The sequence below is a fragment of the Vibrio ezurae NBRC 102218 genome (assembly GCF_000467185.1).
Taxonomy (GTDB): domain Bacteria; phylum Pseudomonadota; class Gammaproteobacteria; order Enterobacterales; family Vibrionaceae; genus Vibrio; species Vibrio ezurae.
The window spans coordinates 1-57,671 of the sequence record NZ_BATM01000004.1 but is presented as its reverse complement, the minus strand read 5'-3'; the positions used below and the strand labels follow the sequence as shown (position 1 = coordinate 57,671).

General features: G+C 43.0%; 55 protein-coding genes and 1 other RNA gene (1 of these 56 running past the window's edge). 31 read left to right on the top strand and 25 right to left on the bottom strand.

Annotated elements, in window-relative coordinates; translation table 11 throughout:
* The 6 genes in view from hemW to VEZ01S_RS01905 are tightly spaced (at most 26 nt apart) and all read right to left on the bottom strand, a layout consistent with a single transcriptional unit that may run on beyond the window.
* Window positions 1-315, bottom strand: partial view of a radical SAM family heme chaperone HemW gene (gene hemW / locus VEZ01S_RS01930; RefSeq protein ID WP_021712331.1) — the beginning only. Its footprint begins 867 nt before the window's first position; 315 of the gene's 1,182 nt are visible here — the first part of the coding sequence; its start codon is at window positions 313-315; its stop codon lies off the left edge, out of view.
* On the bottom strand, window positions 312-914 hold the full coding sequence (locus VEZ01S_RS01925; protein ID WP_021712330.1) for an XTP/dITP diphosphatase: 603 nt from the start codon (window positions 912-914) through the stop codon (window positions 312-314). Before VEZ01S_RS01925 ends, hemW begins: the two co-directional genes overlap by 4 nt.
* Window positions 915-919: 5 nt before the next feature.
* Window positions 920-1,363 carry a DUF4426 domain-containing protein gene (locus tag VEZ01S_RS01920; RefSeq protein WP_021712329.1) on the bottom strand — a complete coding sequence of 148 codons (444 nt, stop codon included), beginning with the start codon at window positions 1,361-1,363 and terminating at the stop codon, window positions 920-922.
* A 26-nt stretch (window positions 1,364-1,389) separates the two neighbouring features.
* The gene (locus VEZ01S_RS01915) at window positions 1,390-1,959 is read right to left on the bottom strand and encodes a YggT family protein (RefSeq protein WP_021712328.1); all 570 of its coding nucleotides are present in this window, start codon (window positions 1,957-1,959) and stop codon (window positions 1,390-1,392) included.
* 18 nt (window positions 1,960-1,977) lie between these two features.
* On the bottom strand, window positions 1,978-2,802 hold the full coding sequence (gene proC / locus VEZ01S_RS01910) for a pyrroline-5-carboxylate reductase (protein WP_021712327.1): 825 nt from the start codon (window positions 2,800-2,802) through the stop codon (window positions 1,978-1,980).
* Window positions 2,803-2,813: 11 nt separating this feature from the next.
* Window positions 2,814-3,524, bottom strand: coding sequence for a YggS family pyridoxal phosphate-dependent enzyme (locus VEZ01S_RS01905; protein ID WP_021712326.1), 711 nt, complete (start codon window positions 3,522-3,524; stop codon window positions 2,814-2,816).
* 24 nt (window positions 3,525-3,548) lie between these two features.
* Here VEZ01S_RS01905 and VEZ01S_RS01900 point away from each other — a divergent pair, with 24 nt between their 5' ends.
* Together VEZ01S_RS01900 and VEZ01S_RS01895 are read left to right on the top strand one after the other, a co-directional pair.
* Entirely contained in the window at window positions 3,549-4,595 is a 1,047-nt protein-coding gene (locus VEZ01S_RS01900; RefSeq protein ID WP_021712325.1) for a type IV pilus twitching motility protein PilT, read from the top strand.
* Between the two features lie 27 nt (window positions 4,596-4,622).
* The gene (locus tag VEZ01S_RS01895) at window positions 4,623-5,726 is read left to right on the top strand and encodes a PilT/PilU family type 4a pilus ATPase (protein WP_021712324.1); all 1,104 of its coding nucleotides are present in this window, start codon (window positions 4,623-4,625) and stop codon (window positions 5,724-5,726) included.
* 15 nt (window positions 5,727-5,741) lie between these two features.
* Here the strand turns inward: VEZ01S_RS01895 and ruvX are convergent, their stop codons facing one another.
* From ruvX to VEZ01S_RS01865, 6 genes are all read right to left on the bottom strand, one after another.
* Window positions 5,742-6,167, bottom strand: coding sequence for a Holliday junction resolvase RuvX (gene ruvX, locus VEZ01S_RS01890; protein ID WP_021712323.1), 426 nt, complete (start codon window positions 6,165-6,167; stop codon window positions 5,742-5,744).
* On the bottom strand, window positions 6,164-6,724 hold the full coding sequence (locus VEZ01S_RS01885) for a YqgE/AlgH family protein (RefSeq protein WP_021712322.1): 561 nt from the start codon (window positions 6,722-6,724) through the stop codon (window positions 6,164-6,166). The genes ruvX and VEZ01S_RS01885 overlap by 4 nt, the downstream gene beginning before the upstream one ends.
* Before the next feature lie 61 nt (window positions 6,725-6,785).
* The gene (gene gshB, locus VEZ01S_RS01880; protein ID WP_021712321.1) at window positions 6,786-7,733 is read right to left on the bottom strand and encodes a glutathione synthase; all 948 of its coding nucleotides are present in this window, start codon (window positions 7,731-7,733) and stop codon (window positions 6,786-6,788) included.
* A 9-nt stretch (window positions 7,734-7,742) separates the two neighbouring features.
* Window positions 7,743-8,474, bottom strand: coding sequence for a 16S rRNA (uracil(1498)-N(3))-methyltransferase (gene rsmE, locus VEZ01S_RS01875; protein ID WP_021712320.1), 732 nt, complete (start codon window positions 8,472-8,474; stop codon window positions 7,743-7,745).
* Between the two features lie 95 nt (window positions 8,475-8,569).
* On the bottom strand, window positions 8,570-9,265 hold the full coding sequence (locus tag VEZ01S_RS01870) for an endonuclease (RefSeq protein ID WP_021712319.1): 696 nt from the start codon (window positions 9,263-9,265) through the stop codon (window positions 8,570-8,572).
* A 114-nt stretch (window positions 9,266-9,379) separates the two neighbouring features.
* A complete protein-coding gene (locus tag VEZ01S_RS01865; protein ID WP_021712318.1) occupies window positions 9,380-9,874 on the bottom strand; it encodes a SprT family zinc-dependent metalloprotease in 495 nt (164 codons plus the stop codon).
* 492 nt (window positions 9,875-10,366) lie between these two features.
* Between VEZ01S_RS01865 and VEZ01S_RS01860 the strand changes: the two genes are divergently transcribed.
* Together VEZ01S_RS01860 and VEZ01S_RS01855 are read left to right on the top strand one after the other, a co-directional pair.
* A complete protein-coding gene (locus VEZ01S_RS01860) occupies window positions 10,367-11,110 on the top strand; it encodes a hypothetical protein (protein ID WP_021712317.1) in 744 nt (247 codons plus the stop codon).
* A gap of 133 nt (window positions 11,111-11,243) precedes the next feature.
* Complete coding sequence (locus VEZ01S_RS01855) at window positions 11,244-11,921, top strand: hypothetical protein (protein ID WP_021712316.1); 678 nt, start codon at window positions 11,244-11,246, stop codon at window positions 11,919-11,921.
* 137 nt (window positions 11,922-12,058) lie between these two features.
* Here the strand turns inward: VEZ01S_RS01855 and VEZ01S_RS01850 are convergent, their stop codons facing one another.
* Together VEZ01S_RS01850 and metK are read right to left on the bottom strand one after the other, a co-directional pair.
* Window positions 12,059-12,853 carry a DUF2189 domain-containing protein gene (locus VEZ01S_RS01850; RefSeq protein WP_021712315.1) on the bottom strand — a complete coding sequence of 265 codons (795 nt, stop codon included), beginning with the start codon at window positions 12,851-12,853 and terminating at the stop codon, window positions 12,059-12,061.
* A 287-nt stretch (window positions 12,854-13,140) separates the two neighbouring features.
* Window positions 13,141-14,292 carry a methionine adenosyltransferase gene (gene metK, locus VEZ01S_RS01845; RefSeq protein WP_021712314.1) on the bottom strand — a complete coding sequence of 384 codons (1,152 nt, stop codon included), beginning with the start codon at window positions 14,290-14,292 and terminating at the stop codon, window positions 13,141-13,143.
* Window positions 14,293-14,634: 342 nt separating this feature from the next.
* Between metK and tkt the strand changes: the two genes are divergently transcribed.
* Together tkt and VEZ01S_RS01835 are read left to right on the top strand one after the other, a co-directional pair.
* Window positions 14,635-16,629 carry a transketolase gene (gene tkt, locus VEZ01S_RS01840; RefSeq protein ID WP_021712313.1) on the top strand — a complete coding sequence of 665 codons (1,995 nt, stop codon included), beginning with the start codon at window positions 14,635-14,637 and terminating at the stop codon, window positions 16,627-16,629.
* 344 nt (window positions 16,630-16,973) lie between these two features.
* The gene (locus VEZ01S_RS01835) at window positions 16,974-18,377 is read left to right on the top strand and encodes an LTA synthase family protein (protein ID WP_021712312.1); all 1,404 of its coding nucleotides are present in this window, start codon (window positions 16,974-16,976) and stop codon (window positions 18,375-18,377) included.
* Between the two features lie 58 nt (window positions 18,378-18,435).
* Here VEZ01S_RS01835 and VEZ01S_RS01830 read toward each other — a convergent pair whose 3' ends face one another.
* Window positions 18,436-19,356, bottom strand: coding sequence for a glycosyltransferase family 2 protein (locus tag VEZ01S_RS01830; protein ID WP_021712311.1), 921 nt, complete (start codon window positions 19,354-19,356; stop codon window positions 18,436-18,438).
* Window positions 19,357-19,358: 2 nt separating this feature from the next.
* Entirely contained in the window at window positions 19,359-21,128 is a 1,770-nt protein-coding gene (locus tag VEZ01S_RS01825; protein WP_021712310.1) for a hypothetical protein, read from the bottom strand.
* Window positions 21,129-21,298: 170 nt separating this feature from the next.
* Between VEZ01S_RS01825 and epd the strand changes: the two genes are divergently transcribed.
* The 5 genes from epd to VEZ01S_RS01800 all read left to right on the top strand — a co-directional run bounded on the left by epd (window position 21,299) and on the right by VEZ01S_RS01800 (window position 26,844).
* On the top strand, window positions 21,299-22,342 hold the full coding sequence (gene epd, locus VEZ01S_RS01820; protein WP_021712309.1) for an erythrose-4-phosphate dehydrogenase: 1,044 nt from the start codon (window positions 21,299-21,301) through the stop codon (window positions 22,340-22,342).
* Window positions 22,343-22,485: 143 nt separating this feature from the next.
* On the top strand, window positions 22,486-23,649 hold the full coding sequence (locus tag VEZ01S_RS01815; RefSeq protein WP_021712308.1) for a phosphoglycerate kinase: 1,164 nt from the start codon (window positions 22,486-22,488) through the stop codon (window positions 23,647-23,649).
* A gap of 130 nt (window positions 23,650-23,779) precedes the next feature.
* On the top strand, window positions 23,780-24,856 hold the full coding sequence (fbaA, locus tag VEZ01S_RS01810) for a class II fructose-bisphosphate aldolase (RefSeq protein ID WP_021712307.1): 1,077 nt from the start codon (window positions 23,780-23,782) through the stop codon (window positions 24,854-24,856).
* A 268-nt stretch (window positions 24,857-25,124) separates the two neighbouring features.
* Window positions 25,125-25,946, top strand: coding sequence for a small-conductance mechanosensitive channel MscS (gene mscS, locus VEZ01S_RS01805; protein ID WP_235868480.1), 822 nt, complete (start codon window positions 25,125-25,127; stop codon window positions 25,944-25,946).
* A gap of 199 nt (window positions 25,947-26,145) precedes the next feature.
* Window positions 26,146-26,844: an oxidative stress defense protein gene (locus VEZ01S_RS01800; protein WP_235868476.1), complete on the top strand. Its 699-nt coding sequence runs from the start codon at window positions 26,146-26,148 to the stop codon at window positions 26,842-26,844.
* A 110-nt stretch (window positions 26,845-26,954) separates the two neighbouring features.
* On the opposite strand, the gene serA is transcribed toward VEZ01S_RS01800, so the two are convergent.
* From serA to zapA, 5 genes are all read right to left on the bottom strand, one after another.
* Entirely contained in the window at window positions 26,955-28,184 is a 1,230-nt protein-coding gene (gene serA / locus VEZ01S_RS01795) for a phosphoglycerate dehydrogenase (protein ID WP_021712304.1), read from the bottom strand.
* A gap of 209 nt (window positions 28,185-28,393) precedes the next feature.
* Window positions 28,394-29,050, bottom strand: coding sequence for a ribose-5-phosphate isomerase RpiA (gene rpiA, locus VEZ01S_RS01790; protein ID WP_021712303.1), 657 nt, complete (start codon window positions 29,048-29,050; stop codon window positions 28,394-28,396).
* Between the two features lie 74 nt (window positions 29,051-29,124).
* On the bottom strand, window positions 29,125-29,724 hold the full coding sequence (locus tag VEZ01S_RS01785; RefSeq protein WP_021712302.1) for a 5-formyltetrahydrofolate cyclo-ligase: 600 nt from the start codon (window positions 29,722-29,724) through the stop codon (window positions 29,125-29,127).
* A 1-nt stretch (window position 29,725) separates the two neighbouring features.
* A non-coding RNA gene (gene ssrS / locus VEZ01S_RS16465) (6S RNA) lies at window positions 29,726-29,910 on the bottom strand.
* Between the two features lie 30 nt (window positions 29,911-29,940).
* Window positions 29,941-30,231 carry a cell division protein ZapA gene (gene zapA / locus VEZ01S_RS01780; RefSeq protein ID WP_021712301.1) on the bottom strand — a complete coding sequence of 97 codons (291 nt, stop codon included), beginning with the start codon at window positions 30,229-30,231 and terminating at the stop codon, window positions 29,941-29,943.
* Window positions 30,232-30,512: 281 nt separating this feature from the next.
* Between zapA and VEZ01S_RS01775 the strand changes: the two genes are divergently transcribed.
* The 3 genes from VEZ01S_RS01775 to VEZ01S_RS01765 are packed head-to-tail and all read left to right on the top strand — an operon-like array spanning window position 30,513 to window position 33,470.
* Window positions 30,513-31,079 carry a YecA/YgfB family protein gene (locus tag VEZ01S_RS01775; RefSeq protein ID WP_021712300.1) on the top strand — a complete coding sequence of 189 codons (567 nt, stop codon included), beginning with the start codon at window positions 30,513-30,515 and terminating at the stop codon, window positions 31,077-31,079.
* 22 nt (window positions 31,080-31,101) lie between these two features.
* Window positions 31,102-32,259: a 2-octaprenyl-6-methoxyphenyl hydroxylase gene (gene ubiH / locus VEZ01S_RS01770; protein WP_021712299.1), complete on the top strand. Its 1,158-nt coding sequence runs from the start codon at window positions 31,102-31,104 to the stop codon at window positions 32,257-32,259.
* 8 nt (window positions 32,260-32,267) lie between these two features.
* On the top strand, window positions 32,268-33,470 hold the full coding sequence (locus tag VEZ01S_RS01765) for an FAD-dependent 2-octaprenylphenol hydroxylase (protein WP_021712298.1): 1,203 nt from the start codon (window positions 32,268-32,270) through the stop codon (window positions 33,468-33,470).
* 99 nt (window positions 33,471-33,569) lie between these two features.
* Here the strand turns inward: VEZ01S_RS01765 and VEZ01S_RS01760 are convergent, their stop codons facing one another.
* Window positions 33,570-33,776, bottom strand: coding sequence for a DUF1107 domain-containing protein (locus VEZ01S_RS01760; protein WP_021712297.1), 207 nt, complete (start codon window positions 33,774-33,776; stop codon window positions 33,570-33,572).
* A 386-nt stretch (window positions 33,777-34,162) separates the two neighbouring features.
* Window positions 34,163-35,104, bottom strand: coding sequence for a tRNA-modifying protein YgfZ (gene ygfZ / locus VEZ01S_RS01755; protein ID WP_021712296.1), 942 nt, complete (start codon window positions 35,102-35,104; stop codon window positions 34,163-34,165).
* 188 nt (window positions 35,105-35,292) lie between these two features.
* Between ygfZ and VEZ01S_RS01750 the strand changes: the two genes are divergently transcribed.
* Window positions 35,293-35,556 carry an FAD assembly factor SdhE gene (locus VEZ01S_RS01750; RefSeq protein WP_021712295.1) on the top strand — a complete coding sequence of 88 codons (264 nt, stop codon included), beginning with the start codon at window positions 35,293-35,295 and terminating at the stop codon, window positions 35,554-35,556.
* Between the two features lie 96 nt (window positions 35,557-35,652).
* On the opposite strand, the gene nadB is transcribed toward VEZ01S_RS01750, so the two are convergent.
* Window positions 35,653-37,284 carry an L-aspartate oxidase gene (gene nadB / locus VEZ01S_RS01745; protein ID WP_021712294.1) on the bottom strand — a complete coding sequence of 544 codons (1,632 nt, stop codon included), beginning with the start codon at window positions 37,282-37,284 and terminating at the stop codon, window positions 35,653-35,655.
* A 381-nt stretch (window positions 37,285-37,665) separates the two neighbouring features.
* Between nadB and rpoE the strand changes: the two genes are divergently transcribed.
* From rpoE to acpS, 11 genes are all read left to right on the top strand, one after another.
* Window positions 37,666-38,244, top strand: a complete 579-nt coding sequence (gene rpoE, locus VEZ01S_RS01740) for an RNA polymerase sigma factor RpoE (protein WP_021712293.1) — start codon at window positions 37,666-37,668, stop codon at window positions 38,242-38,244.
* A gap of 24 nt (window positions 38,245-38,268) precedes the next feature.
* On the top strand, window positions 38,269-38,886 hold the full coding sequence (locus VEZ01S_RS01735; RefSeq protein ID WP_040889914.1) for an RseA family anti-sigma factor: 618 nt from the start codon (window positions 38,269-38,271) through the stop codon (window positions 38,884-38,886).
* A complete protein-coding gene (rseB, locus tag VEZ01S_RS01730) occupies window positions 38,883-39,830 on the top strand; it encodes a sigma-E factor regulatory protein RseB (RefSeq protein WP_021712291.1) in 948 nt (315 codons plus the stop codon). Before VEZ01S_RS01735 ends, rseB begins: the two co-directional genes overlap by 4 nt.
* A gap of 15 nt (window positions 39,831-39,845) precedes the next feature.
* Complete coding sequence (locus tag VEZ01S_RS01725) at window positions 39,846-40,340, top strand: SoxR reducing system RseC family protein (RefSeq protein ID WP_040889912.1); 495 nt, start codon at window positions 39,846-39,848, stop codon at window positions 40,338-40,340.
* Window positions 40,341-40,449: 109 nt separating this feature from the next.
* Window positions 40,450-42,243, top strand: a complete 1,794-nt coding sequence (gene lepA / locus VEZ01S_RS01720; protein WP_021712289.1) for a translation elongation factor 4 — start codon at window positions 40,450-40,452, stop codon at window positions 42,241-42,243.
* Between the two features lie 97 nt (window positions 42,244-42,340).
* On the top strand, window positions 42,341-43,237 hold the full coding sequence (gene lepB, locus VEZ01S_RS01715) for a signal peptidase I (protein ID WP_021712288.1): 897 nt from the start codon (window positions 42,341-42,343) through the stop codon (window positions 43,235-43,237).
* 9 nt (window positions 43,238-43,246) lie between these two features.
* Window positions 43,247-43,924, top strand: a complete 678-nt coding sequence (gene rnc / locus VEZ01S_RS01710; protein WP_021712287.1) for a ribonuclease III — start codon at window positions 43,247-43,249, stop codon at window positions 43,922-43,924.
* Window positions 43,917-44,915, top strand: a complete 999-nt coding sequence (gene era / locus VEZ01S_RS01705; protein ID WP_021712286.1) for a GTPase Era — start codon at window positions 43,917-43,919, stop codon at window positions 44,913-44,915. The genes rnc and era overlap by 8 nt, the downstream gene beginning before the upstream one ends.
* 53 nt (window positions 44,916-44,968) lie before the next feature.
* Entirely contained in the window at window positions 44,969-45,688 is a 720-nt protein-coding gene (gene recO / locus VEZ01S_RS01700; RefSeq protein WP_021712285.1) for a DNA repair protein RecO, read from the top strand.
* Complete coding sequence (gene pdxJ, locus VEZ01S_RS01695) at window positions 45,685-46,416, top strand: pyridoxine 5'-phosphate synthase (RefSeq protein WP_021712284.1); 732 nt, start codon at window positions 45,685-45,687, stop codon at window positions 46,414-46,416. The genes recO and pdxJ overlap by 4 nt, the downstream gene beginning before the upstream one ends.
* Window positions 46,416-46,796, top strand: coding sequence for a holo-ACP synthase (gene acpS, locus VEZ01S_RS01690; protein WP_021712283.1), 381 nt, complete (start codon window positions 46,416-46,418; stop codon window positions 46,794-46,796). The genes pdxJ and acpS overlap by 1 nt, the downstream gene beginning before the upstream one ends.
* Window position 46,797: 1 nt before the next feature.
* On the opposite strand, the gene barA is transcribed toward acpS, so the two are convergent.
* Window positions 46,798-49,554, bottom strand: a complete 2,757-nt coding sequence (gene barA / locus VEZ01S_RS01685) for a two-component sensor histidine kinase BarA (RefSeq protein ID WP_021712282.1) — start codon at window positions 49,552-49,554, stop codon at window positions 46,798-46,800.
* A 172-nt stretch (window positions 49,555-49,726) separates the two neighbouring features.
* On the opposite strand from barA, the gene rlmD reads away from it, so the two are divergent.
* The 5 genes from rlmD (at window position 49,727) to eno (ending at window position 57,419) form a co-directional block, all read left to right on the top strand.
* Window positions 49,727-51,040 carry a 23S rRNA (uracil(1939)-C(5))-methyltransferase RlmD gene (gene rlmD, locus VEZ01S_RS01680; RefSeq protein ID WP_021712281.1) on the top strand — a complete coding sequence of 438 codons (1,314 nt, stop codon included), beginning with the start codon at window positions 49,727-49,729 and terminating at the stop codon, window positions 51,038-51,040.
* Between the two features lie 100 nt (window positions 51,041-51,140).
* Window positions 51,141-53,363: a GTP diphosphokinase gene (relA, locus tag VEZ01S_RS01675; RefSeq protein WP_021712280.1), complete on the top strand. Its 2,223-nt coding sequence runs from the start codon at window positions 51,141-51,143 to the stop codon at window positions 53,361-53,363.
* 72 nt (window positions 53,364-53,435) lie between these two features.
* Complete coding sequence (gene mazG, locus VEZ01S_RS01670) at window positions 53,436-54,269, top strand: nucleoside triphosphate pyrophosphohydrolase (RefSeq protein WP_021712279.1); 834 nt, start codon at window positions 53,436-53,438, stop codon at window positions 54,267-54,269.
* A 127-nt stretch (window positions 54,270-54,396) separates the two neighbouring features.
* On the top strand, window positions 54,397-56,037 hold the full coding sequence (pyrG, locus tag VEZ01S_RS01665) for a CTP synthase (RefSeq protein WP_021712278.1): 1,641 nt from the start codon (window positions 54,397-54,399) through the stop codon (window positions 56,035-56,037).
* 83 nt (window positions 56,038-56,120) lie between these two features.
* Window positions 56,121-57,419, top strand: a complete 1,299-nt coding sequence (gene eno, locus VEZ01S_RS01660; protein WP_021712277.1) for a phosphopyruvate hydratase — start codon at window positions 56,121-56,123, stop codon at window positions 57,417-57,419.
* The last annotated feature ends 252 nt before the right edge of the window (window positions 57,420-57,671 follow it).

Here is a 57,671-nt window from a genome sequence, read left to right as displayed (position 1 = left end):
TTCCATCGTCACTTCTATGCCTTCTTGAAAGGCGATACGCTGCTCTACACCTTGTAATAGGCGAGCAATCTCTTGCGGTGAGATTAAGCTTGGCGTCCCACCTCCAATAAAGATTGAAGTCAGAGTTCGGTCTTTGATTGAATCAGAGTATCTGGCTAGGTCGGCATCTAAATCTTCCAGTAAAGCATCGATATAGCGATCTTCTGGAATCTCGCCCTTTAACGCATGCGAGTTAAAGTCACAGTATGGGCATTTTTGTACACACCATGGAATATGGATGTACAAGCCCAATGATGGCGGTATCAGTTGGCTCATAGAGCGCGTTTTAATTTTTGGAATAATTCAGCCAGCGCCTTGCCACGATGAGACAATTGCTTTTTACGCTCAGGAGTCAATTGAGCAGAAGCGCAGTCATCTTCTGGTACGTAAAAGACAGGGTCGTAGCCAAACCCATTTTCGCCGTGTGCTTGGGTTAGGATCTCTCCTTGCCAAACGCCATGGCAGACAATCGGGGTTGGGTCTAAGTGGTGGCGCATATAAACCAGTACACAATGGAAGCGTGCGCTGCGTTGTGCTTGCGGCACCCCATCAAGCTCTGCTAATAGCTTTTCTAGGTTTTGTTGGTCTGTGGCACCTTCACCGGCAAAGCGAGCCGAATAAATGCCGGGGGCGCCTTTTAGAAAATCCACTTCTAAGCCTGAGTCATCAGCAATGGCTGGCAGGCCGGTTTCTTGGGCGGCGTGACGGGCTTTAATGATGGCATTTTCGATAAAAGTAGTACCGGTTTCTGCCACCTCGGAGACCTTGTATTCACTTTGCGCTTGTACTTCAAAACCAAACTCGGCTAACAAGGTGGCCATTTCGCGTACTTTGCCTTGGTTTCCGGTCGCTAGTACTAATTTATTTGCAGACAAAGGGATTACTCCTGAATATGGAAGGTTTGATTAAAACGAAGAATGCCACTGCCTTTCGTTCCTGAATCAGCGTTGATTTCAAAACGGAAAGTTTCATTTTCGGTGATCGGTAACTCGGCTAAATAATAGATAGCGTCACCTTGAGTGAGCTCTCTGAACGTCAGTTTTCGAGTATTACCTACGAGGTTTTTTGCCGTTCCAGTCAAACTCACTTGGGTCGGCTTTTTACCTACGCTATAGAGATCCAAAGCACTGATGTTGATCAGTGCAATGTAAGGGTTTCTTTTGAGCTTGAGCTCACGAGCCACTTTCGGGGCAATAAAGGTCGAATTGAAAGCAGAGTAGTGCAGCTCAATATCTTTCATGCGTACAAACTGACCAGCCCAACTTGGCATGGATAATCCCAGCAATAGCAGAGCGCACAACAGCTTACTCAATATGTGTTTCATTTATCGCCCCTAAGCGTGCTTAAGTCTTACAGACTGTACCAAATTGGACCAAATAGGCTGGTGGTGACATCGCCCATCAAATAGTTGGCAAACTGCAAACCAATAAACAAAATCAATACGCTAAGATCAAGTCCACCCATTGCTGGGATAATGCGGCGAATTGGCGCAAGCATTGGCTCTGTGAGTTGGTGGAATACATATTCCACAGGGCTACGACCTTGGCTTACCCAACTTAGGATGGCACGAAGTAGTAACACCCAAAAGAGTAATTTACCCGCCGCTTTTATCAATGCTAGCAAGCCGATGATCAATAGATCAGGGCTAAAGGCCATAGCACCATTGGATGCGATCAGCATTAGGAGTACAAACTTGAGTACACACAGCACGTAGGCAAAGGTTAACGTGGCAAGATCCACATTCCCAATAGAAGGAATAATGTGGCGTAGTGGCTTTAGTACCGGTTGAGTTGCCTTAACAATAAACTGAGAAAATGGGTTGTAGAAGTCAGCACGTGCTGCCTGCAACCAAATTCGAAGTATGACTATCATGATGTACAAATCAAAAACGGTAGTCACTAAAAACTGCATTGAATTCATTACAAATCCTTGATGGGGTTAAAAAAGAGATTCCATCTCTTCTGCACGAGTCACCGCAGCTTGCATGGCTTTAGAAACAGTGTCAGAGAGTTGATGTTGGTTAAATGTCGCAATCGCTTCAGCAGTTGTGCCTCCTTTAGAGGTCACTTGCTGGCGTAAAACAGACAAATCTAAATTGGGATTGGCTACAACCATTTGCGCCGCCCCTAGTGCGGATTGTTGAACGAGCTGACGAGCTGTTTGTTCATCAAAGCCTTGAGCGATAGCTTCTTGTTGCATCGCTTCCATAAACAGGAAGAAATACGCAGGAGAGCTACCTGCTGCTGCAATAATCGAGTTAATTTGTGCTTCATCATCAACCCAGCAAGTTTCACCGACGGCTTGCATTAGCTCGTTGGCAAAGTCTTGGTCTGCTTGACTGATAGTTTCTGGAGCATATAGGCCACTCATGCCAAGGCCAAGTAAAGACGGTGTGTTTGGCATCACTCGTACGAAATTAGCCTCTTTGCCCAGCATGGTTTGCAGGCGAGGGATAGTAATCCCTGCGGCAATTGAGATTAACAGCTTATTTTCTAGATCAACATGCGAAAGCTCTGCTAACACTTCAGACATAATCTGCGGTTTAACCGACAACACAATCACATCCGCCATGGTCGCCGCTAACGGGTTATCAGCGGTTGTCGAAACAGAAAAACGCTGACTGACCTTATCACGGCTTTGTTCTGATGGAGCGGTGGCTGTTATCGCTTGAGCGGGATAACCACTATCAAGTAAGCCTGCAATGATGGACTTTGCCATATTGCCGGAGCCGATAAAGGCGATATTACGTACTGAATTTGCCAAACTTTTCTTCCTTACTGTTTGTTCGAATAATCTCGCGCGCCAAAAATTGCTGTACCAATGCGAACCATGGTACTGCCAGCTTCGATAGCCGCTTCCATATCTCCACTCATACCCATAGATAAAGTATCTACCTGAGGATATTGGGATTTAATTTGATCAAACAAGTCTTTAAGTTGATTAAAGGCTTGCAGTTGCTCTTCATAGCTAGACACGGCCGCTGGTATGGACATCAGCCCACGCAAAGTGAGGTTGGGTAGCGCGTTTATTGCCGCCGCTAATTCAAGGGCTTGAGAAGCATTGATCCCTGATTTACTTTCCTCACCACTGGTGTTGACTTGCACTAAAACCTGCAAAGGATCGAGATGGTTTGGTCTTTGATCATTGAGGCGCTGTGCAATCTTAAGGCGATCAATAGAGTGAACCCAGTCGAAACTTTCACTAATAGGGCGAGTTTTATTGGATTGTATTGGCCCAATAAAGTGCCATTCTATGGCTAAATCGTTATGATGTTCTTGAAAGTATTGGATTTTTTCGACACCTTCTTGCACGTAGTTTTCACCAAATTGGCGTTGACCAGCCTGACAAGCGTCAAGTACAGCTTGTTTAGGTTTGGTTTTACTTACTGCAAGAAGTTGCACGGAATGAGTTAGACGCCCAAACTTACGTTCAGAATCTTTAATTTGCTGATGAATGTGTTCTAAATTTGATTGGATTGTCTGCATAGTTTTGACTTAACAAGGAATTTTATGGATATCACCGAGTTGCTTCGCTTTAGTGTAAAGCATAATGCTTCAGATCTACATCTTTCATCGGGCTTACCTCCCATGGTGAGGATAGACGGCGATGTACGACGTCTTGAGATGCCCGAGTTTACTGAGACTGAAGTGCATGAACTTATTTTTGATATTATGGATGATGCCCAACGAAGTGAGTTTGAGTCAAATCTAGAATTGGATTTTTCGATCGAGCTGACAGGTGTCGGACGATTTAGGGTGAATGCCTTTAATCAAAGCCGTGGCGCTTCGGCGGTGTTTCGTACCATCCCTACCAATATCCCAACCCTTGAACAGTTAGATTGCCCACCTATCTTTGAAAATATCGTCAATTATGAAAAGGGCTTGGTGTTGGTAACAGGGCCTACGGGGTCGGGTAAATCAACGACGCTTGCGGCGATGGTCGATTACATTAATCGTCATCACAACAAGCATATATTGACCATTGAAGATCCGATTGAATTTGTACACCAAAGCTCTAAATGTTTGATTAACCAGCGTGAAGTGCATCGTGATACCCATAGTTTTAAAGCGGCGCTGCGCTCTGCATTGCGTGAAGATCCCGATGTTATTTTAGTGGGGGAACTGCGCGATCAAGAGACCATTAGCCTAGCGCTTACGGCTGCGGAAACAGGCCATTTGGTGTTTGGTACGTTACACACCAGTTCAGCGGCGAAAACCATAGACAGAATCATTGATGTGTTTCCTGCGGGTGACAAAAATATGGTGCGCTCTATGTTGTCAGAATCTCTGCGAGCGGTCATTGCACAAAAGCTGTTAAAAAGAGTCGGTGGTGGACGTGTGGCTTGCCATGAAATTTTGTTGGCCAATCCTGCAATCCGAAACTTGATTCGGGAAGACAAAGTCGCGCAAATGCATTCCATTATACAAACGGGTGCGGCACAAGGCATGAAAACCATGGAGCAAGCGGCAAACCAACTCATACAACAAAACCAAGTTACCAAAGAGGAAGTCGAGACTAAGATTGAGATTCAAGTTGGTCTTGGTGGTGGTTTTTAATGCTCAAATAAACGCGAGGGCAACACTATGGAATTGAAAGAGTTGTTGGATGCAATGACACAGCACAAAGCGTCTGATCTTTACATTACAGTCGATGCACCTTGTATGTTTCGAGTGGATGGAGAGCTGCAACCGTTTGGTGAAAAGCTGCATCAATCAGGTGTAACGGCGATTCTAGACAGCATTATGGACAACGATAGGCGCAAAGAGTATCGAGCTTGTCGAGAAGCCAATTTTGCCATTGAAAGTGACTCAGGGCGTTTTCGTGTCAGCGCTTTTTTTCAACGTGACTTACCGGGTGCGGTGATTCGCCACATTGAAACACAAATTCCGTCTTTCGAAGAGCTTGGTTTACCTGATACCTTAAAAGATCTGGCTATGGTTAAGCGAGGTTTAGTGCTGGTGGTTGGAGCGACAGGCTCTGGTAAATCGACAACGCTTGCCGCTATGGTAGGACACAGAAATCAGCATCAACATGGGCATATTTTAACCGTCGAAGATCCGATTGAATTTGTCCATCAACATCAGCAAAGCATCGTCACGCAGCGTGAAGTGGGTTTAGATACTGAAAGTTATGAAATTGCGCTTAAAAACTCGCTGCGACAAGCGCCAGATATGATTGTGATTGGTGAGATCCGTACTCCAGAAACCATGCGTTATGCGATGACTTTTGCGGAAACGGGGCATTTGTGTGTGGCAACCCTGCACGCCAATAATGCCAATCAAGCGCTAGAGCGAATTTTGCATCTCGTTTCCAAAGATCAACGAGAGCATTTTTTGCTGGATCTTTCCCTTAATTTAAAAGGGATTGTGGGTCAGCAATTGATTAAATCGAAAGATGGCAAGGGACGTCACGCTGCATTGGAAATATTACTGACAACACCAAGATCGTCCGATCTTATTCGACAAGGTGAAATCGCAGAGATTAAAAACTATATGAGCAAAACCAAACAGGAGGGGATCTGTACTTTTGATCATTCTTTGTTTGAGCTTGTCATGCAAGGCAAGATCACAGAAGAAGACGCGCTACGCAGTGCCGATTCAGCCAATGATCTGCGTTTAATGCTTAAAAATCAGCAAGGGACTCATGGCAGTAGTCCCTTAGATGATATTAAGATTGATATGGGATGAGTTAAGTTGACAGGGTTATTCACCCCATTGATTTTCAAACCAACTTTCTAAAATCACGACGGCGGATTGGCAGTCGACATTGCCTTTGCTTAGCGCTTTGTAGCCACCCATGGCAAATAGATCAGAGCGAGCTTCAGTGGTGGAGAGTCTTTCATCATGAAGCTCGACTTGTACGCCAAATCGACCATGAATTCTTTGGGCGAACTTTTTAGCTCTCGGGGTAATGGTTTTCAGGTCTTTACCATGCAAATCCGTCGGTAAGCCCACCACAACTAAGTCGGGTTTCCACTCTTGTATTTGGTTACCAATGTCATCCCAGTTCGGGATGCCGTCTTTGGCTTTGAAGGCTTTTAGTGGGGTGGCGGTGCCAGTGATGTCTTGTCCGATAGCACTGCCAATACTTTTAGTGCCATAATCAAACGCCATTATGGTTTTACTCATGCATGTCCTGCTTGTGTTGATAATTGTGAGGCTTCAATGCCCAAAGATTGCACGGCGCTAGCCCAACGCTCTTGTACTGGAGTGCTGAAAATGATGTCAGGATCTGCTTCAATGGTTAACCAAGAATTCTCTGCTAGCTCACTTTCCAGTTGCCCAGCATCCCAGCCAGAATACCCCAATGCCACTAGGTATTGAGTCGGCTCTTCTTTAGTGCCTAATACCGATAAAATATCCTTGGAAGTGGTCATAGTGATGCCGTTAGTCATTACTATGCTGGACTGATATTTATCTTTAGCCTGATGCAAAATAAAGCCGCGATCTTCGGAAACAGGGCCACCATTGTGTACAGGTTGTTTTAGGCTATCACCCGCTTGAATATGGGCTGATTTTAGCTCTATCTGCTTTAGCATACCGCCAACGGTAATATCGATGGGAGCATTAATCATAATTCCCATCGCCCCATGTTCATTGTGCTCACAAATATAAATCACTGAGCGCTTGAAATGTGGGTCTTGCATCGATGGCATCGCAACTAAAAAGTGATTAGTTAAATTCATGCTCGGCCTCCTAAAACAAGCCACCGATTAAGGTGGCTATCAATAATGTCAGTATGACGGATTATTTTGCGATGCGACGCTCGATAGCATCCATCAATTTACCGGTAATTGAGATACCAAATTCCGTTTCGATTTCTACAATACAAGTTGGACTAGTGACGTTGATTTCAGTGACTTTATCACCAATGACATCTAAGCCGACAAAGATTAAGCCCTTTTCTTTAAGAGTAGGCCCAATTGCGTTGGCGATGGCAAAGTCAGTGTCACTTAAAGGACGAGCTTCACCACGACCGCCAGCCGCTAGGTTGCCACGAGTCTCACCTTTGGCTGGAATACGAGCTAGGCAGTATGGCATTGGCTCACCGTCAACAATTAAGATGCGCTTGTCACCATTGCTGATATCTGGCACAAATGCTTGCGCCATGGCGTAGTTTTGGCCGTGATTGGTTAAGGTTTCGATAATAACAGATACGTTAGGATCGCCTTCTTTAACGCGGAAGATTGACGCGCCGCCCATACCATCTAGAGGTTTTAGAATTACATCTCTGTGTTGCTCGTGGAAGGCTTTGATTTTGTCTGCTTTGCGAGTCACGATGGTGGTTGGGGTCATGTCTGCAAACCATGCTGTGTAGAGCTTTTCGTTACAATCACGTAGGCTTTGTGGCTTGTTGACAATCAAGGTGCCTTCAACTTCTGCGCGCTCAAGAATGTAAGTTGCGTAGATGAATTCAGTATCAAACGGAGGATCTTTACGCATTAATATAGCGTCAAGATCAGACAAGCGGATGGTTTGCTCTGAAAGGAACTCAAACCAATTGTCAGGGTTTTTCTCTACTTTTAGAGTTTTGGTATCCGCAACGGCCACACCTTGATCTAAATGCAGATCATTCATTTCCATATAGTGGATTTCATAACCACGTTTTTGCGCTTCTAAAAGCATGGCAAAGCTAGAGTCTTTTTTAATATTGATGGACGAAATAGGGTCCATCACTATGCCGATCTTAATCATTTATTTCTCCTAGCCAAGATCGCCAAAGCGAACTTGGAGTGCGGTTATGGCTGTTAGGGCCGCGGTTTCTGTTCTAAGAACGCGCGGGCCTAATAATGTTTGTTCAAAGTTATATTCTGTGGTCATGTCAATTTCTGACTCAGAAAGTCCACCCTCTGGGCCAATTAATAATTTCACTTCAGTGATTGGCTGAGGAAGGGTGTTGATAGAGTAGGGAGCTCTAGGGTGAAGATTGAGTTTCAACCCTTGATATTCTTCTTGGCACCACTGCTCTAGAGGCATGATAGGACGGATGACGGGCACGGTATTTCGACCACTTTGCTCACAGGCGGCAATAGCGATTTTTTGCCACTGTTGCAGCTTTTTCTCGAAACGTTTTTGGTCTAGTTTCACGCCACAACGCTCAGAAATAAGTGGAGTGATCGTATTGACACCAAGCTCCACCGATTTTTGAATGGTGAATTCCATTTTGTCGCCGCGAGAGACCACTTGCCCTAAGTGGATATCCAGTGGCGATTCTACATTGTGTTGTTTGGAATCTTGTATCTCAACCGCGACATTTTTCTTGGAGACCTCGGTAATGACAGCAGAATACTCAACATTGCTACCATCAAAGAGTGAAATCGCTTGGCCTACCTGCATTCGTAACACACGTCCAATGTGCCCTGCTGCATCATCGCATAGCTGAATGTGTGTGGCTGAAGATAAAGATTCAGGATGATATATCCTAGGAATGCGCATTAAAACTACACCTGTAACTAACTTAACAAAATAAATATGGTTGCCATGTTAGCAAATAACAAGAGGTGTCGCTTCGTCTGCGTGACAGGATTTATCTAATGTTTGCACTCTTGGTCAACAAATGGGTTTGAGTTGCCTTGAATTTTATCGATCATTTGGTTGCGCTGACATTCCCAATCAGTCACGGCATAGGTTTTATTCCATGCTTGCATCAGTTTGATTTGCTGCGCTGATATCTTGATAGGGTAATGCTGTGCCATATATAAGTAGGTTCGAGCGATAGCACCGCGAGCACGTTTCGGTGGCATCACTTTGTCGTCTTTGAAGCTGACTTGCATATGGCATTGACCGTAGCTTACTCCACGGTTGCCATTCCACTGAGTAAAAGAGTAGTTAGAACGGTCACCATTAACTTCACCAATGGCAGGCACTAAGTTATGTAAATCCGCTTCCATCTCTTTATAAACAGGATCGCTTTTGGTGCAATTAGAGCGTCCGCCGTGTTGCCAACATTGTCGCTGATTACCCAGTTGCGCAGCAGGCACAATGTGCTCCCACTCAATGCGATTGGCGCGACGTTCTTGTTTACGTACTTGATAACCACAATCGGATAATTGCGGTTTGCCCTTTTTGCCTTGCCAATCTATTTTGCATCCACAATAGAAGGTTTCAGGGTGTTGCTGATAGATACCAACAGCCAGTCGTTTAGATTGATAAAAAGAGTGTGGCTTAGCATGCACTGATAGTGAGATCAGCAGTAGGCTAATGATAGGGAGAATATAACGTTTCAAGAGTAATTACGGCAGTTGGGAAAAAACAGCGCAGAGAATACAGCCACTTTGACGCTTTGACCAGTTCTTGTTCAGCCTAATCCCGCCTTGCAGTTATAGATTACTATTATGTTATTAACTGAGTTGCTTACCAGTAAATTTAAGTTCATTGCCACAGTTGCGACAAGAATAATGAGTCTCCCCTCGCAGCACTTTATTGTGACGACGTATCGATAAAGGATACTGGCGGCAGGGGCACTGATACTCAAACGTCTTGCCCTGCACCGAACTCACATCCATAGAATGCGTACGATCTGGTTTGATACCAAACACTTTAGACATAACGTATTGCCACTCTTTACCGTGCGGCCTCACTCGCCCAAACACTTGATGAGTGATTAAGTGCGCAACTTCGTGAGGCAGAACGTGCTCAATAAATTCTTGTTGGTTTTCCGCCAGCAATACGCGATTCAGCTTTATCGTATTCAACTGCAAAAAGGCTTTTCCAGCCGCCTTACCACGCATATCAGTTTCAATCGTAGGAATTGAAAACTGTCGCTCAAAGTGAGCATTAGCCACTTTGATGAGTGCTGTGGCTTTTCTAAGCAATTGGTATTGAATTGGCGTCATGCAGTGGTTTTGGCTATCGATTTAAAACGGGTACAACTTTAGCTTAATCTCTCTTTGGATACAAAGTTCGTGATGGATGCTTTGGGGTAAATAGCTCAGGTAGAAGTGCGGGTAAAAATATGGATGAGTATTATTGTTGGAAGGTATTAAAGATTGAGTGTTTTTGGCTGTGGGATAGGAGCACTAAAACGTTGTTTAACGGTATGTTATAGCCGACTTTAGATGAACACAGAAATACTTCGAGGTTTCTTAAATTCAATGAACCGATCGTCAGGCAATCACTGTACCAAATTATCCATACTTTGGCTTGTATACGGAATTTTTTTGAAGTTCTCCCCTAAACTCTCAGTCAATTCACACAATAGGTTGATATCAATTGAGTTTTATAGTGAGTGGCAGCAACATGGATGGAATGCAAACACAGAAAATTTCGTCTATAAAGTGTAAACCTTCAAGGTGTTATAGGCATGAGTTATGTTTTAGGGAGATGATATGAGAGTAAAGTCAGACGCTGCTGGGCGTTTGCTAGATATTCTGACAGAGGCAAAATCTAAGTCAGAAAAGCTAAGGACGAGGCAGGTATGGGCTTCGGTTTTTGATATTCCCGAGAGTGATTCAGGCTCTTTGCTGTTAATGCTTGCTGAACTCATCAGGCTAAGTGATCAAACGAAGAAGCAACTGACTGAAATCGATGATATTGACCATCAACTTTTTCTAAAACCATTCGTAAATGTAGAGCGCATGTTGTCAACTCTTAATTTAGAAACATCGTGGCACTCCTCAAAACATTTATTAGATGATGTGACTATATATGGGCTCAATATCTGTTCGGATAAGTTAAGTCGTGTACATCAAGCTACAAGCTTGAACGCTGAAGATTTCGATAAAATAAAGTCGATGCTAGAACAGTTGTCGGATGAAGTCTTAACCAGTGACTTGGATACACCATTAAAAGAAATATTTATACGAAACCTGGAAGGGTTAAGGCAGTCACTATTACTCTACAAAATTAATGGTATTGACGGTATAGAACAACAAATTCAGCTTAATATTGGCACTTTAATCTTCAATAAAGAAAAAATTAAATCATCTAATGCTGTCATCAATGAAGGAATTTTAAATAATTACTTTGGCTTACTTGAGTTCATTAATAAAACTCTAGATACGGCAAGACAAGTAGATAGATTAGCAGGTAACCCAATATCAAAATTACTTGGTATTGATCTAGGTGGTTAATAAATTGCTTAAACGAACGTGTAACGTTCGCCACTTTTGGTTTGAAGTTCAGTATGTTTGGTCATGTTGTTCGTAAGCACAGTTTAGTAAAGTTTGAACAGTCTGTTCTAATTCCATCAATTAAGAGGTAATAATGTTCAAGAATAGTCATTTGTTTTTTGTACCAGAAGAATTGAATTTACTTCGAGCATTTAATCGTAAGCAATTAGAGTTCGTTGATGAGTTTGTCGAAAATATAGAACAGCACATTGAAAAGTGTACTGAGACAGTATTTGTTCAGCGATGGGCTGGAGATGAAGGTGAGGTTGTCGAAGTCGAGAAGCAACATATTGCTGGAATCGCACAAGATGCATATGATGTCAAAGAGACTTTTACTACTGTAATGCCAATGTACCAAAGACAAGCAATGCTTTTAAGCACTTGGTCAATGTTTGATAATGAAATCAACACATACTATAGCAGGCTTGCAAATAAGGTCGGAGCGAAGTCTATAAAACGAGAAAAAGGTTCTAGTGACCTCGCTTATATGATTTTAAGCTTACAAGCAATTGGAGTTGTTTCAGAACCTTCTGAGCGATTTACAAATGCTTTTAATCGGCTTAATGATGAAGTACGTCTCGTTCGTATTGATTGGGCTCATTATGGTGGAAAAGCTGTGAAGTCAAAGTTTATAGAACAAACAGATGGTTTAAGAATGAATGGTTCTCAAATAGATATTTCAGTCGCTTATATCGAGGAAGTTACGGAGCTGATGTGGACGCTTTCAACTGAAATTACTCAGTCAGCACGTACTCATTTTTGTGATAATTAACGAATAAATTTCGGCCCAAAAACCTTTACAGAAAACGCTCAACCTTCATTATCTTCCAACAATTATTACTAAAAAATTGCCCACCAATTTATCGGTGGGCAATTGCCATATTGCGTCTCTTTTATCCCGCAAAAACGCTAACTCTTTTTCTGAATCGTCGCGTGATAAGCATGCCATGTGCCGTAACCTAGAATGGGCATAGTGACTATCATTCCTATCCCGTAGGTGGCAAAGCCTATTAAAACACCCCCACAAATAATGGCCGCCCAAACTAGCATTGGGCCGGGGTTGTTTTTAACCGCATTAAAACTGGAAAATATTGCGGTCATAATATCAACTCGCCTTTCTAGCATTAAAGGCATTGAGAAAACCGCAATGCTAAATACCACGGATGCCAAAATAAACCCTGTTATGGAACCGGTAATAAGAAATGGCGCAAATTCGATGATACTGGCGCCTTCTACGGAAGGGTATAAAGCATGCAGTAGTGAGGCTATTCTCATCCAAAATATCATGGCGACAACCAGCAACACCGCAAAGCTCCATTGTGATGTGGAGTTACGACCGATGGCTTTCATCGAATGCAGTAGGTTGGGTTGTTTGCCTCTTTCTCTTGCCCAACTGACATCGTATAACCCTAGCGCTAAAAATGGCCCAATGAGCATATAGATAATGAGCGCGGGCAGTATTACTAGGTGCGGATGGTTGCCTTGTAAGTATATGAGGCCAACGATGCCAGCGGCAGCAATGGCGAAACAAGTGCCATAAAAGAGGCTAATAATAGGAGATCTGACTAGATCGTTTAAACCTAGTGCTAACCATTGGAAAGGGTCACTAATGCTGATTTTATTGCAGGGCAGTGTTTTTGCGTATTCACTGTTTTTGATTTCAGATGCTTTATGAAAATCACTGTCATCGTATGTACGAGGCATGATAATCCTCCTGATTGAGTCCCGTAATATTGACTCTTAAGCATTGGATAACTGAAATTTTGTATCAGAAATCTAAATAGAGTCTATCTGCTAGTATTTGGTCACCTGACTAAAAAGGTGATCCATTTAACAGTTTTTTAACTTTCATAACTATCGTTGTGGATAGTTAAAATTACAAATTTTGCATGAAAAATAATCAGAAGGGGGTAGGTGACAGGAGCAAATGGAGAGCAAAAAAAACCTCAGCACAAAGGCTGAGGTTGATATAAATAGACGTATCTAGTCGATTATAGACCAGCAAAATCCTTAAGGATTGCTGCTTTGTCTGTCGCTTCCCAAGGGAATTCTTCACGACCAAAGTGACCGTAAGCTGCTGTTTTCTTGTAGATAGGTTGTAGCAAGTTCAGCATTTCTTGTAAGCCGTATGGGCGTAGGTCGAAGTTTTGACGAACAGCTTCAATGATGATTTCTTGGGCTACTTTTTCAGTGCCGAAGGTTTCAATCATGATTGATGTTGGATCAGCAACACCGATAGCGTAAGAAAGTTGGATTTCACAACGGTCAGCCATGCCAGCAGCAACGATGTTTTTCGCTACATAACGAGCTGCGTATGCCGCACTACGGTCAACTTTTGATGGATCTTTACCAGAGAATGCACCGCCACCGTGACGAGCTGCGCCGCCGTAGGTATCAACGATAATTTTACGACCAGTTAGACCACAGTCACCCATTGGGCCACCGATAACGAAACGACCGGTTGGGTTAATAAAGAATTTAGTTTCTTTGTTTAACCATTGCTCAGGAAGTACTGGTTTGATGATAGTTTCCATCACAGCTTCACGAAGCTCTTCTGTTGAAACGCTTTCGCTGTGCTGAGTTGATAGAACAACAGCATCGATGCCGACAATTTTACCTTGGTCATATTGGAAGGTAACTTGAGATTTTGCATCAGGACGCAACCAAGGTAGCGTGCCGTTTTTACGTACTTCAGCTTGTTTTTCAACTAAGCGGTGAGAGTAAGTAATTGGTGCAGGCATCAATACTTCAGTTTCGTTAGTCGCGTAACCAAACATAATACCTTGGTCGCCAGCGCCTTGATCTTTAGGGTCAGCTTTATCAACACCTTGGTTGATATCTGGAGATTGCTTACCGATAGTATTTAATACAGCACAAGAGTCAGCATCGAAGCCCATCTCAGAGTTTACATAACCGATTTCACGAACGGTTTGACGCGTTAGCTCTTCGATATCAACCCAAGCAGAGGTAGTCACTTCACCACCTACCATTACCATGCCAGTTTTTACGTAAGTTTCACATGCAACACGAGCTTTTGGATCTTGCTCAATAATGGCATCTAGAACCGCATCAGAGATTTGGTCTGCGATTTTATCTGGATGGCCTTCTGATACTGATTCAGAAGTAAACAGGTGCTTAGCCATGATGGGCTCCCTTATTCTGGTTTAAGAAAAGACGCATCATCGTAGGCGTCTTTTGAATTGTACTTTAAGTAGGTGTTTCTACTTCTAGACGTCTATTCTAATTTTGAATATGCGAAATACAAGCTTTTTTACCATTTAAGTGAGTAAAAGATTTGCGCTGGGTCACATCACTTTTTAATAAATATAGTGAGATGTTAAGCAAATTTATCTCTCATAGTTTGAATTTTGCTCGGGAAACTGTTTGCAGTAATAGAGGGGCTTTGCGACAATAACAGCGCCCAACATCCTCTGTTGGGAACAGGACTTATTTTTTATAAATTGCTTATGCATTCAGGAGCAGACATGTCTTCTCGTAAAGATCTAGCCAATGCAATTCGTGCTCTTAGCATGGATGGTGTTCAACAAGCTAACTCTGGTCACCCAGGCGCACCAATGGGGATGGCTGACATCGCTGAAGTACTTTGGCGTGATCATCTAAACCATAACCCACAAAACCCAGAGTGGGCTGATCGTGACCGTTTTATCCTTTCAAATGGTCATGGTTCAATGCTGATCTACTCTCTGCTTCATTTGAGTGGTTATGAGTTGTCTATTGATGACCTTAAAAACTTCCGCCAGTTGCACTCTAAGACTCCAGGTCACCCAGAATACGGGTATGCACCGGGTATCGAAACAACAACAGGCCCATTAGGCCAAGGCATTACTAATGCTGTTGGTATGGCGATGGCTGAAAAAGCACTTGCGGCTCAGTTTAACAAGCCTGGCCACGATATCGTTGACCACTTCACTTATGCGTTCATGGGTGATGGCTGTCTGATGGAAGGTATCTCACACGAGGCATGTTCTCTTGCGGGTACTCTAGGTCTTGGTAAGCTGGTTGCTTTCTGGGATGACAACGGCATCTCAATTGATGGTGAAGTTGAAGGTTGGTTCTCTGACGATACACCTAAGCGTTTTGAAGCTTACGGCTGGCACGTAATCCCAGCAGTAGATGGCCATGATAGCGAAGCAATTAATGCGGCTATTATCGCAGCTAAAGCGGACCCTCGCCCAACACTTATCTGTACTAAAACAGTGATTGGCTTTGGTTCTCCAAACAAAGCGGGTACGCACGACTGTCACGGTGCACCACTGGGTCAAGACGAAATCGTTGCGACTAAAGCGGCACTAGGTTGGGAGCACGGACCATTTGAAGTTCCTGCTGACATCTATGCACAGTGGGATGCAAAAGCAACTGGCGCTGAAAAAGAAGCGGCTTGGAATGCTAAGTTTGACGCTTACGCGGCAGCATACCCTGCTGAAGCAGCTGAACTAAAACGTCGTGTAAATGGCGAACTTCCAGCACAGTGGGAAGAGCAAGCAAACCAAATCATTGCTGATCTGCAAGCGAACCCTGCTAACATCGCATCTCGTAAAGCATCACAAAATGCACTAGAAGCGTTTGGTAAAATGCTTCCTGAATTCATGGGCGGTTCTGCTGACCTTGCGCCTTCTAACTTGACTATGTGGTCTGGTTCTAAGTCTCTTGAAGCAACAGACTTCTCTGGCAACTACATTCACTACGGCGTACGTGAATTTGGTATGACAGCTATCATGAACGGTATTGCTCTGCACGGTGGTTTCGTACCATACGGCGCAACTTTCCTAATGTTCATGGAATATGCACGTAACGCAATGCGTATGGCTGCTCTAATGAAAGTTCAGAACATCCAAGTTTATACTCATGACTCTATCGGTCTGGGTGAAGATGGCCCAACTCACCAACCGGTTGAGCAAGTGGCTTCTCTACGTCTAACTCCAAACATGAGCACATGGCGTCCATGTGACCAAGTTGAGTCAGCAGTAGCATGGAAACTGGCTATCGAACGTAAAGATGGCCCATCTGCGCTTATCTTCTCTCGTCAAAACCTTGCACAGCAAGAGCGTGATGCTGCTCAAGTAGCTGATATCGCAAAAGGCGGTTACGTACTAAAAGATTGCGCAGGTACTCCTGAGCTAATCATCATTGCAACAGGTTCTGAAGTTGAACTAGCAGTAGCGGCGCAAGCTGAACTTACTGCGGCAGGCAAAGCAGTACGCGTTGTCTCTATGCCTTCAACAGATGCATTTGATAAGCAAGACGAAGCTTACCGTGAGTCAGTACTTCCTTCATCAGTAACTAAACGTATTGCTGTAGAAGCCGGTATTGCTGACTTCTGGTACAAGTACGTTGGCTTCGGTGGCAAGATCATCGGCATGACAACATTCGGCGAATCTGCACCAGCAGGTGAGTTGTTCAAGATGTTCGGTTTCACTACTGAAAACGTAGTAAACACAGCTAAAGAGTTGTTAGCTTAATTAAACTCTAGCAACCTCTAAAAAATGAAAGCCAGCAGTTTACTGCTGGTTTTTTTTTACTATGATTATAACTTCAATCATATGTTTCTGAGCCCCAATTGCTACCCATATTTCTATTTATAGTCGTCTATATATTTAAAATTATTGTTCTCGGGAAAATATTCTACCTCGACGATTCAGAGTCTTTTATTAAAATAGCCATAAATGATGGGTATTTTATTATCTTATCTATATCTTTGTTATTACTATCTTTCAAAACTAAAAAGCCTGTCTTTTATCTATTGAGGTGTTGTAGTTTTATTCTATTTTTATTGTATATAGTTGACTTTATATTAATATTCTCTTTGCAAACTAGATTATATGCAGATGATGTATTTAAATTTCTATTTGAATTAAATGAAGTTTTAATATCAAAAGTAGAAGTGATTGGATTAATTGTGGTTATAGTTTGTATAGCAATAGTGTTTGCTCGCTTTAATAAGAAAGAGGTAAATTCAAAGGCTTATGTTTTACTATTAGCTATGTTTATTCTTCTCTTTATTTATGATGATTTTAAAATATCAGGTAGAGAAGTATTTTTTGATAATTTTATAGAATCGAACAGAAATGTAACTTATAAAAAAAGCTACTCTAATGAGTTTATCGATAATTTTTCATATTCATCTAAAATTAATCGTAAATCCATAAACTCAAGTAAACCGGATAATATTTATGTTTTTTTCGTTGAGTCATGGTCAAACTATCAGAGCTTAGAGTTTGGAGGAGCTTTTGATTGGACACCGAGATTGGATCAGCTAGCAAGAAGTAATATTAAGTTAAGCAACTTCTACGCAAATGGCTTTAGTACCGAGATGGGCCTTTATGCCACCCTTATTGGCATACAACCTATCCTGTATAAACAAAATGTAGCTTTAGATGGAGGGATGGGATTACTCACATTGAATAATAGAAACTCTCAAGTGAAAAAAATAAAGGAGTTTGGCTATAGAACGAGTTTTATTACATCAGGTAATACCGATTTCCTACAAAAGAAAGACTGGTTAGAACTTATTGGATTTGAGAACATAATTGGCAGTGAAAGCTTTAGCAAAAACACACCAAGATATCTATTTAACTCCGTATCAGATAAAGTTTTATTTGATTACTTTAAATCTTGGGATATTGAAAATTCGGATATATCTAAATTTGTAGTAATTGAAAATGTTTCAACTCATGCACCTTATTATATACCTAGTGATAATGGTGTTGTTAGGTCAGAAGAAAAGGCATTTAGATATACTGATGAAGAGCTTGCTAATTTATTAATAAAGTTAAGTGATTCTTCTGATAACAATCTGATTATTGTTATTAGTGATCATAGAGCTATGTCTCCATTAACAAGAGATGAAATAAATAGGGATGGTATATTTGCTTCTTCTAAAGTCCCTGGGTTTGTTATATGGAATAAGTACAATAAAAATATAGAAAAGAACTTTCAGCAGTCAGATATACTGAACTCAATACTATCTTTATTATCAGGAGAGGTAGTTTATTCGGATATTCAAGGCTCATTATTCCCTCTAGTTACACCATCTCCAGCAAAGTGTATCACCTATCAAAGAGGAGATAATAGAAGCTTAGTTAGTGTTAAGTGCGAGGATGAAAGCTTTTTGGTGAGAAGTAATGGAGATAATACAAGCACTATAAATGAAGTAAAAAGTTTACCAGTTGATGTGGTTAATTATTTAAGACTATATCAATCTAATTAGGCTACTTAATTTACCCGTATTAATTATCATAACTTAATACGGAGTAATAAAAAATTATTTAAATGTTTTTTGTTAAAGCAAGGTAATGCAACCTATTTATCTCTAATCGAGACTGTCTCACATTATCCAGTATTAAACCTGTAAATGACAATAGTACGGAAATAACCCCTAGGCTGCTGGCTAAAATGGCCGTTGGGAAACGTTTCACAAGACCGGTCTCGATAAATTCATAAACTACGGGAATCCCAAGCCCAAGAGATGCCAACATAAATAGGGATGACAAAGCAAAAAAGAAAAGCATAGGTCTTACATTTCTTAGCAAGAAGAAGATAAAGTTGAGGATTTTAAATCCATCACTAAAAGTACTTAGCTTACTTTTAGTACCTTCTGGTCGAGAAATGTATTTAGTGGGCACTTCTTTGATTGGCAATTTATGTTGTAGGGAGTGTACGGTCAGTTCCGTTTCAACTTGAAATCCATCGCTAAATACGGGAACGCTTTTAACAAAGCGACGCGTCATCACTCGATACCCTGAAAATACGTCGGTAAGATTTGAAGAAAACGCGTTATTGATGAGCTTGGAAAAAAAAGTATTTCCTAGAATATGCCCGATAGGGTAGGAGTCTTTTTTCTTAGAGCGTGTCCCTACAATCATATCTAACTGCTCTTGTATTAGTGTTTCTACTAGTTCAGGAGCAATGGTGGCATCGTAAGTATTATCGCCATCAGCCATAATATAAATATCGGCTTCTATATCAGCAAACATTCTACGAACAACTTCTCCCTTGCCTTGTCTTGGTTCAAAGCGAACGATAGCGCCAGCGGTTTTTGCTTCTTCTACTGTCGTGTCTGTGGAGTTGTTGTCATACACATAAATAGTGGCCGTTGGTAGGGCATTTTTGAAAGCTTCAATCGTATCTCCTATGGCTCCCGCTTCATTATGGCAGGGTAGAAGTACTGCTATATCAAGGTTATTCATTGCTATCCTTTGAACTTAAATAGTTGATAGTCATCAGGGTTCTTTGCATTGATTAGCTCAAGGTACTCTGGAATATCGTATGACTTTAAACGTTTTATTAATGCTCCCTCTTTGGCTAAGCGAGCAAGAAGCTTTAAATGGTTGTCGTTGTTAATCAGTATGTAATCAATATGGTTGTTTTTTAGTGTTTCTTGGATGACATCTTCATCGGATTCTAAAAATGTAGTAATGACTAAACTGTTGCCATTAATGTTTCTATGGTAGGGGGCAGCCAATATAGAGTTATTGGTTTGAGAGAGTATCTTTGCCCCAGATTCGATACCGGATAAGACTTTTTTATTGGTGATATTACCTTCATTGAAAATCGATTTTATGCTACTGATTTGTGCGCTATTTTTAGTGTCTTTGCCTTCAGTTGTATTACCAATAAGTGGCGTTAACATTGTAATGTAAATGAGGACAAAAATAGGTATCCCTGACAAGATAATAAAGATAGACGCAATCTTACTCTGCATCTTTTCTGACAAGGTCATCAGGACATAAACCTGAATAGGAGCACTTAATATAAAGCATAATGTGACCGTTCTGATTTGCCAAAAAAAGGCCAAAGATAAATGCAATATTAATATGACATAAAGGAGGTTAAGGTGTGTTTTTTTGTTTTTTAATAGTGGGTACATTAACGAAGGAATAAAAAACAAAAACATGTTCTCAGATGAAAATAGGCCATTAGAGATGATCAATGAATACATTGATTGTGCTTCACTGACATTGCTTAACCAGTATGTACTCACGATCTCTGGATAATCAGCGTAAGCGCCTTTTGCGAGTTCCGGAAAGGCAAGCAGAATAGGGATAAACACAATCACACTGATACTGGCTGCGACAGTCAGCTTATGTAGATTAGATTGTTGTTGATGAATGATTTTGTTTAAGGCAAACAGAAGCACTCCACCACATAAGAAGCACGCAATAAATGGAATAGACAAGCTGTCATAATGAATCAAGAAGAACTCATTTATAGGGCGATTCATCGGCATAAAGAGTAAACCAAATATCATCGCCACAAAGCATAATTTATAAAAGTGACTGAACCAATTGTTCTTATAAATTAAGCAGTAAGCTGAATACGAAGCTAAGTAAAAAACAAAGAAGAAAAAGTTGTCTAATCCTATCCACAATGAGATAGCAATAAGCATACCCTGGGTAAAGCTACGAACAAACTCTGTGGTTTGTTGAGTATTTATTGGCGTGAGAGCGAGAAAAAGAGCAACGATGATCAATTGCAAATTGTGGTGGTCTATAGCACCGGGATAGAACTTCGTTATTGCGTGAGAGCCTAATACGAAAATCATACCGATGAAGCGGTATTTCTTACCAAGATAATGATCAACAAGGGCAAACACGCTAAGTGCAAAACACAATAAATACACTAAAGGTACGACAGCTATAGAGATCAATGACGCGGTGGTCGTATTGAAAAAAGGAGACAAAATAAGAGTGGTGGTGGCAAGGAATAAATCAGGCACTCGTGACCAATGCATGATCAGCCCATCTTCAGGGTTGAAGTGAGGCATTGGCTCTAGATACCAGTTGCCGTACTTTATCCAATCGGTGAACTGCACATAGCGCATGTAATCATCGTTGTCGTGAAGGTTTAGCTGAGAAATGCTTTCCCAGTTCCTTGCAAATACAAAGATAGAAACGACACACCAACATAAGACAATAAATAGCAGATCCTTTTTGTTGTCATGAATCCAATCTTTGAGCATTGAGTTAGTTAACCTTATTCATCGAGTTGCTAAAGAATGCATCACCACTCATATATGTTCAATACTTTGCGCAATGACTGCTCTATAAACTTCACTTGTGTATAAAAATATGTGATCTGATAAACTCTTGCCTCATTACTATAATAATAAACCTTAGATGGAGTTTCGGTATGCTAAGAGTCGCAATAAATGGTTTTGGTCGTATTGGTCGTAATGTCCTACGCGCTGTTTATGAAGGGGGGCTACAAGATCAGATTAAAGTGGTCGCCGTTAATGAACTCGCACAACCGGATGCGATGGCTCACTTGTTGCAATACGATACTAGCCATGGACGCTTTCTTAGAAAAATCTCTCATACCCAAGAGTATTTGAATATTCATAATGCCGATGGAAGCAAAGACGAGATACGAATTTTACATCTTGCGGAGTTGGATTTATTACCGTGGCGTGACTTAGGTGTGGATATTGTTTTGGACTGTACTGGGGTGTATGGCTCGCAGGCGGATGGGCAACAGCACATTGCCGCTGGTGCGAGTAAGGTATTATTCTCTCACCCTGGCTCTAACGATCTCGACAACACTATTATCTATGGCATTAATCACCAGAGCCTAAAACCTGAGCATAATGTTGTGTCAAACGGCTCTTGTACCACCAACTGTATCGTGCCGATTATTCAAGTATTAGATGAAGCGTACGGCATTCAAAGAGGGACGATAACCACCATTCATTCATCAATGAATGATCAGCAAGTCATTGATGCCTATCACTCTGATTTACGTAGAACTCGCAGTGCGAGCCAATCAATTATCCCTGTTGATACTAAGTTACATAAAGGCATTGAACGTATTTTTCCTAAGTTTGAAAATAAGTTTGAGGCAATATCAGTGAGAGTGCCCACTGTCAATGTTACAGCGATGGATCTGAGTGTTACACTAGATGCTAAAGTGAGTGTTGATGATGTAAATCAAACTATTTTGCAAGCATCTCAATGTACATTACAATCAATAGTTGACTATACCGAAGCGCCACTTGTTTCAATTGACTTCAATCACGACCCACACAGTGCGATAGTCGATGGTTCACAAACTCGTGTGAGTGACGGCCAATTAGTGAAGATGCTAGTGTGGTGTGATAATGAATGGGGCTTTGCAAATCGGATGCTCGATACCGCATTAGCGATGCATGCGTCACATTTATTACATCGCGTGAAATAAATACGTAGCTTTTTAGTTCAACCTCTTGAACTATAGAGTAAGCGGCCCCATGTAGCATCACATTAGATAGATTTCGAACGCCTATTCAGACAGTGTGTTGGGATGGGCGGAAAGTTTTTAAATTAAAACCTAGAGGACTAACAATGTCTGTAATCAAGATGACTGACCTGGATCTAGCAGGTAAACGTGTATTTATCCGTGCTGATCTAAACGTGCCAGTAAAAGACGGTAAAGTAACTTCTGATGCTCGTATTCTTGCATCTCTTCCTACTATTAAGCGTTGCCTAGAAGCTGGCGCTAAAGTAATGGTTACTTCTCACCTAGGTCGTCCGACTGAAGGCGAATATGCTGAAGAGTTCTCACTACAACCTGTAGTTAACTACTTAAACGACGCACTAGATTGCGAAGTTAAGCTAGCAAAAGACTACCTAGAAGGTCTTGAACTGAACGCAGGTGAGCTTGTTGTTCTTGAGAACGTTCGCTTTAACAAAGGCGAGAAGAAAAACGAAGAAGAACTGTCTAAGAAATACGCTGCATTGTGTGACATTTTCGTTATGGATGCATTTGGTACAGCTCACCGCGCTCAAGCGTCTACTCACGGTGTAGGTACTTACGCTCCTGTTGCTTGTGCTGGTCCTCTACTTGCTGCTGAGCTTGAAGCGCTAGGTAAAGCAATGGATAACCCTGAGCGTCCACTAGTTGCTATCGTAGGCGGTTCTAAGGTTTCTACTAAACTGACTGTTCTTGAGTCTCTATCTAAAGTTGCTGATCAACTTGTTGTGGGTGGCGGTATTGCAAATACATTTATCGCTGCGGAAGGCCACAACGTAGGTAAGTCTCTATACGAAGCAGACCTAGTTGAAACTGCTAAGAAACTAATGAAAGAGTGTGCAATTCCAGTTGCAACTGACGTTGCGTGTGCAAAAGCATTTGACGAAAACGCTGAAGCTGAAATCAAAAACGTTGCTGACGTTGCTGATGACGACATGATCTTCGACCTTGGTCCAGATTCAACAGCCGTTCTTGCTGACATCATTGCTAACGCAAAAACTATCCTTTGGAATGGCCCTGTTGGCGTATTCGAATTTAAAAACTTCGAAGCGGGCACAGCGGGTATCTCTAAAGCAATCGCTGAATCTGCAGGTTTCTCTGTAGCAGGTGGCGGTGACACATTAGCGGCTATCGACAAGTTCGGTATCAAAGCTGATGTTTCTTACATCTCAACAGGCGGCGGCGCTTTCCTTGAGTTTGTAGAAGGTAAAGTACTTCCAGCAGTAGCTATGCTAGAAGAACGAGCAAAAGCGTAATATTTTTTTGGCGAGAATCTTATTCTCGCCTTTTTATTGTTTTGCTACAATGCCTTGCGTTGTATGCAATCTTTTTAATACTTGCAAAAGTGCAATTTAATACTAAACGACAGAAAATAGGACTTATTCCATGTCTAAGATCTTCGATTTTGTAAAACCTGGTGTTATCTCTGGTGATGACGTTCAAAAAGTATTTGAAGTAGCAAAAGAAAATAACTTTGCTCTTCCTGCTGTGAATGTTGTAAACACTGACTCAGTAAATGGTGTACTAGAAGCGGCTGCAAAAGTTAAAGCTCCTGTAGTTGTTCAATTCTCTAACGGTGGCGCTGGCTTCTTTGCTGGTAAAGGCGTTAAATTAGAAGGTCAAGGTGCACAAATCCTTGGCGGTATCGCTGGCGCTAAATACGTTCATGCAGTAGCAGAAACTTACGGTGTTCCAGTTATTCTTCACACTGACCACGCAGCTAAGAAACTACTTCCTTGGATTGACGGTCTACTAGACGCTGGTGAAGAGTTCTTCGCTCAAACAGGTAAACCTCTATTTTCTTCTCACATGATTGACCTTTCTGAAGAGTCTCTAGAAGAAAACATCGAAATCTGTTCTAAGTACCTAGCACGCATGGCTAAAATGGGCATGACTCTAGAAATCGAACTAGGTTGTACTGGTGGTGAAGAAGATGGCGTAGATAACTCTGATATGGACGCATCTGAGCTGTACACTTCTCCTGAAGATGTGGCTTACGCATACGAAAAACTGAGCGCTATCAGCCCTCGTTTCACTATCGCAGCCTCTTTCGGTAACGTACACGGTGTTTACCAAGCAGGTAACGTAGTGCTTACTCCAACTATCCTACGTGACTCTCAAGCATACTGTGCAGAGAAGTTCGGTATTGCACCTAACGCTCTAAACTTTGTATTCCACGGTGGTTCTGGTTCTTCTGAAGCAGAAATCAAAGAGTCTATCGGCTACGGTGTGATCAAAATGAACATCGATACTGATACTCAGTGGGCAACTTGGGATGGTATCCGTACTTACGAAGCGGAAAATCACGATTACCTACAAGGTCAAATCGGTAACCCAACGGGTGAAGCAGCGCCGAACAAGAAGTACTACGATCCACGCGTATGGCTACGTGCTGGTCAATCTTCAATGGTGACTCGCCTTGAGAAAGCCTTTGCTGATCTTAACGCGATTGACGTATTGTAATACGCCTGCAAGCTACTAATTAAATTAAAAAAACCCGCTATTTAGCGGGTTTTTTTTGTCTTGTGTACTATAGTTTTTAGGTGCAGTTTTTAAGGACAGTCTTTAAAGCCTTCAGAAGGTTATGTTTTGACAGAAGTCTGACTTATAACGGACATATGGAAGTATGATGCTGGTCACAGTTTATTTGTAACACTTTATTACGGAAGAGAAATTTACAATGTCACAAGAAACTCCCCAAATCCCAAACGTAGATGCCCTTCATGAAGGTATGCAAGATGCCCATCATTGGTTCGTAAATAATACAGACCTTCTGATCGGCTATGCGATGAATATCATTACCGCGGTTCTCATTCTATTTATTGGTAATATCATTACTAAGATGATTGCGAACAGTGTCTCTAAAATGCTGAAAAAGCGTGATTTAGACAAAGCCGTTATTGATTTTGTTCATGCAATGGTGCGTTACCTACTGTTTGTTATCGTATTGATTGCTGCCCTAGGTCGTCTAGGTGTTCAAACTGCTTCCGTAGTCGCTATTATTGGTGCTGCCGGTTTAGCGGTTGGTCTTGCTCTGCAAGGTTCACTGTCTAACTTTGCTGCTGGCGTACTTATCGTTGCATTCCGTCCGTTTAAATCTGGCGATTATGTTGAGATTGGTGGTGTTGCCGGTTCTGTTGACTCTATCCAAATTTTCCAAACGGTATTAACGACACCAGATAATAAAATGGTGGTAGTACCGAATGGCAGTGTTATTGGCAGTCCAATCACCAACTACTCTCGTCATGCCACCCGCCGTATTGATTACATTATTGGGGTGTCTTACAGTGCCGACTTGAAGAAAACCGAACAAGTGATCCGTCAAACTCTGGAAGCTGAAGAACGTCTACTGAAAGACAAAGGCATTCAGATCGGTGTGGTTGAGCTTGCAGACTCTTCTGTTAACTTTGTGGTTCGCCCTTGGTGTCGCACAGAGGATTACTGGAATGTGTATTTTGACATGCTTAAAGCGATTAAGATTGCACTTGATGAAAACGGCATTGAAATCCCGTATCCACAAATGGATGTACATCTGAATAAAATTGCTGAGTAAATTAAGCGAATAAATTCAATAAAAACGCGCCTTATGGCGCGTTTTTTTATCTATTCTATATCAATAGGTAATCTCAATCGTACTCAATAACGGATCATTCTAGCTTGTCAAAATACTCGATAATTGAGCTAGAATTTTTGATGAGTATAACCGTGATTGGAATATCTAGATTGCTAACAGGGAAGGGCATTAGATGAAGATGAGCAATAGAATAAAGCATTGGGTTTTCGGCGCTGTATTATCTGTGAGTTCTATAGCGTTACAAGCACAAACATTAGATTTTCCGCACATAAACACTACTGGATATGGCGAAGTGCTCGCTGAGCCGGATATGGCTGAATTTAGTGTGCAAGTGGTGATGGTACAAGAGAGTGCAGAGCAGGCAAAACAACAAGCCGATAAGGCTGTGGATGATTTTTTACAGCAACTACAAGCATTCGGTTTGCCAAGAGAGGATATTAAAAGCGGTAATATTCAATTACTGCCACAAATGCACTATCCGAAAAATGCCAAACCCGAGCAAAAAGGCTACCGAGCCGTACGAAAAGTTAAAGTGACTATCGATAATTTGGAGATGCTACCCAAGTTGATGGATATCGCACTTAAATCGGGTGTGAATCGTATTGATAGAGTTCAGCTAGGCGTTAAAGACCCATCAAAGTATCAGGCTATTGCCCGTAGTGAGGCAATTAAAGATGCGAAATTAAAGGCAAAATCTGTTGCTGAAGGTTTTGATAAAACTTTGGATGAGGTATGGCAAGTAAACTATCAATCAGCGCAAGCACGACCGATGTTGTCTCGCAGTATGGCGATGGACTCATCAGAGCGAGCAAATAGTTATCAAGATACAACGATAGTGATTAAAGACAGAGTTGAAGTGATCTATAAACTCAAGTAACCGTAAAAATTACCGCTATAACAGACACTAAAAAGCCCTTGCTGACCTGTATTTATCAAGGTTTAGCGAGGGCTTTATGATTGACTAATCTTTACTACTTGGTAAAGAGATTAGTGAAGTAGACGTGCGCGGATTGTGCCGTCGATTTCTTTTAGTTTATCCAGTGCTTCTTGAGAGCGAGCCGCTTCTACATCAATGACAACATAACCGATATGGCTATTGGTTTGCAGGTACTGACCTGCAATGTTGATGCCTGCACTAGCAAAGATGGTGTTGATTTGAGTCAGAATACCAGGGCGGTTTTCATGGATGTGTAGCAAGCGAGATGTGCCTCTATGCTGTGGCAGAGATACCGCAGGGAAGTTTACACTTGATAGAGTTGAACCGTTGTCTGAGTATTTAGCCAGTTTGCCTGCTACTTCAACGCCAATGTTCTCTTGAGCTTCTTGAGTCGACCCACCTACGTGCGGAGTTAGGATAACATTGTCAAACTTCATCAGTGGAGACTCAAAGGCTTCCGCATTGGTTTTTGGCTCTACAGGGAATACATCCACAGCGGCACCAGATAGATGCTTAGATTCTAGAGCATCACATAGTGCAGGAATATCCACTACCGTACCGCGAGCGGCGTTGATGAAGATAGCTCCGGGCTTCATTAGAGCAAACTGCTCTGCGCCCATCATGTCTTTAGTCTCTGGTGTTTCAGGAACATGCAAACTAATCACATCACATTTATTGAGTAGCTCAGCCATGGTTGAAACTTGAGTGGCGTTGCCTAAAGACAGTTTATTTTCAATGTCATAGAAGTAAACACGCATACCTAGGTTTTCCGCAATGATGCTCAACTGAGTACCAATGTGGCCATAACCTATGATGCCTAAGCGTTTTCCGCGAGCTTCATTTGAATGGTCGGCACTTTTCTTCCAGATACCGCGGTGAGCTAAAGCATTTTTCTCAGGAATGCCACGCATCAATAGCAGTATTTGACCAAGAACTAACTCAGCCACACTACGGGTATTTGAGAACGGTGCGTTAAATACAGGTACACCTTTCACAGCAGCGGCTTTTAGGTCAACCTGATTAGTACCGATACAGAAACAACCGATAGCAACCAGCTTGTCTGCTGCGGCTAAAACGCGTTCATTAAGGTTTGTACGAGAGCGAATACCGATAAAGTGCACATCCTTGATGGCTTCAATGAGCTCTTCTTCAGAGATAGATCCTTTATGGTATTGAATGTTGGAGTAACCCGCGGCCTCTAGCACTTCAACAGATGAAGGGTGTAGTCCTTCGAGAAGCAGTATTTTTATCTTATCTTTGTGCAAAGAGACTTTAGTCATCGTGGTTATTCCTTAACGTATAGTAAATTAATTTCGAAAAGCAAACGTTTTCCAAAAGTAGGCTGTCTTTAAATTATCAAAAAAAGAACAGTTTGGGTAAGAAAATTACAATAAAAAAAAAGTAGAGGCTATTTTTAGCCTCTACTCTCATTAATTATCAATAAAATCAGTGTATTAACTTTGTTGTTAAAGCTGAAATATATATATTATTACTCTTCGATCTTAGCGCCATCAGGAGTGCCGGTAATCACGACATCAGCACCACGATGTGCAAATAGACCTACAGTCACTACACCAGGTAGCGCATTGACTTGATCTTCAAGTTGCTTAGCGTTGTTGATTTTCAAGCTGTGCACATCAAGAATGATATTGCCGTTATCGGTAATAACACCTTCGCGGTAAACCGGATCACCACCCAGTTTCACTAGCTCACGAGCAACGTAAGAACGTGCCATAGGAATCACTTCAACAGGAAGAGGGAACTCACCAAGCACTTCAACCGCTTTGGTGCCATCAACAATACAGATGAACTTGTCAGAGATCGCCGCAACAATTTTTTCTCTGGTCAGTGCCGCGCCGCCGCCTTTGATCATTTCTTTATTGGCGTTAATTTCGTCCGCGCCATCAACATAAACGTCCAGCGACGCTACGTCGTTACAGTCAAAGACTTTAATGCCCAATTTTTCTAGCTTTTCAGTCGATGCGATAGAGCTAGAGACTGCCCCTTTGATTTTGTCGCTCATTGTTCCCAAGGCATCAATAAAATGGTTTACGGTAGAGCCCGTTCCTACACCGACAATTGCGCCAGCTTCAACGTATTTAAGTGCTGCCCAACCAGCTTCTTTTTTCATTTCATCTTGGGTCATTCTAGTTCTCCAGATCGAGAGTAAAGGGATCTGCAAGAGTATATACTCATCTGTGAAATATTTGAATCAAGTGCTTAAGATGAAAGTGACCAATTCCAAGTCTTACTGGGAGTGACTATTTTATTGAGTGGCACATCCCACTCTTCGATAGGTAGTTTGGCGAGTTGCTGGCAATCATGAGCAATACCAATGGCCTTTGGGCCATGAGTATCAATGAAAGGGGCTAACGTTCTGTCGTAGTACCCGCCACCCATACCTAGGCGATGCCCATGGACATCAAAGGCAACCAGTGGTGTGAATATCACGTCCAGATCCGCGACTGGAATAATATGGTTTACCGATAGCTTAGGTTCAAAAATGCCGTACTTATTTGTAATAAGCTCTGTGGTTGGAGTGAGCTGAAGAAAGAGCAATTGACCTTTTGCAAAAGGATGCAACACAGGGACATAGGTATTGATGTTGTTTTCCCAGCACCACTTAATGGCTAGCTCTGGATTAATTTCGCCATCATTGGCTAAATACAGCGCAACATTTTTAGCCTGAGTCAGCTCGGGAAGCTGTTTAAATTGCTCGATTAATTGCAACGAAGCTAACGTTTGTTCAGGAGTAGTGAGTGCAATACGAAGCGTTCGAATATGCTTACGTATCTCATTACGAGTTGATGGTTGTTGCATGAGGGACCCCAGAGTGCCGTTGCGGATTTTGGCCCTTGAACCAGCTGGTTCAAGGCGGATCAGCAATGATGACCGTAGGCTTCTCGATACGAGTCGAGCTTGCTCAATAGCCATCAAGTACTAACCCTTAAGGGTTGCTTATCGGCTCAGGGACACAAATCCAGCTGACGCACACCCCAGGGTAATTTTAATTTTGCCGTCCAGTTGGCTACTTTTTTACTCTTTCGCTAGCGCTTTGTCTAGCTTGTCATCCAGAAACTCAAGGCGCTGCGTAATATCTTGATGAATTTCGCTACTTGCCTCTTGTTCTAACAATTCATAGCAAATGTTTAGAGCGGCTATGGTTATCAGTTTCTCGGTATTGGCGACTTTTGTTTTATCCGCCATGTCCTTAATACGTTGATCAAGGTTAAGTGCAGCCTGTCGTAATGCGTCTTCTTTGCCGACAGGGCAATTTACTCGAGTGATCTTACCTAAAATTTCAACTTCAACTGCTTGACTGCTCATGCTAGATAACTCATTGCTGCTCCCAAAAGCCTGTGCGTCCCATGCACATACAGGCAAGAAACTATAGAAAAACCCCCACCAAGATTCAAGCTTTTCCGAACATGAGCGCAAGGTTATGTTGCTAACTAGTCAGAAACAAAGCAATTTGCTCATTTGATCTACATTCTTGGTATAAAAGCATAGTCGTGTTTGCTAAAAAATGGCCAGTGATTTGCATCTGTAATGCGCTCTTATCAGGTGATAAGATAACGGGATTAATCCCGAATAGGAATTGTACCCTCATGAGTCAAATCTCTTTACCCAATTATCTCACTGTTGCCGACGAATTAAAGACAGCAGGAATTGCGATTACACCGGCAGAAACCCATGGCCTTCTTATTGGCATGTTAAGTGGTGGATTAAGCAATGATAGCGAAGCGTGGCAGTCGCTATTATTTGACTATACCAATGATGGTATGGGCTGGCCGATGGCGTGTTTGGCTGTGGCTGAGCAAAGCTTGAAACTTGCTCGTAAAGAGTTAGCGGGTGATAACTTTGAGTTGAGTCTGTTACTTCCTGAAAATGAGGGTATTCAGGTATATGCACAAGCGATGGCAGAGTGGGTGAGTCACTTTGTATCTGGCTTAGGTTTGATTGATGCTCAATTGAATAAGGCAAGTGCGCAAAGCAAAGAAGCGCTGCAAGATTTGCTAGAGATCGCAAAACTTGAAGTGGATCCAGAAGACGATCAAGAAGAACAAGCTGCGCTTTTAGAACAAGTGCTTGAGCATGTTAAGGTGTGTGTATTGACTGTGCATAGCGAATTTGGTCATAAACCAGCGAAACCTGAATCTAAAACCATTCATTAATTGAGCAATAGGGGAGCCTTCTTTGCAGTACGATGTAATTATTATTGGCGGCGCAATGAGCGGAGCGACACTGGCTCTTGCATTAAGCCGTGTTGCCAATAAAAAAGTGGCTGTCGTTGAAGCGTTCTCTGAATCACCACAGCATCCAGGGTTTGATGCTAGAGCCATCGCTTTATCGTTGGGAAGCATCGAGTTACTGCGCCGCTATAAGTTGTGGGATGCATTAGCGAATGATGCTACGCCGATTGATACGATTGACGTTTCGGATCGCGGACATTTTGCCCAAACAGGTTTTAGCGCAGAGCAACAAAATCAGTCCCTATTAGGCGCTGTAGTTGAATTGGCTACTGTGGGGGCGGCTTATCGAGAACAGTTGCGTCTTGATTCGAATATCGATGTATTTTGTCCTGATTCCATTGTTGATATCGAACAGCACCAACAGCACATCGATGCAATTTTGCAATCTGGAACTCGTTTATCCGCACAATTGATGGTTGCCGCTGATGGAGCTAACTCTAAAGTGGCTGAGCTGATTAAAAACCCTAAATCTTTAGATGATTTTGAGCAGCATGCACTTATCGCAAATATTGAGCTAGAAAAGCCTCATCATAACAAAGCCTATGAGCGATTTACTTCCCATGGTCCTATCGCACTATTGCCGATGACAGGGAAGCGCATGTCATTGGTCTGGTGTATGAAGCAGCCTATGTTGCAACAAGCATTGGCTTGGAACAACGAGACATTTTTAGCTGAGCTACAACAAGAGTTCGGTTGGCGTTTAGGGCGTTTTGATAAAGTGGGTACGTTAGCCAGTTATCCTTTGCAACTGCATAAACGAGAGCGTTTAATTCATCATCGTATTGCCTTTGTGGGGAATGCGGCGCAAACCTTACATCCCATTGCTGGGCAAGGTTTTAATTTAGGTATTCGAGATGTGGCGTCGTTAGTCGATGTACTCTCTTGCCATCGCGACTGTGGCGACTATCAGTGTCTGGCGCAGTTTAGGGATGCTCGTGAGGCAGACCGAGAGGCAACCTGTGACATGACCTCTGCTTTGGTGAGAATCTTTTCAAATGAGTGGTTGCCTATGGTGGTCGCGAGAAACCTAGGGCTTGCTCTTTTTGATATAGCTCCTCCCCTACAAGGCCCGGTGAAAAATCGCAGCCTAGGATTGGTATAGAAGATACAATGATTAAAAATGTAGATTTAGTGATTGTCGGTGGTGGTATGGTCGGGCTAACGTTAGCTTTGGCTTTAAAAAACACCGATATCCGCATTGCAGTAATTGAAAGTAGTGAACCCAAGTCAGTGAGTGAAGCACCTGTATCTAGGGTGTCAGCTCTAAGCCGAGCCAGTGAAAACATCTTGCATCGCTTAGGTGCTTGGCCTGAAATTACCCGCCTGCGTTGCGCTCCTTATACTGCGATGCAAGTATGGGAAAAAGACTCGTTTTCTAAAATTGAGTTTTCTGCCAGTGAGCTTTTTGAGGATAATCTTGGGCACATTGTTGAGAATCAAATCATTCAGCATGCGCTACTTGAGCAAGTCAAGAGACTCGAAAATGTCAGCCTATTTCATCCTAATAAATGCACTCATTTAGCGGTGGGCGAACGAGAAGCTTGGTTGACCTTAGATAATGGACAAAACCTGACCGCTAAGCTGGTGGTAGCCGCCGATGGCGCAAACTCTTGGGTTCGCCAGCAGCAGGACTTCCCGCTGACAGAGTGGGATTATGACCACACTGCTATCGTATGTAACGTATTGATGGAAGAGCCACACGACAATGTCGCAAGGCAAGTATTTACCCCTTCAGGCCCACTGGCATTTCTGCCGCTGCATGAGCCTAACTTATGTTCTATCGTTTGGTCGCAACATACGGATAGAGCACAGCAGTTAATGCAGGCTTCTGATGCTGAGTTTTGTAAGCAGTTGAGCGTCGATTTTGACATGCGCTTAGGCAAGGTTGAGCAACTGAGTGAGCGAAATGCGATACCACTGAAAATGCGCTACGCACGGGATTTTGCCAAACCACGAGTCGCGTTAATTGGCGATGCTGCTCACACCATTCATCCACTTGCTGGACAAGGTGTTAACTTGGGGCTTCTGGATGCGATTACGCTAGCAGAAGAAGTCGAAAAATACTGGAACAGCGGAAAGGATATTGGTGAATACGCTAACTTGCGTCATTTTGAGCGTTGGAGAAAAGCCGAAGCGGTTAAAATGATCTCAAGCATGCAAGGGTTTAAAGAGTTGTTTACCGGAGATGATCCTTTAAAAAAACTCATTCGTGGAGTCGGCATGAATTTAGCGGGCACACTGCCAGGAATGAAAAATGAAGTGATGCGTCATGCTCTTGGGCTAAAAGGTGACTTACCTAAGTTAGCTAAGTAGACGGTTAGCTAAATAGACGTCGCTTTATTGAGTGGTTCTTACGCTGGGCAAGCCAGTGCAAATAAAAAAGGAGGCAATTGCCTCCTTGATTTTAGCTAACTAAATGTAGCAAGCTCGTAGTCTTTTTACCTCGGTGTTCACTTCGGTTACCGCTTTGAAGTGACGCTCTTCGGCATGATGGGGAAGGATTAGTTTCCCGTTATCAAACTCAAACTTACCAATTCCGTAAATGAAAATTCTTCCCTTGAACAATCTACTTACGTGTTTTGCAATCATGCTCGGAACATAACGCTTAAACAGTCTCATTTCTGATACCTTTCTAATTTTAATTTATTCTTTGCCTCCATGGCGGGGCATATTATAAATAGTTTGGTTTACAAAATTGTGATGCAACTAGATTAATAAACAGAACACCTAGGTTTATCGACGTTTTTCTCTAATTCTGTGGCCTTAGTTGAATTTTAATAGTGGCCATTTACGGTATAGCTAGTCATAAGTGCTGATAAAATAAGCCATTAATAACACTTACTTTCATATAGACATATGTGGGTCGAGAAAGTTCTGTTGATATAGATAAATATAGTCGATAACAGATGTAAGGGGAGGTTACTGAGCGAGATGTTGCTTCTGCGGCCTGTGAAAAGCAAAAAGCCTAGCGCATTGGCTAGGCTCTCATGTCGCTTTGGTGGTGCTTAATCTTCTAAATCGTAGGGTAGGTCCACTAAGTGCCAGTGGGCCTCATTGTCACCGGCTAGCTTAAACTGAGTATCAAATTCAATATCTTTGTTCAAGATAATCAAAGCTAGAGCGTCTGAGTTGTTATCGCTGTATTGAGCAATCGCTTCTCCTGCACCGCGCCAGTTGTCTCCAACAGCGCGTTCGAAAACGAATGGAGCAGTGCTGTTTCCCTTCCCTTGTATCAGGCGCATCACTTTTTTATTTGTTCCGCGATACTTGGCTCTAGCGACAGTTTCTTGTCCGGTATAACAGCCTTTGTCAAAGCTAATGCCATCCAATGCTTGAAGGTTGAGCATTTGAGGTATGTGGGTATTTTGCTGAGTGGCTGTCAGGCGAGGGATTCCTGCACTCACATCTAAGTAATCCCAATAACTTGACGCGACTTTTTCGGCGTCCGTTAATTGTGCGCTGAGCGAATCAACAGCACTGTCGTCAACGAGCAGGAGCCAGCGCATAGCATCCACTTTCACCGCGCTACCAAAATCAAAGTGGCGTACGTTGCCCGTCTGTTCGCCGAGTGAATCGATGAACGAGTTTGCCTTATCGCCAATAATGCCTAGGCTGACTTGCTGTGAGTTGATCTCAAGATCTACTTTAGAAAATACCGCGTATTTTTTGATTTCTTGAAGAGCGGTTTCTATGCCCGATTTGTGTTGCCATAACGCGTAACCTCCATTGTGTTGAAAGAGACGAAATAGACTCCACATTTTGCCTTTCGCATCGCAATGAGCGCCTAAGGTTGCCTCACTTGCATTCAATTGCACAACGTCACAAGTGACCTGACCTTGCAGGTAAGACTTACTCTCTTCCCCTGTTGCCGTAATCGCTTGCCAGTCGGCTAATACTGTCCATGCAAGAGAGGGGATATTTAAAGATACAGAAGGTTGCGCGCTCATAGTAATTCCTTGAACTCAGTCGTTTCATCTATGGTAATCAGAATTTCGGTTGATGTCTAAGAAAGGCGTTTTGCTTTAAGTGCTATTTTGCATAATATTAAGCAATAAGCTGTGATTGAGCTAATAGTTACCTTGCTTGACTACTGTTACACTCGACTTAAAGGAATGAGTTTATTTTGAGGTAAAACATGTATACACCGGAGCAAAAGGCGCGAATTAAATGGGCGTGTCGTCGCGGCATGTTGGAACTGGATGTGGTGATTATGCCGTTCTTTGAAGAGTGCTTTGATACGTTAACTGAGCAAGAAAAGAAAGATTTCGTGGCACTGCTTGAATGTGATGATCCGGATTTATTTACTTGGGTGATGGGGCACGGGCGCAGTGAAAACCTCGCTTTAGCGGCTATGATTGATAAAGTGGTGGCGCACAACTTAAGTAAAGTCCGCTCATAAGTTATCTTTTTGAAAAAGAAAGAAAATAGAACAAAAAGAAAGGCGCTCAATGCTAAGTATCATTGAGCGCCTTTTTAATTTTAGAGAACAGACTTGTTAGTTTGGATACGCTCTATTTGAATGATGAGGTACCAAAATTGTCGGTTTAGCTTCTTCTAGCATCTCTGGGTAATCAAGAGTGTAGTGTAAGCCACGGCTTTCTTTACGCTCCATCGCACAACGCACCATGAGATCGGCCACTTGCAGTAAGTTACGTAGCTCTAGTAGGTTGTTGGAGACTCGGAAGTTGCTGTAATAGTCGTTTACTTCTTGTTGTAATAGTTGGATACGATGCAGTGCACGCTCTAGTCGTTTATCGGTGCGCACTATTCCCATGTAATCCCACATAAACAGTCTTAGCTCGTGCCAGTTGTGTTGTAGTACCACTTCTTCATCTGAGTTACTGACCTGGCTTTCATCCCAGCAAGGCAAGTTTTCAGGCATCTGTGCATCGTCAAGTTGAGCCAAAATACTCTTGGCTGCTGACCAAGCGTACACCACACACTCTAATAATGAGTTGGATGCCATGCGGTTTGCACCATGCAAGCCGGTATAGCTAACTTCGCCAATGGCATACAGCTGATCAATATCGGTTTGTCCTTGAGGGTTCACCATCACACCACCACACGTGTAATGCGCCGCAGGAACAATTGGGATTTGCTCTTTGGTCATATCCAAACCTAAATCTTGCAGGCGTAAATGGATAGTTGGGAAGTGTTTGGTAATAAACTCGGCCGATTTATGACTGATATCTAGGTACATACAGTCAGCGCCTAAACGCTTCATTTCATAATCAATGGCGCGAGCGACGATATCACGCGGAGCCAGTTCTTCACGTGGATCAAAATCGGGCATAAAACGAGTGCCATCCGGTCGGCGCAGATAAGCGCCTTCACCACGCAATGCTTCTGTTAGTAAGAAGTTTCGCGCTTCTGGGTGGAATAGACACGTAGGGTGGAACTGATTAAATTCAAGGTTTGCTACGCGGCAACCTGCGCGCCATGCCATGGCAATGCCATCGCCAGATGATACGTCGGGGTTACTGGTGTATTGATACACTTTAGAAGCACCGCCTGTCGCAAGTACAACAAATTTTGCTGCTACTGTCTCAACGTGCTCTGAATCTCGGTTCCAAACGTAAGCGCCAACGACTTTAGTGCTGTCGCCCCCTGTTTTATCTTCAGTGATAAGATCGACTGCATTGTGACGCTCTAGCACCGTAATGTTCGGGTGGTTTAGTACGTTTTCTTGCAAAGAGGTTTGCATCGCCATACCGGTTGCATCAGCGGCATGAAGAATACGTCTGTGACTATGTCCGCCTTCACGAGTTAAGTGGTAACGAGGTTCTTCGTCGCTATCTTGAGATTCTTCTTGATCAAAAGGCACACCGCCATCGATAAGCCATTGCACACATTTCTTTGCGTTTTCAGCAATAAATTGCACTTTGTCTTTTTCACATAAGCCCGCACCAGCAATTAGTGTGTCTTCTACGTGAGACTCGACCGTGTCGGATTCATCAAAGACCGCCGCGATACCGCCTTGTGCATAGAAGGTTGCACCTTCACGACTCAAGCTTTTACTTAATACGATGACTTTCGATTTTTTTGCGACACGAAGGGCTAAAGAGAGTCCTGCAGCACCGCTACCGATAACTAATACATCACATTGATGCTGAGCGATTGAATTCATTGATCTGTTTTATCCTATTTTCTATTAGGCTCTATAGCCTTCCATTAACCACTCGTCGAACACTTTTATATCTTGTAGTTTTTACGTGTTCTTAACCCAGACGAGGACTAGGGTGCTACTATTCGACTACTAGTTGCCACGCAAAGCAATGCGTTGTATCAAGTTTTTAATCTTAGACTTAAGTTCGTTTCTAATGACCATCAAGCGTCTAGTACATCACATTTTGGACCAAGTTATAAAAAAAATATAACCAAAATGAACTTTTGTGTCTCGATTGAGTCACAATAGTGCTCTAGTAATCGATGGTGTCAATAATACATTATGTATTAATAAAACTCATATCTGAGAAGATGAGAGCTGAACATAGGAGTAAAAGCTCGAATGAACGAGCAGTTGACCGATCAGGTATTGATTGAGCGGATTCAAAATGGAGACAAACAAGCCTTTAATCTTTTGGTGATTAAATACCAAAATAAAGTGTGCAGTTTGATCTCTAGGTATGTGAATAATCAAAGTGATGTTGCTGATGTAGCCCAAGAAGCCTTTATCAAGGCGTATCGTGCGATCCCTAATTTTCGGGGTGAAAGTGCTTTTTATACTTGGCTATATCGGATTGCGGTGAATACCGCTAAAAATCATCTTGTGGCTCTAGGGCGTAGACCGCCTGCGACAGATGTCGATGCCGAAGACGCTGAATATATAGAAACTGGCAATGCGCTAAAAGAAATTTCGAACCCAGAAAACTTAGCGTTGTCCAATGAATTGAAAGAGGTGGTGTTTCACGCAATTGAAGCACTGCCTGAAGATCTAAAAACAGCAATGACGTTGCGAGAACTTGATGGCTTGAGTTATGAAGATATAGCGGCTGTTATGGAGTGTCCTGTGGGCACAGTTCGTTCGCGAATATTTAGAGCTCGAGAAGCGGTGGAGAAAAAAATGCAACCGCTTCTTCAGCGTTAGCAATTAATCACAATGGTGAAAGTAATGTCTAACAAAGAGAAAATCTCAGCGTTGATGGATGGAGAGTCGGTAGACTTGAGCTTGATCTCTGAGGTGGAACAGGAACAGGATTCTCTGCAAACGTGGCAGAACTACCATCTCATTGGTGATGTTATGCGTGGTGATGCAAAGCAAGACGTAGACTGGGATATTGCCAGTAAAGTGGCGCTGGCGCTGGAAGACGAACCCGTCCATTCAAACAATGTTCGACCTATGCTCGAAGAGCAACCCTTACCGCGTGTCGCTAAAAAAGCCCTTCCTCAATGGCTAACCCAATTTGGTCAAGTTGCTGTGGCAGCTTGCGTTTCTTTTGCGGTCATTGTGGGTGTTCAGCAGTATGGCGGCAGCGTCGATGGAAGCGGTGCTCAAGCGCCAGAAACGCTTCCTGTGTTGCAGACTATCCCTATTGCGGGTAGTGCAGAACCCGTGAGCTTAACGCGCGATTCTGTACGTGCTAAATCTGAGCCGACAAAAGTGTCCGCAAAAGATGAGCAAATGGCGGAACAACGTCGACGTATTAATACAGTATTGCAAGACTATGAGTTGCAACTTCGCCTAAATCACAGCGAAAGCCACTCTGATGTAGAAACGGATATCAAATGAAGAAATTTCTGGCCAGTGTGTGTGCGCTGCTCAGCTTAACAGCCTCTTCTTTCGCTTTAGCTGATGAAACCTCAGCTGAAGCACTCATTTACAAAATGAGTGCTGCCAGCGAAACGCTCAATTATGAGATGTCGTATGTGCTGATTCGAAAAAGCAGTATCGAGCCTTTGGTGTATCGCCAAGCGAATGATAACGACACTCGGTTTGCTCAGCTACTGTATCTAAGTGGCCCGGTACGAGAAGTGATTCGTCGTGGTGGGGAAGTCAGCTATATTGAGCCTGGTATCGACCCTTTTACTATCGCCTCCGATAAAATGGTGGCGCCGCTGATGCCAATGCTCAATATCAATCCGGATAAACTCAAAAACTATTACGATTTTGTCAAAGTAGGACGTGCACGCGAAGCGGGAGCACCCAGTGAAGTGGTGCGCGTGGTACCAAAAGATGGTCAGCGCTATTCATACATTGTGTGGATCGACGAAATGACGGCGTTGCCTTTACGTGCTGATCTTATTGATCGTGACGGTGAAATTATTGAGCAATACCGAACGGTCTCTTATTCCATTTCTGATCATCTAATTCCAATTATGAAAGGACTTGAAAAAGCGACTTTGCCCGAAGTGGTGACATTGCCAGATAGCTCTGTTGATACGATCTCTTGGAATGCAGACTGGATGCCAAAAGGCTTTATCAGTAAAAAAATGCAAAGTCATCCATTGTTTGGCTCTGATCGTATGGTCGAAAGCCAAATCTATGCAGACGGATTGTTTCAATTTTCTATTTACGTTGCCCCTGAAGATGACCAATCGCTCAAGCGTCAACTAGTGCGACAAGGCCGACGTACTCTACAAAGTGCTATTATTAATAAACATGAAGTCATTGTTGTGGGAGATATTCCTCCCCGTACGGCGCAGCGTATATTACAATCGGTGACTTTTCACTAGCTAGGTATGTAGAGCATGATGAATGCATTAGCTCAGGTGACCAAAGTGACACTGATGTCATCACCTGTAGCCCCTGAAGCGCTATTTAAAGTCGATCTGACCTGTGAACAACAGACCAGTTGCAGTGGTTGTGCGTCTAAATCAAGCTGCGCAACAGGACAGGTGAGCAAAGCCATCGGCAATAAAGAGCACGCTTGGTCAGTCATGACTTCCATCCCTGTCTCTAAAGGCGATATCGTAGAGATAGGCTTACCTGAAAAAGCGTTACTATCTGCCGCGGCATTGGTGTATTTAGTGCCGTTATTATTTTTGTTTATTGGGGCTCTTGTTGGCTCTGAAATATCAACGACATTCCTTGATGGTCATGAGTGGCTCAGTATTGTTCTGGGAGTGGCTTTTGCGTGCTTAAGTGGGGTTGTGGTTAAAGGGAAATTACAGCGTAATAACCATCAAGCAGAGCAACAAGTGACCTTAATTCGGACCTTAGGTCAAACACTAGAAGTAAAATGAAGATAGCGGCAAGCGCTGAAATTCGGTAGAATCTGCCAATCTGAGCCAAATGATGAGCAAAAACATCATTTCCCCTTTCAATTTTGTATGAGTCTAATCACACCTTACTATGAAGAACATTCGTAACTTTTCGATTATTGCCCACATTGACCACGGTAAATCCACCCTATCAGATCGTTTAATTCAAGTCTGTGGAGGTCTTAGCTCTCGTGAAATGGAGGCGCAAGTTCTTGATTCTATGGATCTTGAAAGAGAACGTGGCATCACTATTAAATCTCAAAGTGTGACCTTAGACTACGTAGCAAAAGATGGGGAAACCTATCAGCTGAACTTCATCGATACTCCAGGACACGTAGACTTCTCATACGAAGTATCTCGTTCACTTGCTGCGTGTGAAGGCGCATTGCTGGTGGTTGATGCCGGTCAGGGTGTTGAAGCGCAAACTTTGGCTAACTGTTATACCGCCATTGAAATGGATCTAGAGGTTGTGCCAATCCTAAACAAGATTGACCTTCCTGCGGCTGATCCTGAGCGTGTTTCAGAAGAAATTGAAGAAATCGTGGGTATCGACGCACTTGAAGCTGTGCGTTGTTCGGCGAAAACAGGCCTTGGCGTCGATGAAGTGTTGGAAGAGATCGTAAAAGCGATTCCAGCACCAGAAGGTGAGCCTGAAGGCCCATTACAAGCTCTGATCATCGATTCATGGTTTGATAACTACCTTGGCGTAGTGTCACTTGTGCGCATCAAAAACGGCAAGCTGAAGAAAAACGACAAAATTAAAGTGATGAGCACAGGCCAAGTATGGGGTGTGGATCGTCTTGGTATTTTTACTCCGAAACGTATTGATACGGAAGAGCTTAATACTGGCGAAGTAGGCTGGGTAGTTTGTGGTATCAAGGACATCCTTGGTGCACCAGTCGGCGATACTTTAACTCATGCTAAAGGTGGCTGTGAGACAGCACTACCTGGTTTCCAAAAAGTGAAGCCTCAGGTATACGCAGGCCTATTCCCTGTATCATCAGATGATTACGAAAACTTCCGTGATGCACTAGGTAAATTGAGCCTAAATGATGCGTCACTGTTTTATGAGCCAGAAAGCTCAGCTGCACTAGGCTTTGGTTTCCGCTGTGGCTTCTTGGGTATGCTTCACATGGAAGTTATTCAAGAACGTCTAGAGCGTGAATATGACCTTGACCTTATCACTACAGCGCCAACAGTAGTGTATGAAGTTGAAAAAACTAACGGCGAAGTTTTGTATGTAGATAGCCCAGCTAAGCTACCTGCAGTTAACGATTTAGAAGCTATCCGTGAGCCTATCGCACGTTGTAATATCTTAGTGCCATCGGATTACCTAGGTAACGTCATTACACTTTGTGTTGAAAAACGCGGTATCCAAGTGGATATGGTGTATCACGGAAACCAAGTTGCATTAACTTATGACTTGCCGATGGCAGAAGTGGTATTGGACTTCTTCGATCGTCTAAAATCCACCTCTCGTGGTTATGCGTCACTGGATTACAACTTCCATCGCTATGAAGAATCTAGCATGGTTCGTGTTGATGTATTGCTTAACGGTGATACTGTGGACGCACTGGCCATTATTACGCACAAAGATAACTCTCAATCTCGTGGTCGCCAATTGGTTGAGAAGATGAAAGAGTTCATTCCTCGCCAAATGTTTGATATTGCAATTCAAGCGGCGATTGGTAACCACATTATTGCTCGCTCTACCGTTAAGCAGTTACGTAAAAATGTAATAGCAAAATGTTATGGTGGTGATGTGAGTCGTAAGAAGAAGCTGTTGAAGAAGCAGAAAGAAGGTAAAAAGCGTATGAAGCAAATCGGTAACGTTGAGCTTCCGCAAGAGGCTTTCCTAGCTATTCTTCATGTAGGCAAAGATTAACCATTTCATAATGGTTAGACAGTAATTGCAAAGTGAAAGGGTTAATGACCCTTTCACTTTCGTTGTTTTAGATACATATAAATTTTAAGGGATTTCAATGGCTAATACGTTCTCACTAATCCTAGTCATAGTGACTTTGGTTACGGGTATTGTCTATGCTTTAGAGAAGCTGGTTTGGGCTAAAAAACGAGCGGCTAAAGTGGCTGACGTTGAAGCGCAAACCAATGGTTTAGATGAAGCAACTAAGGCAAAAGTAGAAAACCAACCGTGGTGGGTAGAAAACAGTGTTTCTATCTTCCCAGTGATTGCCTTTGTATTGATCTTGCGTTCATTTATTTACGAACCATTTCAAATCCCATCAGGCTCTATGATGCCGACGTTGTTAGTGGGGGATTTCATTGTTGTAGAGAAGTTCTCTTACGGCCTGAAAGATCCAGTATGGCGCACACAGTTGGTCGAAACTGGTAAGCCAAAGCGTGGTGATATTGCGGTATTTAAATTCCCACCTCAGCCAAACATCGACTACATTAAACGAGTAATTGGCTTACCGGGTGATACCATTCGCTATACTCAAGAGAAGAAGCTTTGTATCAAACCAAGTGGTGAGAAGCAGTGTAAACCAGTGCCTCTAACTGACTATACGGAAAGCGAGTTTGTACAAAATAACGTCCCATTGATTCGTCTTAACGAAACAATGGGTGAACACCATCACCAAGTATTGGTGAACCCTCTACGTCAAGATAACGTATCAGCTTATCAGCCTAGACCGGGTGTTCGAGAGTGGATTGTGCCAGAAGGGCATTATTTCATGATGGGTGACAACCGAGATAACAGCGCTGATAGCCGTTATTGGGGGTTTGTGCCAGAAGCCAATTTAGTTGGTAAAGCAGTTGGGATTTGGATGAGTTTTGAGTTTGATCGTGACAGCGATAGCTTCTTACCTTCATGGATTCCAACCGGTATTCGTTTGAACCGCATTGGCGGTATAGAGTAATCAGAGAGTATGAATTCTGAATTAAGCAGATTAGAAAAATGCATTGGTTATCAGTTTAACGACATTAATAACCTACATTTGGCGCTGACACACCGCAGCGCCAATGGCAAACATAATGAGCGACTAGAGTTTCTGGGCGATTCAATTTTAAGTTTTGTCATCACTGATGATTTGTACCATCGTTTTCCTAAGGTAAACGAAGGTGATATGAGTCGAATGCGAGCGACCTTAGTAAGAGGGAAAACTCTTGCTGAATTAGCCCGTGAATTTCAACTCGGAGACTACTTAAAATTAGGTCCAGGTGAATTGAAAAGTGGCGGTTTCCGTCGTGATTCAATACTTGCCGATGCCGTCGAGGCCATTATTGGTTCTGTATACCTAGACAGCGGTACTGAAACCGTTCGCACTATGGTATTGGGATGGTATATGAGCCGTCTTGAGGCTATTCAGCCTGGCGTATCGCAAAAAGATCCTAAGACACGTCTACAGGAATTCTTACAGGGGCGTCGTAAGCCTCTACCGACTTATGAAGTGATCAAGATAAAAGGTGAGGCTCATAACCAAGAGTTCACCGTTGATTGCATTGTTTCAGGTGTAGAAAAACCATTCACTGGCAAAGGAACAAGTCGCCGTAAAGCTGAGCAAGCGGCTGCCGAACTTGCGTTGGAGAAACTGACAAATGTCTAATCACGATCAACCAGAAGACCAAGCAGAAGATCAAGGCATTGATCTGGATGCGTACTTTGCCTCAAATAATCAGAGCGAAGCCACCTCAACGGAAAACCAACACTGTGGCTTTATTGCCATTGTGGGTCGACCTAACGTAGGTAAATCAACGCTACTGAACCATATTCTTGGGCAAAAGATTTCAATTACGTCACGCAAGCCACAAACCACACGTCACCGTATTATGGGTGTGGATACTGACGGTGATTATCAAGCGATTTTCGTGGATACCCCAGGGTTACACATTGAAGAAAAACGCGCGATTAACCGTTTGATGAACCGTGCTGCAAACAGTTCTTTAAGTGATGTTAACTTGGTGTTCTTCTTGGTTGATGGCACCCATTGGACTGCTGACGATGACATGGTTCTCAACAAGTTGAAAGCCGCCAATTTCCCAGTTGTACTGTGTGTGAACAAAGTTGATAAGGTTCAAGACCGCAACCTTGTAATGCAACACATGCAAGAAATGACGGAAAAAATGGACTTTGTTGATATCGTTCCTATTTCTGCCAAGTTGGGTAAGAACACTGATGTACTGCGTAAGCACGTGCGTGACTTCTTGCCTAAAGCAACGCATCACTTCCCTGAAGAGTATGTCACAGACCGTTCACAGCGCTTTATGGCGTCTGAGATCGTACGTGAGAAGCTCATGCGTTTCACCGGTGATGAATTACCTTATTCAGTGACAGTTGAAGTGGAACGCTTTGACTACAATCCTGATAACGATGGTTTCCATATTAATGCCCTTATCTTAGTTGAGAGAAGTGGCCAGAAGAAGATGGTGATCGGCAAGGGTGGTGAGAAAATCAAAACCATCGGTCGTGAAGCTCGACTGGATATGGAAGAGTTGTTTGGTCGCAAGGTCTACCTTGAAACTTGGGTCAAAGTTAAGTCGGGTTGGGCTGATGATGAGCGTGCACTTCGTTCATTAGGCTATATGGACGACCTATAAAAACACATCCTAAAACTCCACCGCCTTGGTGGAGTTTTTTATAGTATCTATTTATGTCGGTAATTGACGGATTCCAGCGCTGTTTTGTATTGCATCGCCGTCCCTATACAGAATCGAGTTTGATCTTAGATGTTTTCTCTGAAGAGTTTGGTCGAGTCACGATCCTCAGTAAGGGAGGCAGAAGCAAACGCTCGCCTTTAAAAGGGGCATTACAACCCTTTACACCACTATTGTTAAAATGGTCTGGTGGCGGATCAATGAAAACACTGCGACAGGCTGAGCCCATTAGCCTCGGTTTACCTTTGAGCGGAGTGAGCCTTTACTCTGCCATGTATATCAATGAAATTCTTGCCCGTGTTATCGCACAAGAAGTACCGTACCCTGAACTGTTTATAGATTATCTGCACGCTTTAACCGAGCTTGCCCAGTCGGATAACCCTGAGCCTGCTTTGCGCCGCTTTGAGTTAGCGTTATTGAACGCGCTTGGTTACGGTGTGGACTTTTTACACTGTACAGGCTCTGGGATGCCAGTGGAGCCTCAGATGACCTATCGATATCGAGAACAGCAAGGCTTTATTGCTTCCGTACGAAAAGACAACCTCACTTTTAAGGGAGAAGAGCTTATCGCATTAAGCGAAAGGCGTTTTATCTCAAAATCACAATTGAGCGCGGCAAAGCGCTTTACACGTATGGCCTTGAAGCCTTATCTTGGCGGAAGACCAATAAAAAGCCGGGAATTATTCATGCCCCGAACACGGAGTATCAAAAAATGAATCCAATTTTACTTGGGGTCAACATTGACCACATTGCAACTTTACGAAATGCGCGTGGCACAAAATACCCAGACCCAGTTCATGCCGCTGATATTGCAGAGCGTGCGGGTGCGGATGGCATTACCGTTCATCTAAGAGAAGACCGTCGTCACATCAAAGACAGAGACGTACGTTTACTTGCAGAAACCTTGCAAACACGTATGAATTTAGAGATGGCAGTGACCGATGAAATGGTTGAAATTGCCTTACAAACAAAGCCTGAGTTTGTTTGTCTTGTGCCGGAAAAACGTGAAGAGCTAACGACTGAAGGCGGATTAGACGTTGTGGGTCAGTTGGATAAAATTACAGCTGCAACCAAAACGCTTACTGACGCTGGAATTAAGGTTTCTCTATTTATCGATCCAAACCAAGCGCAAATTGATGCATCAAAAGCGGCTGGAGCGCCATTTGTGGAGCTGCACACTGGTCACTATGCCGATGCAGAGACAGAAGAAGAGCAACATAAAGAGCTGGCTGTGATTGCTAAAGCGGCTACTTACGCATCTGCGCAAGGCATCATTGTGAATGCGGGCCACGGCCTGACTTACCACAACGTTGCCGCTGTCGCCGCTTTACCTGAAATCTATGAGCTTAATATTGGCCACTCTATTATTGGCCGCGCCGCGTTTGAAGGATTAGATAAAGCCGTTTCAGATATGAAAGCGATTATGGATCAGGCGCGCAAGTAATGGCGATTGTTGGCTTAGGGACAGATATTGCAGAGATTGAGCGTGTAGAGAAGGCGCTCAATCGTACCGGTATAACCTTTGCGCAACGCATCTTAACTGAGTCAGAAATGGCTCAGTTTGAGACACTCAAACTAAAGGCTAAGTTTCTAGCCAAACGTTTTGCAGCAAAAGAAGCGGCATCTAAGGCATTAGGTACTGGCATTGCACAGGGTGTGTCATTTCAAGACTTTGCCATTAGTAATGATGAGTGGGGTAAACCCCAGCTACATCTCTCAGGCAAAGCACTTGAAATATCGAAACAACTGGGTGCAAAACATGTGCATCTTTCTATTTCAGATGAAAGGCACTACGCTGTCGCCACCGTCATTCTTGAACGTTAATTTAAAGGTACAAATGCGCCGTTGTTTGTACCTTTTCCATTTCATCTTGTAGCTCTAAAAGCTCTGGCTCCACATCTTCAATCGTGTCTCCTGAACGCAACATTTGCTCTAATTGAGCACAAGCTTTTTTCAGCTTAGGTACGCCACAATAACTACAACTGCCGTGCAGTTTATGAATATGATGAACAAGTTCATCTTTCGAAGACAGTTGCTCATCAATGGCTTGTTCAACCACTTGATTAACCTCTGGGATATAGTCAATCAGCATTTGTAGCATCTCTTTTGCAAGATCTTCTTTTTCGGCAGACTGAGATAATGCTGAGCGCCAGTCTATGATGACATCACTATTTGCAGACTTGGATGCAATTAGAGGAGGGATCATTGGCTCTGGGACTTCTACAGGGTGTCCACCCCAGTGGTTAAGCACTTTCAGTAATACTGGCTCTTCAATTGGCTTGGTGAGATAGTCATCCATACCCGCTTTTAACAACCGATCTCGCTCTCCACTCATCGCATGTGCCGTCACGGCAATGATAGGGGTGTCTTTATTGGTTGTGGTTTTCTTTATCGCTTGGCAAGCGGCAACGCCATCAATACCTGGCATTTGAATATCCATCAAAATTAAATCAAATTGATGGTGAGTCGCTTCATCGACAGCGGATTGTCCATTGGAACAGGTCACTACCGATTCAACATGTTCGTTGAGCAGCGCCGAGATCAATTTTAAGTTGGCAGGATTATCGTCAACGGCCATGACTTTCAATGGCAACTTATCAAGCAATATAGGTTCACGTTTATTGTACGAAGATAAACTATCGTCTTGATTTCTGAGCATGGTCTGCATGAGCTTAGTACGAGTGAGTGGCTTAATAATGCAGGACACTGAATGTTGATCCATTAAGGTTTCAGAGAGAGCAAGCTGGTTACTTGGTAAACCAATAATGACATTTGGGCAGACGGCTTTAGCCTTGCTTATAAAGTCGATAAGCTCTGTTTCACTGATGATTTCATTTACGGGCACGTTGTAGATCATATAGTCGTGCGGCGTAATGGTTTCAGGGATAGCAGAGCGATATTGGGTGGCAATATTTTCTTGGGTCAGTAGTTGCTGCAATACATTTGCCGCTTGTAAGTTCTGTTCGATAAGCAGCACTTCTTTACCGCGTATAGGACAAAGATCGGTTTGCTCCATCGGCAAATCAGTGGTATTCAGACGAATGGTAAACCAGAAGGTTGAGCCTTGGTGTAAACGACTGGTTAAACTGATTTCTCCACCCATTTGACGCACCAGTTTTTGGGTGATGACCAGCCCTAAACCTGTGCCGCCATAGCGTCTAGAGATACTGGCGTCCGCTTGACTAAAGGCTTGAAATAATTGCGCTTGTTGGCGTTCAGATATACCAATACCGGTATCTTTAACCATAAATTGAATTTCAACTTGCTCTTCTTTTTGGGTGCGTAATTCGATGCTGACATCGATGTTACCTCGTTCGGTAAACTTAATCGCATTGCCCACTAAGTTGGTTAATACTTGCTGAATACGCAATGAATCACCAACCACACCAGCAGGGATTTTAGAGTCAACTTTCAGTGTTAACTCCAACCCTTTTTCATGGGCACTTGGCGCTTGCAGATTAACCACTTCTTCCAGTGACTCTTGGAAGTCGAAAGGTATGTTTTCCAGCAGCAATTTACCCGCTTCAAGTTTTGAAAAGTCTAAAATGTCATTGATGATGCTCAATAGGTTATTGGCAGATCGTTCAATGGTTTGCAAATAGTCAGTCTGGCTATGCGAAAGATTGGTCTTGAGCATTTGGCGAGTAAAGCCAATCACCCCGTTTAATGGCGTTCTTAGCTCGTGTGACATATTAGCCAGGAATTCAGATTTCACTCTTGCGGCTTCTTGAGCGCGTTTTTTAGCGATATCCAACTCGACGTTTTGTATCTCTAACTGCTCTAGCGTTTCACGAAGATCGGAAGTGGCCTGATCAATACTGTGTTGCATCTCAATATGATATTCGGACAAGGATACCGCCATGGCATTGATACCGTTTTTCAATGAGTTCAGCTCACCGTGCATTTTTCCTTCAATACGCACATCCAGTTGTCCGCGCCGGATACGATCTACACTGTTTTTAAGGTGGGTAATCGGAGCGGTAATATCTTGCATTAACCGGTAGGCAAAGAAGGCAGAAAGCCCAACCCCTAAAAACATAACCACTAGTGCGACAACTATTTCTTGATACTGCTGTAGGCGCAGACTGGATAGGTCGAGCTCTATTGCGATGTAGCCTAGAACTTGATCCCCTTGTTTAGCGTTTGCTTGTGGAGCGACAAATTGCGCTTCGGCTATGATAGGGCTGCGGATAATTAGCCGAGTATCAATAAGCTCAACGGTGCTATGCAGAGGAATCGGCTCTGTCTTTTTAAACATTAAACTTTGAAAATTAGGATGAAAATTTGATGTCACAAATAGTTCGTGATGCGCATCGAATACTGCGATACTTCGCACTACGTCTGAACGCTTTCTATGACTGTAGCTAATGAGTTGTCTAACGGCTTCTCGATTTTGTTGCAACATGGCAAATTCACTGGCAATGGCCAGTGGTTCAACGATGTTTGTACCTGCGGTAATAAGCTGAGCCTCTAGGTCGTTGTAGCGATTCGAGGTAAAAAACAAACTCAGTAACATACCGACAATAAGAGTCGGTGCGAGAGTGAGTGTTATTACGCGGGCGCGAAGTCCATATCTTGTCATGTTTTATTAATGCGTCGGATGTGAAAAAATAAGCCGTGTAAGGCTTTCAAATTTTGTAAACTTGAACCTAAGTCTAAAGCATTGAAATTAAAATTGCTTCCTAAGAACTGAGTCAGGCTAAAAACGTAGCAAAAAGCTTGATGTAGCACCGTTAAAATTACTAGGCACCTTTATGGCTAACTTTTATAAACCGCAAAAAAATAACAATCGTACCGAAAAGCACCTCAGTTTAACGATTGAGAAATATGATAATCAGGGTGCCGGTATGGCGTATAGCCAAGGAAAGCCAGTCTTTATTCCCGGAACTATGATCGGCGAACATGTGGTATGCCAACCAATAGAAAGCAAAGCAAAATTTATTCGCGCTAAACTGATTAAGTTACTTAAAAGCAGCGATGAACGAATTGAGCCTTTTTGCTCTAAGTTTACCCAATGCGGTGGTTGCTCATTGCAACATATGCCTTATGCACAACAACTGGAAGTCAAACAACACGCCTTTAGCAAAATGATGTCTAAAGTGGCTCCAGACCAAAGCTTAGAAGCCCCTATTGTGGCTGAGAATACTCATTATCGTCGCCGAGCTCGTATCAGCCTGCTTTGGGATATTAAAAAGAATAGATTGCAGTTTGGGTTTAGGGAAGGTCAAAGCAATAACATTGTGTCGCTAGAGACTTGTCCTGTTATTGCGCCGCCTTTAGCGGAGCTCATGCCGCTCATTAAGCCTGTGTTAGAAAAAATCTCACAGCCTAAGATATTGGGCCATCTAGAGTTAGTGGAAGCAGACAACGGCAGTGTCTTGTTACTGCGCACTAGCGCCGAGCTGCGAGCCAAAGACCGTCAGTTATTGTTGCAATTTGCGGAGCAAAGAGCGCTTACGTTATACCTGCACCAAGGCAGTGCTGAGCTAGAAAAATTGTGTGGTGAATCACCGAACTGTGAAGAATCGGGCGTGGCTTTAGATTTTTTACCGACAGACTTTATTCAGGTGAATCGCTCGGTTAATCAGCAGATGGTTGCCCAAGCTATTGAATGGTTAGATGTACAAAGTAGCGATCGAGTGCTTGATCTCTTTAGTGGTATTGGTAATTTTACTTTTGCGTTGAGTAAAAAGGCATCGGCGGTTGTCGGCATTGAAGGGGTGGATGAAATGGTCTCTCGTGCGAACAATAATGCGAAGTCGTTAGGTGTGAGTAACGCCCATTTTTATCAAGCGAACCTTGCCCAGCTTACGGGCAATGAAGCGTGGGCCAAAGACAGCTTTAATAAAATACTGCTTGATCCTGCAAGAGCAGGCGCGGCCGGTGTGGTTGAACAACTGTCGCAGTTTGGCGCGACGCAAATTGTATATGTGTCTTGTAACCCTGCAACCTTAGCTCGCGACAGTGAATCTTTGCTCAAGCAGGGCTATAAAATAGTGAAAATGAAAGTGCTAGATATGTTTCCACATACCGGGCATCTTGAATCTATGGTGTTATTTGAGAAATAGCGCAAATTTCTGGGGTTTACTAAACAGAAGAACCCGGCAAAGGGTATACTGTGCTATCAGTGATAGTCAGAGTACAAGTAGAGTAATTTAGGGAAGATGTATGGTTGCGGTACGTAGTGCGCACATAAAAAAGGATGAAGAATTTAATCTCGACTCTTGGATCGAGAGCCTAAAGCAAGGGCAAAAGACAGAGAATAAACTGCGCAAGCTTTATATTGAGTGCGAAGAAATGTTAGCGCGTCATGAGCAAAAGGAACTCTTGCTGTGGCGTGGGCGTGAGATGATTGAAATTCTCATTACGTTATCTATGGATCGCGCCACCTTGCTTGCCGCTCAATTGTTTCCAGTGGTCTCCAGCGGTCTGTTTGATACCGAAGAGCTTAAAGAGCGTTATGGGCAAGAGATCATAAAGCTTATCGAAGGTGTGGAAGAGATGGCGGCTATCGGTCAGCTCAACGCTTCTTTGGAAAACAGCAGTGCTTCTTCGCAGGTGGATAATGTTCGACGTATGCTACTGGCTATGGTCGACGATTTTCGTTGTGTGGTCATTAAATTAGCTGAGCGTATTTGTAACTTACGTGAAGTGAAAAATGCACCGGACGAAGTGCGTCAAGCCGTCGCAAAAGAGTGCGCGAATATCTACGCTCCGCTGGCGAACCGTCTGGGTATCGGTCAGTTGAAGTGGGAAATCGAAGATTACGCCTTCCGCTATCAAAACCCAACGACTTACAAGAAAATAGCTAAGCAGCTTGCTGAGCGACGCATCGATCGTGAACGCTATATCGAAGAGTTTGTGACGTCGTTAAAAGACGAAATGAAGCGTACAAACATTAAAGCGGAAGTCAGTGGTCGACCAAAACATATCTTTAGCATTTGGCGAAAAATGCAAAAGAAAAAGCTGGCCTTTGATGAGCTTTTCGATGTTCGAGCGGTACGTATTATCGCGGATGAATTGCAAGATTGTTATGGTTCATTGGGCATCGTTCATACCAAATATAAGCATTTACCTAGTGAGTTTGATGACTATGTGGCAAACCCCAAGCCCAATGGTTATCAATCTATCCATACCGTGGTACTTGGCCCTGAGGGCAAGACCATTGAGGTTCAAATCCGCACTAAGCAAATGCACGAAGAGTCTGAGCTTGGCGTAGCGGCGCACTGGAAGTACAAAGAAGGTGCCTCTGGCGGACGCAGTGGTTACGATGAGAAAATCACTTGGCTACGTAAGCTACTGGATTGGCAAGAAGAGATGTCTGATTCTGGCGAAATGCTGGATGAGTTGCGCTCACAAGTGTTTGACGATCGCGTGTATGCCTTTACCCCTCGTGGTGATGTTGTCGATTTGCCTATGGGAGCAACGCCACTAGATTTTGCTTACCACATTCACTCTGAAGTTGGACACCGTTGTATAGGGACTAAAGTGGGGGGACGAATTGTTCCGTTTACCCATAAGTTAGAAATGGGGGATCAGGTTGAGATCATTACTCAAAAAGAGCCGAACCCTTCTCGTGATTGGTTAAACCCTTCTTTAGGATTTGTGCATTCAGGTCGTGCTCGCGCCAAAATAAATGCATGGTTTAGAAAACAAGGTCGTGAGAAAAACGTTGTTGCAGGTAAAGAGATTTTAGAAAATGAACTCTCTAAAATCGGTGCAAGCCTGAAAGATGCTGATGCGTCAGCGTTGAAGCGCTTTAATGTTAATTCAATCGAAGAGCTGTTTGCCGGTATTGGTAGTGGTGATTTGCGCATCAACCAAGTCATCAACTATATCAATGCGGTCGTCAATAAGCCCACAGCGGAAGAAGAAGACAAGCAAGCCCTGGCTAAATTAAAAAGCCCTGACTCCACTATGCCAGTTGAGAGCAAACCTCACAAAGACGCCGTAGTAGTGGAAGGGGTGGATAATTTGATGACTCATTTAGCTCGTTGTTGTCAGCCAATACCTGGCGATCGCATCAGTGGCTATATCACCCAAGGTCGAGGCATTTCTGTACACCGCAGTGACTGTGAGCAATTAAATGAACTGCGACTGCATGCCGCTGAGCGTATTATTGATACGGTGTGGGGGAGCGGTTTTGTGGGGTCATTTATCCTGACTTTACGCGTCGAAGCTTTAGAGCGTACTGGTCTCTTAAAAGACATCACTACGCTCATTACCAATGAGAAGCTTAAGGTTGCGAGCATGCGTTCGCGCACGGATTATAAGCGTCAGCTCTCTATCATGGATTTGGACGTGCAAGTGACGAATATCGAAATCAGCTCTCGCGTACAATCACGCATTGAGCAAATTAAAGACGTAATATCCGTTAAACGCTTGGGTTAACGTTTTTGTATCAAATAGTAAATGTACTAAGCCCCTTATTAGGGGCTTTTTTATCAATAAATTGGAAGTCCCATGTCATCTGAAACAGCAAACTCAATCCAACAACTGCTTACTATTATGGCGACGCTACGAGATCCAAAGCAAGGTTGTCCATGGGATATTAAGCAAGATTTCGATAGCATAGTGCCGCACACCATCGAAGAAACTTACGAAGTCGTGGATGCTATTCACAATAAAGACTGGGATAATCTAAAGGAAGAGTTAGGCGATCTATTGTTTCAAGTGATTTTCTATTCGCAAATGGCTAAAGAGCAAGATCTCTTTGAGTTTGGTGATGTCGTTGATGTGCTGAACGAAAAATTAGTGCGTCGTCATCCACATGTTTTTTCTGATGCTAAGTTTGCCAATGAGCAAGAAATTAATGACAACTGGGAAATCGAAAAAGCAAAAGAGAAAGCGCAGTTAGGCAATGTTGAAAAAAGTATTCTAGACTCTGTACCAAAGTCTCTGCCTGCACTGAGTCGCGCGAATAAAATTCAGAAACGATGTGCTAAACATGGCTTTGATTGGGACTGTCTTGGACCTGTGGTAGATAAGGTACATGAAGAGGTGCAAGAAGTCTTAGACGAAGCACTGCAAGTGACTGTTGAGCAAAACAAAGTTGAAGATGAGCTGGGTGATTTATTGTTTGCCACGGTCAACCTTGTCAGACACCTAAATTGCAACCCAGAAGTGGCACTGGCCAAAGCCAATAATAAGTTTGAACGTCGCTTTAAAGCCGTAGAGCAAAAAGTGACCGAACAAGGTAAGTTATTGGATGAGTGTGATCTAGAATATTTAGATTCGCTGTGGGACTTAGTGAAGCAAGATGAACGAAAGTTAAAAGGTGGAAACAAGCTGAGTTGATTTGAAGCAAAAAATTAAAAAAAGGCTTGTGATAAGTTTCACGTTGTGGCGATAAAGGGCTTCTGGTATATTTACATCCCGTCTAGAAGATATCCATTTCCCTCATTCAACCAATTTCAGGTTAAACATGACGACAAATTACATTTTTGTTACTGGCGGGGTTGTTTCCTCACTCGGTAAAGGTATTGCAGCAGCATCATTGGCTGCTATTTTAGAAGCTCGTGGTCTTAAAGTGACCATGATGAAGCTTGACCCTTACATCAACGTTGATCCGGGTACTATGAGCCCGACTCAGCATGGTGAAGTGTTTGTCACGGAAGATGGCGCTGAAACTGACCTTGACCTTGGTCACTACGAAAGATTCATTCGTACCAAGATGACCAAGCGCAACAACTTTACTGCAGGTCGTGTTTACTCAGACGTACTAGCAGCTGAACGTCGCGGTGATTACCTAGGTGCGACTATTCAGGTTATCCCTCATATCACTAACGCAATCAAAGACCGCGTAATCGTTGGCTCTAAAGGCCATGATGTCGCTATCGTTGAAGTAGGTGGTACAGTAGGTGATATCGAATCTCTACCCTTTATGGAAGCGATTCGTCAGCTGGCTGTAGAACTAGGCCGTGAACGTGCAATGTTCATGCACTTGACTCTAGTTCCTTACCTAGCCGCTGCGGGTGAAGTGAAAACTAAACCTACTCAGCACTCAGTAAAAGAGTTGCTATCAATTGGTATTCTACCAGATATTCTTGTTTGCCGTAGTGACCGCATGGTGCCTGCAAACGAGCGTAAGAAAATTGCTTTGTTCTGTAATGTACAGGAAAAAGCGGTTATCTCGATGAAAGATGTAGACTCAATCTACAAGATCCCACAACTTATCAAATCTCAAGGTCTTGATGATCTTGTTTGTACTCGTTTTGGCATTGACGCTCCAGAAGCTGATCTCTCTGAATGGGAACAAGTTATCTATGAAGAAGCGAACCCAACGGGTGAAGTGACCATTGGTATGGTAGGTAAGTACATCGAACTGCCTGACGCTTATAAGTCTGTTAACGAAGCATTAAAACATGCAGGGTTGAAAAACCGTCTTAACGTCCATATTAAGTATGTAGACTCACAAGATGTTGAAAGTAAAGGCGTTGAAGTACTAGCAGGTCTTGATGCGATTCTTGTTCCAGGTGGCTTTGGTGACCGTGGCGTAGAAGGTAAGATTCGCGCGGCACAATATGCGCGTGAAAATGAAATCCCATACCTTGGTATTTGTTTAGGTATGCAGGTTGCATTGATCGAGTTTGCAAGAAACGTTGCCAACCTTGCGGATGCACATTCAACAGAATTTAACAAAGACACTACAAATCCTGTGGTAGGCTTGATTACTGAATGGGTTGATAGCGAAGGTAAAGTTGAAGAGCGTACGGAAACTTCAGACCTTGGTGGTACAATGCGTCTTGGTTCACAGCTATGTCACCTAGAGAAAGGGACTAAAGCGTACGAGCTATACGGTAGCGCTGAAATTCATGAGCGTCATCGTCACCGCTATGAAGTGAACAACAATTTACGTCCGTTGATTGAGAAAGCTGGTCTTAAAGTATCAGGTCTATCGGCAGACAAAAAACTGGTGGAAGTAGTAGAAAACCCTGCGCACCCTTGGTTCGTAGCGGCACAATTCCACCCTGAATTCACATCGACTCCTCGCGATGGTCACCCATTGTTTGCAGGTTTCGTTAAAGCGGCGGGTCAATACCATCGCGGTGAATTCGAAAAGTAAGAAAGGATGCAAGGGGTGTTGAGCGGATTTTTATAGCACCCCTTTAAAATTGACATTTTTTTGATTATAAGAGGAAACATTTAATGTCTAAGATCGTTAAAGTTCTAGGTCGTGAAATTATCGACTCACGTGGTAACCCAACAGTAGAAGCTGAAGTTCACCTTGAAGGCGGTTTCGTAGGTATGGCTGCTGCTCCATCTGGCGCATCTACTGGTTCTCGTGAAGCTCTTGAGTTACGTGACGGCGACAAGTCTCGTTTCCTAGGTAAAGGCGTACTTAAAGCTCTTTCTGCTGTAAACGGCGACATTGCTAATGCTCTAATCGGCAAAGACGCAAAAGACCAAGCTGCTATCGACCAAGTAATGATCGACCTAGATGGTACTGAAAACAAATCTAAGTTCGGTGCAAACGCTATCCTAGCAGTATCTCTAGCGAACGCTAAAGCAGCTGCAGCTGCAAAAGGCATGCCTTTGTTCGAGCACATCGCTGAACTAAACGGCACTCCTGGCGTATTCTCTATGCCTCTACCAATGATGAACATCATCAACGGTGGCGAGCACGCTGATAACAACGTTGATATCCAAGAGTTCATGATTCAACCTGTTGGCGCTAAAACTCTTAAAGAAGCACTACGCATCGGTGCTGAAGTATTCCACAACCTAGCTAAAGTACTTAAGTCTAAAGGCCTTAACACTGCAGTTGGTGATGAAGGTGGTTTCGCTCCAAACCTTGAGTCTAACGCTGCTGCTCTAGCTGCAATCAAAGAAGCTGTAGAAGCTGCTGGTTACGTGCTAGGTAAAGACGTTACTCTTGCTATGGACTGTGCTGCTTCTGAGTTCTTCGACAAAGAAACTGGCAAGTACAACATGAAAGGCGAAGGCAAAATCTTCACTTCTGAAGAATTTAACTTCTACCTACAAGACCTTGCTAACCAATACCCAATCGTTTCTATCGAAGACGGTCTTGACGAGTCTGATTGGGCTGGCTTCAAGCACCAAACAGAACTACTAGGTGACAAACTTCAACTAGTAGGTGACGATCTATTCGTTACAAACACTAAGATCCTTGAGCGCGGTATCAAAGAAGGTATCACTAACTCAATCCTAATCAAGTTCAACCAAATCGGTTCACTTACAGAGACTCTAGCTGCAATCAAGATGGCTAAAGATGCTGGTTTCACAGCAGTTATCTCTCACCGTTCTGGCGAAACTGAAGATGCAACTATCGCTGATCTAGCGGTAGGTACTGCTGCAGGCCAAATCAAAACTGGTTCTATGAGCCGTTCTGACCGTGTTGCTAAGTACAACCAACTTATCCGTATCGAAGAAGCACTAGGTGAACGTGCTCCTTTCAACGGTCTTAAAGAAGTTAAAGGCCAATAATTAACTGACTTATTGCGGTAACTGAGTCATCAGATTGCTGCAATAATAATGTTGAATTATATGCATATACTTTTAAACACCTCGCGTTAGCGGGGTGTTTTTTTTTGTATTTTTCGCATCATTGGCGTATTTTTCTCGTCATTAACCCAGATGCGTGTCGTCTATTAGCTGAATATGTTATAAATATTAATTGGCTGAGGATAATGCCAATCCAAATACGCTGTAGAGCATGTTTGCCTGTTTTAGGCAAAA

Bases quoted from the DNA above. Each gene is read 5' to 3' on its own strand.
- recO (WP_021712285.1), top strand. From the start codon at position 44,969: ATGTCGGTAATTGACGGATTCCAGCGCTGTTTTGTATTGCATCGCCGT.
- VEZ01S_RS01830 (WP_021712311.1), bottom strand. From the start codon at position 19,356: ATGAATAACCTTGATATAGCAGTACTTCTACCCTGCCATAATGAAGCG.
- rsmE (WP_021712320.1), bottom strand. From the start codon at position 8,474: ATGCGCATTCCTAGGATATATCATCCTGAATCTTTATCTTCAGCCACA.
- lepB (WP_021712288.1), top strand. From the start codon at position 42,341: ATGGCTAATACGTTCTCACTAATCCTAGTCATAGTGACTTTGGTTACG.
- rnc (WP_021712287.1), top strand. From the start codon at position 43,247: ATGAATTCTGAATTAAGCAGATTAGAAAAATGCATTGGTTATCAGTTT.
- VEZ01S_RS01855 (WP_021712316.1), top strand. From the start codon at position 11,244: ATGTTCAAGAATAGTCATTTGTTTTTTGTACCAGAAGAATTGAATTTA.
- eno (WP_021712277.1), top strand. From the start codon at position 56,121: ATGTCTAAGATCGTTAAAGTTCTAGGTCGTGAAATTATCGACTCACGT.
- nadB (WP_021712294.1), bottom strand. From the start codon at position 37,284: ATGAATTCAATCGCTCAGCATCAATGTGATGTATTAGTTATCGGTAGC.
- VEZ01S_RS01825 (WP_021712310.1), bottom strand. From the start codon at position 21,128: ATGCTCAAAGATTGGATTCATGACAACAAAAAGGATCTGCTATTTATT.
- VEZ01S_RS01760 (WP_021712297.1), bottom strand. From the start codon at position 33,776: ATGAGACTGTTTAAGCGTTATGTTCCGAGCATGATTGCAAAACACGTA.
- VEZ01S_RS01775 (WP_021712300.1), top strand. From the start codon at position 30,513: ATGAGTCAAATCTCTTTACCCAATTATCTCACTGTTGCCGACGAATTA.
- relA (WP_021712280.1), top strand. From the start codon at position 51,141: ATGGTTGCGGTACGTAGTGCGCACATAAAAAAGGATGAAGAATTTAAT.
- barA (WP_021712282.1), bottom strand. From the start codon at position 49,554: ATGACAAGATATGGACTTCGCGCCCGCGTAATAACACTCACTCTCGCA.
- VEZ01S_RS01915 (WP_021712328.1), bottom strand. From the start codon at position 1,959: ATGAATTCAATGCAGTTTTTAGTGACTACCGTTTTTGATTTGTACATC.
- acpS (WP_021712283.1), top strand. From the start codon at position 46,416: ATGGCGATTGTTGGCTTAGGGACAGATATTGCAGAGATTGAGCGTGTA.
- VEZ01S_RS01765 (WP_021712298.1), top strand. From the start codon at position 32,268: ATGATTAAAAATGTAGATTTAGTGATTGTCGGTGGTGGTATGGTCGGG.
- pdxJ (WP_021712284.1), top strand. From the start codon at position 45,685: ATGAATCCAATTTTACTTGGGGTCAACATTGACCACATTGCAACTTTA.
- lepA (WP_021712289.1), top strand. From the start codon at position 40,450: ATGAAGAACATTCGTAACTTTTCGATTATTGCCCACATTGACCACGGT.
- rpoE (WP_021712293.1), top strand. From the start codon at position 37,666: ATGAACGAGCAGTTGACCGATCAGGTATTGATTGAGCGGATTCAAAAT.
- VEZ01S_RS01785 (WP_021712302.1), bottom strand. From the start codon at position 29,724: ATGCAACAACCATCAACTCGTAATGAGATACGTAAGCATATTCGAACG.
- ruvX (WP_021712323.1), bottom strand. From the start codon at position 6,167: ATGAGTAAAACCATAATGGCGTTTGATTATGGCACTAAAAGTATTGGC.
- gshB (WP_021712321.1), bottom strand. From the start codon at position 7,733: ATGATTAAGATCGGCATAGTGATGGACCCTATTTCGTCCATCAATATT.
- VEZ01S_RS01865 (WP_021712318.1), bottom strand. From the start codon at position 9,874: ATGACGCCAATTCAATACCAATTGCTTAGAAAAGCCACAGCACTCATC.
- VEZ01S_RS01905 (WP_021712326.1), bottom strand. From the start codon at position 3,524: ATGCAGACAATCCAATCAAATTTAGAACACATTCATCAGCAAATTAAA.
- ygfZ (WP_021712296.1), bottom strand. From the start codon at position 35,104: ATGAGCGCGCAACCTTCTGTATCTTTAAATATCCCCTCTCTTGCATGG.
- VEZ01S_RS01885 (WP_021712322.1), bottom strand. From the start codon at position 6,724: ATGAATTTAACTAATCACTTTTTAGTTGCGATGCCATCGATGCAAGAC.
- VEZ01S_RS01735 (WP_040889914.1), top strand. From the start codon at position 38,269: ATGTCTAACAAAGAGAAAATCTCAGCGTTGATGGATGGAGAGTCGGTA.
- VEZ01S_RS01895 (WP_021712324.1), top strand. From the start codon at position 4,623: ATGGAATTGAAAGAGTTGTTGGATGCAATGACACAGCACAAAGCGTCT.
- rpiA (WP_021712303.1), bottom strand. From the start codon at position 29,050: ATGACCCAAGATGAAATGAAAAAAGAAGCTGGTTGGGCAGCACTTAAA.
- VEZ01S_RS01900 (WP_021712325.1), top strand. From the start codon at position 3,549: ATGGATATCACCGAGTTGCTTCGCTTTAGTGTAAAGCATAATGCTTCA.
- VEZ01S_RS01800 (WP_235868476.1), top strand. From the start codon at position 26,146: ATGAGCAATAGAATAAAGCATTGGGTTTTCGGCGCTGTATTATCTGTG.
- VEZ01S_RS01725 (WP_040889912.1), top strand. From the start codon at position 39,846: ATGATGAATGCATTAGCTCAGGTGACCAAAGTGACACTGATGTCATCA.
- fbaA (WP_021712307.1), top strand. From the start codon at position 23,780: ATGTCTAAGATCTTCGATTTTGTAAAACCTGGTGTTATCTCTGGTGAT.
- era (WP_021712286.1), top strand. From the start codon at position 43,917: ATGTCTAATCACGATCAACCAGAAGACCAAGCAGAAGATCAAGGCATT.
- VEZ01S_RS01750 (WP_021712295.1), top strand. From the start codon at position 35,293: ATGTATACACCGGAGCAAAAGGCGCGAATTAAATGGGCGTGTCGTCGC.
- zapA (WP_021712301.1), bottom strand. From the start codon at position 30,231: ATGAGCAGTCAAGCAGTTGAAGTTGAAATTTTAGGTAAGATCACTCGA.
- rlmD (WP_021712281.1), top strand. From the start codon at position 49,727: ATGGCTAACTTTTATAAACCGCAAAAAAATAACAATCGTACCGAAAAG.
- VEZ01S_RS01815 (WP_021712308.1), top strand. From the start codon at position 22,486: ATGTCTGTAATCAAGATGACTGACCTGGATCTAGCAGGTAAACGTGTA.
- serA (WP_021712304.1), bottom strand. From the start codon at position 28,184: ATGACTAAAGTCTCTTTGCACAAAGATAAGATAAAAATACTGCTTCTC.
- rseB (WP_021712291.1), top strand. From the start codon at position 38,883: ATGAAGAAATTTCTGGCCAGTGTGTGTGCGCTGCTCAGCTTAACAGCC.
- epd (WP_021712309.1), top strand. From the start codon at position 21,299: ATGCTAAGAGTCGCAATAAATGGTTTTGGTCGTATTGGTCGTAATGTC.
- metK (WP_021712314.1), bottom strand. From the start codon at position 14,292: ATGGCTAAGCACCTGTTTACTTCTGAATCAGTATCAGAAGGCCATCCA.
- tkt (WP_021712313.1), top strand. From the start codon at position 14,635: ATGTCTTCTCGTAAAGATCTAGCCAATGCAATTCGTGCTCTTAGCATG.
- mazG (WP_021712279.1), top strand. From the start codon at position 53,436: ATGTCATCTGAAACAGCAAACTCAATCCAACAACTGCTTACTATTATG.
- mscS (WP_235868480.1), top strand. From the start codon at position 25,125: ATGCAAGATGCCCATCATTGGTTCGTAAATAATACAGACCTTCTGATC.
- VEZ01S_RS01850 (WP_021712315.1), bottom strand. From the start codon at position 12,853: ATGCCTCGTACATACGATGACAGTGATTTTCATAAAGCATCTGAAATC.
- VEZ01S_RS01860 (WP_021712317.1), top strand. From the start codon at position 10,367: ATGAGAGTAAAGTCAGACGCTGCTGGGCGTTTGCTAGATATTCTGACA.
- VEZ01S_RS01920 (WP_021712329.1), bottom strand. From the start codon at position 1,363: ATGAAACACATATTGAGTAAGCTGTTGTGCGCTCTGCTATTGCTGGGA.
- pyrG (WP_021712278.1), top strand. From the start codon at position 54,397: ATGACGACAAATTACATTTTTGTTACTGGCGGGGTTGTTTCCTCACTC.